Consider the following 54,590-nt stretch of genomic DNA (forward strand, 5'->3'; position numbering starts at 1 on the left):
CAGCGCCTCGGGCAGGGCCAGGCCCAGATGGGGCGCCACGCTGGCGGCGGTGGCGACCTGGAGCTTGCCGGCCCCGGCGCGGAGCGCGCCGATGCCGGCCAGCAGGGCGCCGCCCGGCACCTCGACGCTGCCGGCGACGACCAGGACGCGGCCGCGCTGCTCCTTGTCGCCGTCGCCGTCCGGCTGGGGAAGCGGCATCGAGCGCAGCAGTTCGCGGGTGATCGGGGTGTCGGTTCCCATCCCGCCGGCCCTCACCGCGCCGCGACGTTGGCGTCCGGCTCGGCGGTGACCGGGGCGCCGGCCTCCTCCAGCGGGGCGACGAAGTTGTAGCGATGCAGGGCGAGCCCGCCGCGCGGACCGGCGTCCGGATCGAAGCGGTATTCGGTGACGGCGCAGTTCGCCACGTCGCCCGCCGCGTCGATGGCGAGGATCTCCGGTTCCGTCAGGTTCTCCAGCAGGTAGCGCAGGCACAGCACCACCACCTGATGGCCGACGATCAGCACGCGCCGCCCGCCATGGTGCAGGCTGATGGTGTCGAGCGCGCTGCGCAGCCGCAGGATCACGTCGCACCAGCTCTCGCCGCCCGGCGGCCGGTGGTAGAATTTCCCGAGGATGCGGCGGAATTCGGCCTGCTCGGGGAACTCATCGGCGATGCCGTAGCGGGTCAGGCGGTCGAGCACGCCGAACTCCTTCTCCCGCAGCCGTTCGTCGACCACGAAGTCGGCGGGATCGAGCGGCAGCCCGCCCCCGGCGTGGATCCGCTCGGCGGTGCTGCGCGCCCGCAGGTAGGGCGAGGTCAGCACCACCTCGGGGCGGTCCTCCGGCCGCATCGCGGCGAACCAGCGTCCGAGCGCGTCCGACTGGCGCTCGCCGAGCCGGCTGAGTGGCACGTCGACGTCGCGCTCGGCGATGGCGATGCGCGGCAGGCGGGCGGCCTGGGCGGCGTCGCGGGCGACGTTGCCGGCGCTCTCGCCATGGCGGACGATCCAGAGCTGTTCGGGCCAGCGTTGTTGCATCGGCGGTCTCGCATCCTTGAGAACAAAGGCTTACCGCGATAACCGGCGAGCGCGCGGAAAGGTCCCGCGCGGCGCGCGGCGCGCGGCGCCGAATGGCAGCCATGCCCCGGCCGCGCGTGTTGCGGTGCCGCAACCCATTGCCCCGGTCGGAGGGCCGTCACACTCTCTTCAGCCGGTGCAACGTCTTCGATGGATCGGACATGACCGACGCAGCCCCCCTGTTCCAGCCGGTGACGGTCGGCCGGATGAGCCTTCCCAACCGCATCGCCATGGCCCCGCTGACGCGCAGCCGGACCGACGACGCGACCGGCGTCCCCACCGCGATGAACGCCGAGTACTACGCCCAGCGCGCCGCCGCCGGGCTGATCATCAGCGAGGCGACGCAGATCTCGCCGCAGGGCAAGGGCTACGCCTTCACCCCCGGCATCCACAGCGCCGAGCAGGTCGCCGGCTGGCGGCTGGTGACCGACGCGGTGCACGCGCGCGGCGGCCATCTGGCGATGCAGCTCTGGCATGTCGGGCGCATCTCGCACCCCGACCTCCAGCCGGGCGGCGCGCTGCCGGTCGCGCCGTCCGCCGTGGCGCCCAACGTCAAGGCCTTCACCGCCGGCGGTTTCAAGGAGATCCCGGCGCCGCGCGCGCTTGAGATCGGCGAGCTGCCGGGGATCGTCGAGGATTACCGGATCGCCACCCGCAACGCGTTGGCCGCCGGCTTCGACGCGGTGGAGGTCCACGCCGCCAACGGCTACCTGATCGACCAGTTCCTGCGCGACGGCACCAACAAGCGGACCGACGCCTATGGCGGCCCGGTGGAGAACCGCGCCCGTTTCCTGTTCGAGGTGCTCGACGCCGTGGTGGCGGAGGCCGGGGCCGACCGTGTCGGCATCCGCCTGTCGCCGCTCAGCCCGAGCAACGACGCCCACGACAGCGACCCGCGCGCCACCTTCAGCCCGGTGATCGAGCGGCTGAACGGCTACAACCTCGCCTACCTCCACATGATCGAGGGGGTGACGCGCGGCCCGCACCCCGGCTTCGGCGGCCTGCTGGGCGAACTGCGCGGGCTCTACAAGGGCCGCTACGTCGCCAACAACGTCTACACCCGCGCCATGGCGATCGAGGCGCTGTCGAACGGCCATGCCGATCTGGTCGCCTTCGGCCGTCCGTGGATCGCCAACCCCGATCTGGTCGAGCGGCTGCGTCTCGACGCGCCGCTCGCCGAGCCTGACACCGCGACCTTCTACGGCGGCGACCGGCGCGGCTACACCGATTACCCGGCGTTGAGCGCGGCGGCGGAGTAGGACCCGCATCGCGGGAAAATCCCGAGTCGCGGCGCACGCGGCGGGCGCCGCCGCGACCGGAGTGCCGGAACCGGCACTTCGGTGCCGGTCCAGCGGCGAAGCCGGCACGGGGCTGGGCGAAATTTGGGAGAAACAGGCCTCTTTCCTTTGGCAGGCTTGACGGATGGTCGGAACCCTGTGACAAAGGACACTCGGTACACTCCTATGAGCTTGAAGACACATGTTCGACCGCCCGCCCCGCCAGGGCTTCCGCGCTCCCGAGATCACCAAGTCCAACGTCACCGCCACCGTGAAGTGGTTCAACCCCACCAAGGGGTTTGGCTTCGTGTCGCCCGAGGACGGTTCGCCCGACGCCTTCCTGCACGTCTCCGCGGTCCAGGCCGCCGGCTACGACGCGCTCGATGAAGGCACGACCATCACTTGCGATCTGGCCCGTGGTCCGAAGGGGCCGCAGGTTGCTTCCATCCACTCCGTTGACGCCTCCACGGCGCAGAGCTCCCCGCGTCCGTCCCGTTCGGGCGGCGGCGGCTTTGATCGTGGCGGCTACGACCGCGGCGGCTACGACCGTGGCGGCTACGACGCCGGCGGCGGCGAAGAAGTCAGCGGCACCGTGAAGTGGTTCAACGCCGACAAGGGCTTTGGCTTCATCACGCCGAGCACCGGTGGCAAGGACGTGTTCGTTCACGTCAACGTGCTGCGTCGCTCGGGCATGCAGACCCTTCAGGAAGGCGATCAGGTGCGCGTCACCGTTCGCCAGGGCCAGAAGGGTCCCGAGGCGGGCAAGGTCGAGTATCTCTGAGTTTCGACTCCGAGTTGCGGTCGGCGGGATCTTCCTTCCCCTGGGAAGGAAGGTCCCTTCGACGGACCGCCGCTAAACCGGCGTTCTCCGCGCCGGTCTTATCGCACGGTGTCCCGCATGGGTACGCCGTGCGTTTTTGTCTGTGAAGCGACGCTGCTTCCTTCGTCGCTTCCCGTGTCTTCAAGCCCAGTCTCTCCAGCCCTTGTTCGGCACCGTTTCCCGGCGCGGGGCTTTCCGGCGCCGGCATCGCTGGCAGCGCAAGGCCTATTCGCATGCTCGACCTCCCGACCGACGTGTCTCCGGTCCAACTGATCGGCTACTGCGGCACAGTGGGCGGGATGCTCTGGCCCTTCTGCCGGGGGCGGGTCGCCATGCTGCTGGCGCAGTTGGCGACCGTGCTGTGTTTCGCCATCCACATGGCGCTGCTCGGCGCCGCGACGGGGGCGGCGCTGAACCTGCTGACCGCCCTCCAGGTGCTGGTGGCGATTCCGCTCGGCACCCGCCCCGGCTTCCGCGTCGTTTATCTGATGCTCCTGCCGGCCATCGCCGTCCTGATGGCGGCGACCTGGGGCGGCGTGCAATCCCTCTTCGCCGCCGCCGCCATGGCGCTGATGAGCGTCGGCCGCTACCAGACCGACGTCGTCCGCTTCCGGGGTTTCCTGGCGCTGGGGCTGCCCTGCTGGCTGGCGCACAACGCGCTGGCCGGGTCGCTGCCGGCCATGCTGTCGGATATCATCGGCAGCGCCGTCAACCTGTGGCGGCTGGGACAGGCCGGCGCCTTCGAGCGGCTGTGGATCGGCCGGTTCTGGAAATCACCGAGGAGTTGCCGGTCATGACCACGGGTTCACCCGTTCCGTCCCATCCCATGACCCCGCACCTGTCGCCGCAGGACGTGGCGGCGATCCGCGCCATTCCGCTGTTCGGCAAGCTGACCGACCGTGCGCTGGCCCTGCTCGGTGGCGTGGCGCTGGTGCGGACGGTTCCGCGCGGGACCACGCTGTTTCTTCAGGACGAGGTCGCCGACCGCTTCTTCGTGCTGCTCGACGGCTGGGTGAAGCTGTTCCGCCTGACCCGCGACGGGGCGGAGGCGGTGGTCCACGTCATCGGCCCGGCCGAGAGCTTCGCCGAGGCCGCCATGTTCGCCGACGGCAAGTTCCCGGTCTGCGCCGAGGCGGTGACCGACACCCGCGTCATGACCCTGACGGCGGAGGGCTTCGCCCGCTGCCTGCGCGAGGACGACCGCATCGCCTTCGGCATGCTGGGCTCGCTGTCGATGCGGCTGCGCCACCTCGTCACCCAGATCGAGCAGCTCCAGGTCCAACCGGCGCCCCAGCGCGTCGCCGCCTTCCTGCTGCGCTTCTGCCCGGCGGGGGACGGTCCGGCCAGCTTCGCGCTGCCCTTCGACAAGGCGCTGGCGGCGCGGCGCCTCGGCATGCAGCCGGAAACCTTCTCGCGCGCGCTGGCCAAGCTGCGGCCGGTGGGGGTCGACACCCAGGGGCTGGTGGTGACGGTCGCCGACCGCGCCGCCCTGCGGGGCTTCGTGGACACGGCGTCGGACTGAGCCGGGGCGGCCCGGAGCGGGGCGGCCTGAAACATCGGCGGCCGGGCGTTGCGGTTTCGTACCCGACGGTTGACGCGGACGGCGCCCGCGTGCGAGCTTGCACCCCTTCGGGGGAGGCGCCGACGGGAAGGTTTCGACCCCCGCGCCCGTCCCGGTCCAAGGGGTTCCAGGGGAGTTCGAGGAAGCGATGGGCGACACCACGACGGTGGAACCTGCGATGGATCCGGTGCGGGATCTCGCGGCGTTCGCCGGGGACCGGCGCTTCGCCACCGTGATGGCGGATCCTCCCTGGCGGTTCGTGAACCGGACCGGCAAGATGGCCCCGGAGCACCGCCGGCTGTCCCGCTACGGGACGATGACGATCGAGGACATCTGCGCGCTGCCGGTGGCCGACATCGCCGCGCCGACCGCGCATCTCTATCTCTGGGTGCCGAACGCCCTGCTGCCGGAAGGGTTGCAGGTGCTGAACGCCTGGGGGTTCGAGTACAAGACCAACCTCGTCTGGCACAAGGTGCGCAAGGACGGCGGGTCGGACGGGCGCGGGGTGGGCTTCTACTTCCGCAACGTCACCGAGCTGATCCTGTTCGGCGTGCGCGGCAAGAACGCGCGGACGCTGCCGCCGGGCCGCACCCAGGTCAACTACATCGGCACCCGCAAGCGCGAGCACAGCCGCAAGCCCGACGAGCAGTACGAGCTGATCGAGGCGTGCAGCCCCGGCCCCTATCTGGAAATGTTCGCGCGCGGCGCCCGCCCGAACTGGGCGGTGTGGGGGAACCAGGCGGACGACAGCTACGAGCCGACCTGGAAGACCTACGCCTACAACTCCGCCGTCGATCGCGAGGCCGCCGAAGAGGCCGCCGAGTAGGGGCGGGTTTCCTCCCCGTTCCTTCCCATTCCTTTCAGGTCATGCCCGTGCTTGGCACGGGCATCCCCGAGCGAACCTCAGGCGTCCAGGTGGATGACCGGGCCAAGCCCGGTCATGACGGAAGGCGGTGGGGAAGTGCTTGTTTCCGTGTGATCCTCACCGTCCCAGATCGATCGCCGGCAGCGTGGCCCGCACGCCCTCGGTGGCCAGCAGCGGCCGGAGCCGCGCCAGCAGCGGCTTCAGTTCCGCGACCGCCGACAGCGCGCCGACCAGCTCGCCCCTGTTGGACAGCAGGCTCAGCAACTCTTCGGTGACCGATTTCGGAGCGGGGAAGGGGGCCAGCGTCACCGGCGCGTCGGCGGCCAGCCCGGCGGCGGTGCGCGCCAGCGTCAGCGCCTCCTCCTGCCCGCCGAACTCGTCGATCAGCCCGAGCTCGCGCGCCTGCGCGCCGGTCCACACGCGGCCCTTGGCGGCGGCGCGCGCCTGCTCCGGCGTCAGCCGGCGGGCTTGCGCCACCCGCTCCAGGAAGGTGGCGTAGGTGGTGTCGATGATGGCGGTCAGCCGTTCCTCCTCGCTGGGCGAGAAGGGATGCATCGGCGACCACATGCCGGCGTTGCGCGCGGCCGGGACCCGCCCCCACTGCACGCCCAGCTTTTCCGACAGGCCGGCGAAGCTCATCTTGCCGGCGACGACCCCGATCGAGCCGGTGATGGTGGCCGGGGAGGCGACGATGCGGTCGGCTGCCAGCGCGATCCAGTAGCCGCCCGAGGCGGCGGCGTCGCCCATGCTGGCGATCACCGGCTTGCCGCGCTGGCGCGCCTTCTCCAGCGCCCGGCGGATCGCCTCGGAGGCCGAGACCGAGCCGCCGCCGCTGTCGATGCGGAACAGGATGGCCTTCACGTCAGGGTCGTCGACCGCCTCCTCGATGGCCTGGACGATGGTCTCGGACCCGGCGGTGATCTCGCCCAGCGCCGGGCGGTCGCTCTTGCCGCCGGTGATGGTGCCGACCGCGTGGATCAGCGCCACCGTCGGCCCGCTGTCGTGGGCGCCGCCGGCCACCGACCGGTAGTCGGCGGTCTCGACCAGCTCCGCCCCGCCGCCGGCGCGCTGCAACGCCGCGTCGCGCGCCTCGTCGGCGTAGCCGACGCGGTCGATCAGCTTCAGCTCCAGCGCCTCGCGGTCGAGCAGCGGCGCGCGGTCGAGCGCCGCGCGGACCGAAGCCGGCGGCACGCGCCGGCTCTTGGCGATGCCGTCCACCAGCTGGTTGGTCAGGTCGCCGACCAGCCCTTGCAGCATCTCCCGGTTGGCCGGGGTCAGCTCGCTGCGGGTGAAGGTGTCGGCGAAGCTCTTGTACTCCTCCCGCTGCATGAGCTGAGGCTGGACCCCCAGCGTGTCGAGCGCGGCGCGGGCGAAGGGCACCTCGGCCGAGAGTCCGGTCAGCCCGACCATGCCGAGCGGCTGGAGCCACACCTCGTCGAAGGCGCTGGCCAGCAGATAGGCACGGTTGCCGGCCCCGCCCTCGCCGTAGCTTTCCGAGAAGGCGACGGCGAAGCGGCCGGAGGCGCGGAAGCGCTCGACCGCCGCGCGCAGCTCCTGCGCCTGGGCGAAGCCGATGTCGTCGCCGCCCAGCCGGGCCAGCACGCCCTTCACCTTCGGGTCGCTGCGGCCGCGCTCCAGCGCGTCGAGCACCTCGCGCAGGCTGGCGTCATGGCCGAGCAGCCCGCCCAGCCGGTCCGACCCGCCTTCCGCCAGCGTGCGCGTCAGATCGAGGTCGAGCACCACCGCGTCGGGCAGGCTCGGCTGGTAGCGGACCAGCAGCACCACGGCCCCGACCAGGGCGGCCACCACCAGCAGGCCGATGGTGGCGAACAGGCGGACGAAGAACCTCAGCATTCCGGCGGCTCCGGTCGGTTGCGCGGGGGCGGACCGTCAACGGTCCAGCTTGTGGTACTCGCGGTTGGGGATCATGTCCACCGCGGTCGCAACCCGGTTGGACATGTTGTAGAAGCCCGCCGTGTCGGCGATGTCGAAGATGTCCTCGTTGGAGAATCCGACGGCGCGCAGCGCCTCGCGGTCGGGCTCGCCCACCGTCCACGGCTCCTTCGTCATCTTCCACGCGAAGTCGAGCATGGCGCGCTGGCGCGGCTCCAGCGGGGCGACGCGGTAGTTGGCGACCAGCATCTCGCCCAGCTCCGGGTCGCCGGACAGCTTGCGCACCGCTTGGCCGTGGGCGACGAGGCAGTAGTAGCAATGGTTGGCCGAGGAGACGACGACCGCGATCATCTCGCGCTCCAGCTTCGACAGGCCGCTCTCGCCCAGCATCAGCTCGTTGTAGAGCAGGGCGAAGTTGCGCAGCTTCTTCTGGCGCAGGCTGTAGGCTTGCAGGACGTTGGGCACGAAGCCCAGCTTCTCCGTGCATTTGTCGAACAGGGCGGCCATGTCGGCGTCCAGGCCGGACGCGTCGGGAACGGGCAGGGCCATGACGTGATCGGGTTGCGGCATGTCTCGGTTTCCTCCGGTTGATTGACGGCTGATTGTTTGGCGGTGAGCCTAGCCGCGCCGGGCGGCGGCGGAAAGCCCCCTTGCGGCGAAACGTCCGCCCGAAACGCCCCGCGTTGACTCTCGCCAAGCGGCGGCGGACGTGCCAAGACTGCCCTTTGGACTGCGGGGCTGTGGCGTCGGCGATGAACCAGATGGCGGTGACTCCGGTGACGGGCGGGTGGGGCGGGCCGAAGCTCGGCCGGCTGTCCGTGCTGGTGGTGGAGGACAGCGGTTTCATCCGCGCCGTCCTGACCGCCACGCTGCGGGCCATCGGTGTCGGCCGGGTCCAGGCGGTGGCGAGCGGGGCCGACGCCATCCGCTGGCTGGAGGCGCGCCGCCCTGCCCTGCCGGCGGGCGCGGCGCCGGTGGATCTCGTCATCTCCGATCTGGTGATGCCGGAGGTGGACGGGCTGATGCTGTTGCGCTGGCTGCGCTACAGCCCGCGGAGTCCCGACAAGTTCCTGCCCGTCCTGATGCTGTCCGGCGCCGCCGACCGCCAGTATGTCGAGCAGGCCCGCGACCTCGGCGCCACCGACTTCATCGCCAAGCCCTTCTCGGCCCAGACCATCGCCAGCCGCCTGCTGTTCGCCGTCGCCCGGCCGCGCCGCTTCGTGCTGGCCAAGGGCTATTTCGGCCCCGACCGGCGGCGGACCGACAAGCCGGTCGCCCTGGATTGCCGGATGACCGGCGGCTCGGAAATCCTGGTGGTGCACAGCGCCTCGCGGGCGGCGGGCATCGACCGCTTTCCGGTGATCCATTTCGACCTTCCCAACCGGCTGGCCGTGAAGGTCGGCATCGCGCCCAAGGGGCCGGTGCCGACCCTGCCGGCCGAGGTTCTGGCCGCCGCCGAGGAGGAGATCCAGAACCGCGCCGGCGACTACGCCACCTGGATCGCCGGGGAGGTCGAGGAGATGAGTCGCCGCATCGAGCGGCTGGACCGCGAACCCGACGCCGTGCCGGGGCTGATCGCCCAGGTCAACCGCGCGGCGCACGAGATGCGCGGGCAGGGCGGGATCTTCGGCTATCCGCTGATCACGCAGATCGCCAAGTCGCTCTACGAGGCGACGCGCGGCGGGGCCGGGGGAGGGACGGTGACGGAAAACGAGCGCCTGCTGTTCAAGGCGCACGCCGACGCCATCCGCGCGGTGATGAACGCCCGCGTCAGCGGCGACGGCGGCGCGACGGGCCAGCAGCTCCTGGCGTCGCTCGACGTGGCGAAGCGGAAATACGCCAAGACGGCGGAGGGTGGCGCCGGGGCGTAGCGGCCCGGCGCCGGCTCACCACAGCACGTCCACCGCCGACAGGGACAGCAGCGTCACGGCGACCGCCTCGGCCAGCATCACCATCAGCCGCACGCCGACCGACACCGCCCAGGTCGCCATGTCCCGGCGGTGGCGGACCTCCTTGAGCAGGCGCTCCTGGATGCCGCCGACCGCCAGCCGGGCGGAGCGGCCGATCAGCCCGCCGACCAGCGCCACGATCCCCGTGCCCAGCACGTAATAGACACCGCCCTTCCAGCCGGCGAAATGGTCGGGGTCGCCGAGCCACACCAGCGTGCCGACGAAAATCCACACCGCCGCCGGCCAGACGCCGACGATCTCCGGGCCGATCTCCGGCTTGGGAAGAAGGCGCCGCGCTCCGTTCTCCGCCATCGCCCGTCTCTCCGCTCTCGGTGTTTCCTGGCCTTCAGCCGCCGGGAACATGGCGGTAGGCCAGCACGCGGGTGGCCCGGCCGCCCTCGACGTCGGCCAGGGGCAGCAGCAGCTCCACGAACTTCAGCCCCGGCAGCATCGGGTCGTCGCGCACCATCAGGCAGCGCGGCTCCCCGCTGTCCAGGCAGGCCCGCAGATCGGCCAGCCAGCGCTGCGCCGCCTGTTCCGGGTGGCATTCCGTCACCCGGAGCGTCGTCGGCCGCATGGCGAGCCGGCGCTGCAACGCCCGCCCGCAGGATTTATACACGAAATCGCGGCCGTCCGCCGTCGGCTCCATAAGGCAGGTGCGCGGCACCGTCTCGCGCACCTGCGCGGTGTCGATCTCGGCCGCCAGCGGGATGGCGCGCCGGCGCTTCAGCCGCAGCCAATGGGTGTAGAGGACGCGGACCTGCGGCGTCTGCTCGACGTCGAGCGGGTCGGCCCGGCAGGGCGGCGGCGGCTCGGCCTCCACCGGGATGGCGCTCGCCGTCGGCGTGGGCGCGGCGGCCGGAACGGCGGCCGGCAGCGGCGGCTGGGGGCGGGACGCGGCGGCGGTCACCGGCTGGTGGCCGATGCGCCCGCCGTGCTTCTTCAGCATCGGCAGCGGCGCCCAGGTGGCGCAGGTGTGATAGCCCTTGGTGACCTTGCGGTAGTCCTGGCTGCTGGCGGTGCGGCATTCGCCCTCCACCCCGTGGCGGGCGACCAGGACCAGCGTGTTGTCGCCCGACAGCGCCCGCTCGCCCCCCCACGAGACGCAGGCGGCGCAGGCGCGGCTGTCCTTGGCGAAGGCGTGGCTCATGGGGGGCGTAACTCCAAAGAGGGGTGCATGGATTGATGCCCAGCTTTGCGGCGGGGTTCAAGGGCGGCGGCGCGGGGCGCGGGATCCAGTCATGCGAGGGTGGCATCCATGCCACCCCTTCCCCCCCGGACCCGAACCCCCTATAAGGGGGCCTTGCACGACATGCTCACCCCCGGCTCCCCGTCTCCGGTTCCTCCCGGCGCCTGGGGGGCTTTCGGCTGACCAAACTTCGAGAAGCGGACCCATGCCCAAACGCACCGACATCAAATCCATCTGCATCATCGGCGCGGGTCCGATCGTCATCGGACAGGCTTGCGAGTTCGACTATTCCGGCGTCCAGGCGTGCAAGGCGCTGCGCGAGGAAGGCTACCGGGTCATCCTCGTCAACTCCAACCCGGCCACCATCATGACCGACCCCGGTCTGGCCGACGCCACCTACATCGAGCCGATCACCCCGGCCGTCGTCGCCCGGATCCTGGAGAAGGAGCGCCCCGACGCCCTGCTGCCGACGATGGGCGGCCAGACCGCGCTGAACACGGCGATGGCGCTGTCCGACGACGGCACGCTGGAGCGGCTGGGCGTGGAGATGATCGGCGCCAAGCGCGACGTCATCGCCAAGGCCGAGGACCGCATCCTGTTCCGCGACGCCATGGACAAGCTGGGGCTGGAGAGCCCGCGCTCGCGCATGGTCAAGACGCTGACCGAGGCGATGGAGGCCCTGGAGCTGGTCGGGCTGCCGGCCATCATCCGCCCCAGCTTCACGCTGGCCGGCACCGGCGGCGGCATCGCCTACAACCGGGCGGAGTTCGAGGACATCGTGCGCGGCGGCCTGCGCGCCAGCCCGGTCGGCGAGGTGCTGATCGAGGAATCGGTGCTGGGCTGGAAGGAGTATGAGATGGAGGTCGTGCGCGACGGCGCCGACAACTGCATCATCATCTGCGCCATCGAGAACATCGACCCGATGGGCGTCCACACCGGCGATTCGATCACCGTCGCCCCGGCGCTGACGCTGACCGACAAAGAATACCAGATCATGCGCAACGCCTCGATCGCGGTGCTGCGCGAGATCGGCGTCGACACCGGCGGGTCGAACGTGCAGTTCGCCGTCAACCCGGCCAACGGCCGCCTGATCGTCATCGAGATGAACCCGCGCGTCTCGCGCAGCTCGGCGCTGGCCTCCAAGGCCACCGGCTTCCCGATCGCCAAGATCGCGGCGAAGCTGGCGGTCGGCTATCGCCTGGACGAACTGACCAACGACATCACCGGCACCACGCCGGCCAGCTTCGAGCCGACGATCGACTACGTCGTCACCAAGATGCCGCGCTTCACCTTCGAGAAGTTCAAGGGCGCCGAGCCGCTGCTGACCACCTCGATGAAGTCGGTCGGCGAGGCGATGTCGATCGGCCGCACCTTCCAGGAATCGGTGCAGAAGGCGCTGCGCTCGATGGAGACCGGCCTGACCGGCTTCAACGAGGTCCTCATCGGCGACGGCAACCCCGACCGCTCGACCATCCGCGGCGCGCTGGCCAAGCCGACGCCCGACCGCCTGCTGGTGATCGCCCAGGCCTTCCGCCACGGCTTCACGGTGGCCGAGGTGCAGAACGCCTCGAAGTACGACCCGTGGTTCCTGGAGCAGATCAAGGCGATCGTCGACCGCGAGGCGGCGATCCGCAGCGACGGCCTGCCCTCGACCAAGGCCGGCTGGCTGGCGCTGAAGCAGATGGGCTTCTCCGACGCGCGTCTGGCCGAACTGGCCCGGACCACCGAGCTGGCGGTCGCCGCCTCGCGCCGCATGGCCGGGGTCACGCCGGTGTTCAAGCGCATCGACACCTGCGCCGCCGAGTTCGCCTCGGCCACGCCCTACATGTATTCGACCTACGAGACCGACGGGTCGGGCGAGGCGGAGTGCGAGTCGGACCCGACCGACAAGCGCAAGGTCGTCATCCTCGGCGGCGGTCCGAACCGCATCGGCCAGGGCATCGAGTTCGACTATTGCTGCGTCCATGCCGTCTACGCCCTCCAGGAGGCCGGCATCGAGACCATCATGGTCAACTGCAACCCGGAGACGGTCTCGACCGACTACGACACCGCCGACCGCCTCTATTTCGAGCCGCTGACCGCCGAGGACGTGGTCGAGCTGGTGCGCGTCGAGCAGCGCAAGGGCACGGTTCTGGGCTGCATCGTGCAGTTCGGCGGCCAGACCCCGCTGAAGCTCGCCGCCGCGCTGGAGACCGCCGGCATCCCGATCCTCGGCACCTCGCCGGACGCCATCGACCTCGCCGAGGACCGCGAGCGCTTCCAGCGCCTGCTGCACGAGCTGAACCTCAAGCAGCCGGCCAACGGGCTCGCCCGTTCGCTGGAGGAGGCCGAGGCCGTCGCCGCCAAGATCGGCTTCCCGGTCGTCATCCGCCCGTCCTACGTGCTGGGCGGCCGGGCGATGGAGATCGTCCACGACATGGCCGGTCTCCAGCGCTACATGGCCACCGCCGTGCAGGTGTCGGGCAAGAACCCGGTGCTGATCGACAGCTACCTCCAGGACGCCATCGAGGTGGACGTCGACGTGGTGTGCGACGGCACCGACGTCTATGTGGCCGGCGTCATGGAGCACATCGAGGAGGCCGGCATCCATTCCGGCGACAGCGCCTGCGCGCTGCCGCCCTACTCGCTGCCGGCCGAGACCATCGCCGAGATCAACCGCCAGTCCGACCTGCTGGCCCACGCGCTGAAGGTCGTCGGGCTGATGAACGTGCAGTTCGCGGTCAAGGACGGCATGGTCTACATCCTGGAGGTCAACCCGCGCGCCTCGCGCACGGTGCCCTTCGTCGCCAAGGCCACCGGCACCGCGATCGCCAAGATCGCCGCCCGCGTCATGGCCGGTGAGAAGCTGTCGGCCTTCACGCTGACCGGCCCGACCCCGCCGCACACCGCCGTGAAGGAGGCCGTGTTCCCCTTCGCCCGTTTCCCCGGCGTCGACATCGTGCTGGGGCCGGAGATGAAGTCGACCGGCGAGGTGATGGGGCTCGACCACAACTTCGCGCTCGCCTTCGCCAAGGCGCAGCTCGGCGCCGGGGTGAACCTGCCGGTCAAGGGCACGGTCTTCGTCTCGGTCAAGGACCGCGACAAGCCGGCGCTCGCCGTCATCGCCAAGAAGCTGCACGAGATGGGCTTCCGCGTGCTGGCGACGTCGGGCACCGCCAAGGTCTTCGCCGACGCCGGCGTCCCGGCCGAATCGATCAACAAGGTCGCCGAGGGCCAGCCGCACATCGTCGACGCCATGATCAACGGCGACGTCCATCTGGTCATCAACACGACGGAGGGCGCCCAGGCGCTGTCCGACAGCTTCAGCCTGCGGCGAACCGCGCTGACCTACAACGTTCCGTACTACACCACGGTGGCGGGGGCGCGCGCGGCGGTGGAAGCAATTGCCGCACTCCGGAACGGCAGCCTTGAAGTCGCCCCGTTGCAGTCGTACCTTAGCGGATCGTATTAAGGACGGACGACGGCGCGGCGGACCTCCTCCGCGCCGTCTTCGTCCTTGATGTCGCTTTGGACAAGTCGAACGACTGCAAGCGGTGATGGACCGAACAGATGGAAAAAGTTCCGATGACAGCGGCGGGCTTCAACCGCCTCCAGGAGGAATTGAAGCACCTTAAGATCACCGAGCGTCCGGCGGTCATCAAGGCCATTGCCGAAGCGCGCGAACATGGGGACTTGTCGGAAAACGCCGAATACCACGCCGCGCGCGAACGGCAGAGCTTCATCGAAGGCCGTGTGCTGGAGCTTGAGGACAAGATCAGCCGGGCCGAGGTCATCGACCCGGCCAAGCTGTCGGGCGACACCGTGAAGTTCGGCGCCACCGTGACCCTGGCCGACCAGGACACGGACGAGGAGACGACCTACCAGATCGTCGGCCAGGACGAGAGCGACATCAAGCAGCGCCTGCTGTCGATCCAGGCGCCGCTGGCCCGCGCGCTGATCAACAAGTCGGTCGGCGACAGCGTGGAGGTCTCCACCCCCGGTGGTTCCAAGCTGTACGAGATCGTGACGGTCGAGTTCCGCTGAGCCGGGAACGCTTTCCAAGAAAAAGGCCCTTCCTCCACCAGGAGGAAGGGCCTTTTTCTTTGGGCCTTTTCTTTGGGCCGGTTCCGCTCCGCGTCGGGAGCCGCGCCGTCCGCCTTGCCCGGAGGGCAGGCCGGACGGCGGCGGAGAGGGGCGGGCGATTACTTCGCGCTGGTCTTCATGCTCCAGCCGGGATCGATGCCGTGCATGTCGGGCAGACGGTGGGCGATGCCCTTGTGGCAGTCGATGCAGGTGTTCTGGCCGGTGAACAGGTAGGTCTCGTGCATGTTGGCCGCGCGCGGGTTCTGCTTGGTGATGTCCATCGACTCGGCGCTGTGGCAGTTGCGGCATTCCAGCGAGTTGTTCGCCTTCAGCCGGCTCCATTCGTGCTCGGCCAGTTCGCGGCGCTTGTCGAGGAACTTCTCGCGGGTGTCGATGGTGCCGAAGATCTTGCCCCAGACCTCCTTCGAGGCCTGCATCTTGCGGGCGATCTTGTCGGTCCACTCGTGCGGGACGTGGCAGTCGGGGCAGCTCGCCCGCACGCCCGAGCGGTTGGTGAAGTGGATGGTCTGCTTCAGCTCCTCGTAGGGGTTGTCGCGCATCTCGTGGCAGCTGATGCAGAAGGCTTCCTTGTTGGTGGCCTCCAGGGCGGTGTTGAAGCCGCCCCAGAAGACGACGCCGGCGATGAAGCCGCCCAGCGTCAGGAAGCCCAGGCTGAAATGCACGCTGGGGCGCGCGAACACGCGCCAGCATTGCAGCAGGAAGGTCTTGATCGCCATTTACTTCCCGCCTTCCCGGCCCGCCGTTCCCAGCACCGCGTCGAAGTCGCGGAAGCTGTTGCCGACGATGGGCTTGGCGTCGGTCTGCGGCACATGGCACTGGGTGCAGAAGTAGCGGCGCGCCGACACGGTGCCGAGCGTCTGCCCGTCGCGGTCCTGGAAATGGGTGACCGAGACCATCGGCGCCTGCGACCCCTGCGTGTTGCGGCGGTCGTGGCAGGTCATGCACTTATTGATGTTCAGGTCGATCTGGTAGTCGCGGATGGCGTGCGGGATCAGCGGCGGCTGGTCGGCGTAGTTCCGCATGTTCTTCACGTCGTCGACGATCTCGCGGTGGGTGCTCTCCGCCTGGACGTCCAGCGTGATCGGGTGGGGGCCGGAGGGCAGCTTGGGACCGGCCGGGCCGTCCGCCGCGACCACCCCCGTGACGAAGGCGGGGGCGGCGGCGAGGAAGGCCAGGGCGGCGATGAGGATGCGGGTCTTCATGGCAGGGTTCCTCCTCACGCGCTCAGGACGGGCGTGATCTTGACCGCGCACTTCTTGTAGTCGGTCTGCTTGCTGATCGGGTCGGTGGCGTCCATCGTCACCTTGTTGATCAGCACGGTGTGGTCGAAGAAGGGGACGAAGACGAGACCGCGCGGCGGCTTGTTGCGCCCGCGCGTCTCCACCCGCACCCGCACCTCGCCGCGCCGCGAGGTGACGCGCACCTCCTGCCCGCGCCGGACGTTGAGCTGCTTGGCGTCGTCGGGGTGCATGTACACCACGGCGTTGGGAACCGCCTTGCGCAGCTCCGGCACCCGCAGCGTCATCGAGCCGCTGTGCCAGTGCTCCAGAACGCGTCCCGTGCTGAGCCAGAACGGGTAGTCGGCGTCGGGCGCCTCGGCCGGCGGCTCGTAGGGCAGGGCGAAGATGTTGGCCTTGCCGTCCTTGTTGCCGTAGAAGCGCATGCCCTCGCCGGCCTTGACGTACGGGTCGGTGCCCTCGCGGTAGCGCCACTTGGTCTCCTTGCCGTCGACCACCGGCCAGCGCAGGCCGCGCTCCTGGTGGTACTGGTCGAAGGGCGCCAGATCGTGGCCGTGGCCGCGCCCGAAGGCGGCGTATTCCTCGAACAGCCCCTTCTGCACGTAGAAGCCGGCCTGTTTCGCCTCGACATTCTCGTAGTTCGGGTCGAGATCGGCCAGCGGGAAACGGTCGACCTGCCCGTTGCGGAACAGCACGTCATAGAGCGACTTGCCGCGCAGCTCCGGCTTCTTGCTCAGCAGTTCCTCGGGCCAGACGTCCTCGATCTGGAAGCGCTTGGAAAACTCCATGATCTGCCAGAGGTCGGAGCGCGCCCCGCCCGGCGCGGTGACGAGCTGGCGCCAGAGCTGGGTGCGGCGTTCGGCGTTGCCGTAGCCGCCCTCCTTCTCGACCCACATGGCGGTCGGCAGGATCAGGTCGGCGGCCAGCGCCGTCACCGTCGGGTAGGGGTCCGAGACGACGATGAAGTTCTCCGGGTTGCGGTAGCCCGGGAAGGTCTCCTTCGCCGTGTTCGGCGCCGTCTGCATGTTGTTGTTGCACTGGACCCAATAGACGTTGAGCTTGCCGTCCCTCAGCATGCGGTCCTGCTGGACGGCGTGGTAGCCCGGCTTCTCGGGAATGGTTCCCGCCGGCAGCTTCCAGATCTCCTCGGCGATGCGGCGGTGCTCCGGGTTGTTCACCACCATGTCGGCGGGCAGCCGGTGCGAGAAGGTGCCGACCTCGCGCGCCGTGCCGCAGGCGGACGGCTGGCCGGTCAGCGAGAAGGGGCCGCAGCCGGGCTGCGAGATCTTCCCCGTCAGCAGATGGATGTTGTAGACGAGGTTGTTGGCCCAGACGCCGCGCACATGCTGGTTGAAGCCCATGGTCCAGAAGGACATGACCTTCACCTTGGGGTCGGCGTACAGCTCGGCCAGCGCCTCCAGCCGGTTCTTCGGCACGCCCGACAGCTCGTGCGCCTTGTCCAGCGTGTAGGGCTCGACGAACCTGGCGAACTCCTCGAAGCTGATCGGGTCGGAGTCGTTGGCCTTGTCGGCGTTCTTCGCCTTCTTCTCCAGCGCGTGCTCGGGCCGCAGGCCGTAGCCGATGTCGTCGCGGCCCCGCTTGAAGTTGCAGTGCCTGGCGACGAACTCCTGGTTGACCCGGCCGGTCTTGATGATGTGGTTGGCGATGTAGTTCAGGATCGCCAGATCGGAGCCCGGCGTGAACACCATGCCGATGTCGGCGAGGTCGAAGCTGCGGTGCTCGAAGGTGGACAGCACCGCGACCTTGCAGTCGGCGTGGCCGAGCTTGCGGTCGGTGACGCGGGTCCACAGGATGGGGTGCATCTCCGCCATGTTGGAGCCCCACAGCACGAAGGCGTCGGCCTGCTCCATGTCGTCGTAGCAGCCCATCGGCTCGTCCATGCCGAAGGTCCGCATGAAGCCGGCCACCGCCGACGCCATGCAGTGGCGCGCGTTCGGGTCGAGGTTGTTGGAGCGCAGGCCGGCCTTCATGAACTTGGAGGCGGCGTAGCCCTCGTAGATGGTCCATTGGCCGGAGCCGAACATGCCGACGGCGGTCGGGCCCTTCTTCTTCAGGGTCTCCTTCCACTTCTCGGCCATGATGTCGAAGGCGGCGTCCCAGGAGATCGGCGTGAACTCGCCCTCCTTGTCGAACTTGCCGTCCTTCATGCGCAGCAGCGGCTGGGTCAGCCGGTCCTCGCCATACATGATCTTGGAGAGGAAATAGCCCTTCACGCAGTTCAGGCCGCGGTTGACCTCGGCCTTCACGTCGCCGTGGGTGGCGACCACGCGGCCGTCCTTCACCCCGACCATCACGCCGCAGCCGGTGCCGCAGAAGCGGCAGGGGGCCTTGGACCAGTTCAGCTTGGCGCCCTCGCCGGTCAGCAGGGGGGCGGCGGAGGCCGGCAGGCTGATTCCCGCCGCCGCGGCGGCGGCAGCGGCGGCTTGCGCCTTCAGGTAATCGCGGCGTGACAGGTTCATGCGGGTGTCTCCTGGCCCTCGGGCGGGCTCTCATGGCTTGCCCCCACCCCGACCCTCCTCCGTTTCAGAGGGGAGGGGATTCGTGCAGGAGCTTGGCGGAAGTGCGGCGGAGCTCCCTCCTCCGCCGAGGCGGGGGAGGGTTCGGGTGGGGCTCGGGTCGTCCCTCAGTCCGCCGGTTCGTAGTGATGGAAGACCATTGTCGTGGTGTGGACGCCGGGGACGGCGTTCAGCGTGGCGATGTGGTCGATGACCGCGCCGGCGCTGGCGGTGACCAGCGTCACCACGGCCTTGCCGTTCTCCGAGGCGCACCAGTCGAGACCGGCGATGGACGAGGCCGCCTCGCGGACCGCCTCGGTGCGGTCGGGGCTGTGCTGGATGACGAGGCTTGAGATGTGGGTCTCTGGCGTGGCGGTCATGGCGGGCACTCAATGCGTCAGGATTTGGTACATCCAGATGGCGAAGCCGTAGGCCCCGACCGAGCCGACGGCGACCACCGGCCAGACGAGGACCGACAACGCGAGGAACATCAGGGTTTCCGAGCGACGCGAGGAACCGGGGGATGCGGAAGGCGTCATGATCTGTCTCGATCCGTCGAGGAAGGCGGTCCCGAGGGATGAGACCGTTTCATCCCTTAGTATTGGTCCTTTGGCTGGGCTTGGAATTGACTCAGGTCAAATGGGGTCTTTTTCACGGTCCTGGCGCTTGTGAAAATCTTTTGATAATCAGCGGGATGTAAGGTTGGGCGAACTTGTCGCACCCGCTTCCGGACCACTGCCGATGGATGTCCTGCTCGCCTACTGGTCCCGCGCCGAACTGCTGACCAACGGCCTGATCCTGCTCCACCTCGTGGGCGCGCTGGGGGTGGGGATGCTGCTCGGCTACGAGCGCAGCTACCACGGGCGGGCGGCGGGGATGAGGACCTACGGGCTGGTCTGCCTCGCCTCGACCGCGCTGACGGTGGTCAACGCCTATCCGGGCATGTGGTACGGCGGGATGGGGCCGCAGCCCGGGGCCGGGGCGGGCGACGCGACCCGCGTCATCCAGGGCATCGTCACCGGCATCGGCTTTCTCGGCGCCGGGGTGATCATGCGGGAGGGGCTGTCGATTCGCGGCCTGTCCACCGCCGCCTCCATCTGGTGCACGGCGGCGATCGGCGTGACCATCGGCCTCGGCTTCTACCTCGTCGCCATCGGGGCGGCGCTGCTCAGCGCCTTCATCATGAGCGCGTTCCGCCGCCTGGAGACGGCGCTGCCCCACCAGACGGTGATGCACCTGACCCTGGTCTTCACCCGCGACAAGGCGCCGCCGGCCGAGGAACTGCGCGCCCGCGCCAAGGAGCAGGGCTTCGAGGTCATCGACTGGGCCTTCCATCTGAGGAACGGCAGCGGCCAGTTCGAATACCAGCTCGTGCTGCAAGCGATGGGGGCGTGCGATCCGATGAGGCTGGTCAGCGCCTTGAGCACGACCGACGCCGTGATCGAATTCCGCCTGTCCCCGTCGCGGATATGAGCGCCACGGAGATGGATCGGAATTTCATACAAGTTTAAGAAAATCCTAGGGAACGGGCGGCTATGTCAACCATGCAACGTGGCCTGGGGAGGGCGGACGGCGATGGGCCGGAGGTCGGGCGGGGAGGGTGAGGGGCGAGCGGTGGCGGCGGTGCTGCGCCGCCTGACCTTCCTGTTGCTCCTTGTCCTCCTTCCGGCGCTGGGGGGCGGCGCAAGCGCGCTGGCCGACGGTGTCGGCGTCCTGCGGCTGTCGCCCGCGACCAAGGGGGTGTCGCTGTCCACCCATTTCGGCCAGCTTGTCGACCATGGACGCTCCCTGTCCTTCGAGGATGTCCTGCGCGCCGACGCCAAAGGGGAGGGCAGGGGGGAAGGCAAGGGCGACTTGGGAGGCTTCGTTCCCCGCACCGCCTTCCGGGGGGCCGGGCAGACCCGCGACATCCATTGGTACCGCTTCGACCTGCTGCGCGAACCCGGCGCGCCCGCCACCTGGATCATGGAGCTGGGCGAGGCCTACATCGACCATCTCGACCTGCATGTTCCGATCGACCCGGCCCGGCCCGCCACGGGCGCCGAGGATTTCCGGGTGATCCGCATGGGGGATTTCGTTCCCTACAGCCAGCGCCCGATGCAGAGCCGCCTGCACGCCACCCCGCTGGACTTGCCGGAAGGACGGGTCGTCACCGTCTATCTGCGCGTCGATTCGGTCAGCGCCATCACTCTGTACGGCACCTTGTGGACATCCAAGGCCTTCGTCGGCCAGCAGACCCGCACCCTGCTGTTCCAGGGGATGTTTCTCGGGGTGCTGGCGATCCTGGTGCTGGGTTACGGGGCGCTGGGCGTCATGTTGCAGGACACGGCGCTTCTCGCCTACACCGGCCACATCGCCTCGGCCCTGCTGTACTATCTGTTCGCCAACGGCATCGCCGCGGCGCTGCAACCGGACGCGCCGGGCTGGCTGATGAATCTGGAGGTCGGCGGCACCGGGCTGCTCGGCAGCGCGATGGCCTTGATCCTGTGGGACCGCCTGCTCGACCTGCGGCGGAATTTCCCGCGCCTGCACCGGGTCTACCTCGGAGCCGCGCTGTTCGCCGCGCTGCTGTCCGTGACGTCGGTGATGCCGTCGTTCTTCATGATCGCCAATCCGCTGGTGTCGCTCGTCGCCGCCATCCTCACCGCGATCAGCCTGGTGCTGATCGTCCTGCTGATCCGGCGCAACCCCCGCGACGTGATCCTGCGCTTCTATCTGGCGAGCACCCTGACCGCTGTGGTCGGCATCTCGGTGGCGCAGGCGGCGTTGCGCGGCGGCATCCCGCTCGACTGGCTGATCGTCGATCCCTACCAGCTCGGCTCGATCGTCGCCTTCCTGATCCTCGGCGCCGGCCTGACCCTGCGCATCCGCCGTCTCCAGACCGAGCGGGTCCGCGCCGAGCAGGAGACCCTCTTCGCCACCACGCGGGCGGAGGAGCAGCGCACCTTCATCGCCATGCTGTCGCACGAGTTCCGCACCCCGCTGGCCTCCATCGACGGCGCGGCGCAGATGATCGCGCTGACCGGCGGCATCGAGGATCCGGGCGCCCTGAAGCGGCTGGACCGCGTCCGCGCCACCACGCGCAAGCTCGCCGATCTGGTGGAGATGTTCCTGTCGTCGCAGGCGCTCGACCAGGGCGCGCTGGCGCTGAACCCGGAGCCGGTGGCGCTGGGGACGGTGATCGGGCAGGCGCTCGACGGGCTGGCGGTGCCGGGGGGCGAGGCGCGGCTGACGGTGACGGTGGAGGCGCCGAACCGGCCGTTGCGGGTCGATTCGCAGTTTCTCGGCGTGGCGGTGACCAACCTCGTGCAGAACGCGCTGCGCTACTCGCCGCCCGACACCACCGTCTTCGTCGAGGCGCGGGAGGAGGAGGGCGGTGTCGCCATCCGCGTCACCGACCACGGGCGCGGCATGAGCGCGGAGGAGGTCGCGCGCATCGGCACCATCTATTTCCGCGCCGCATCCTCGCGGGGGACCAAGGGGTCGGGAATCGGCCTCTACATGACGCACAAGATCGTCGCCGCCCATGGCGGGACGCTGACGGTGGACAGCGTGAAGGGCTCCGGCTCGGTCTTCACCATCCGGCTGCGCGACGACGTCCTGGGCGCGAAGGGGCTGGAGGGCGGCGACGCGGGGCTGCCGCTCGCCGCTCAGTAGAGAGTCTTCGGGATCCGTTCGGCGAGCGACCGTTCATAGGCCTCGCCGCCCTCGCGCCCGGCGCTGGCCTCGGCGAGCAGCGTGCCGGTCGAGGGCAGGCTGGCGCGCGGCACCTGAGTCGCCGGGTCCCACAGGTGGGAGCGCAGCAAGGCGCGGGCGCATTGGAAGAACACTGAGTCGATGGTGACGACCAGCACCGATTTCGGCGCCTTGCCGTCCACCGCGAAGGAGCCGCAGAGGTCCGGGTCGGCGTCGATCACGGCGCGGCCGTTGACCCGCAGCGTCTCGTTGACGCCCGGCACCAGGAACAGCAGCCCGACGCGCGGGTCGTGCAGGATATTGCGCAGGCTGTCGATGCGGTTGTTGCCGCGCCGGTCGGGCAGCAGCAGCGTGCGCTCGTCCGCCACGCGGACGAAGCCCGGGCCGTCGCCACGCGGCGAGGCGTCGAGCCCCTCCGGCCCGCTGGTCGCCAGAACCAGGAAGGGCGAGGCCTCGATCAGCGCGCGGTAGCCGGGGGTGAGGCTCGGGACCTCCTTGGCGATCGACGGGGCGCCGGGTTCGCCGTAGAGCGCCTCCAGCGTGGCGAGGTCGGTGATCGGACGGGGCATCGGGACCGGAATGGTTAGGGGTTCAGCCGGAAATAGACGAAGTCGATGACCGGCGCCTTCAGCCCGAACTGGCTGAGCAGGCCGTGCGCCTGACCGCGATGATGGGTCTGGTGGTTGAAGACGTGGGTCAGCACCTCGCCGAACGGCAGCTCGTAGGCGGTGCCGGCGATGTTGCGGTAGGCGAGGGGCGCCTCGAAGCGTTCCTCCGGCTGTTCGGCGACGACGCGGATGATGCGCTCGTCCTCGGCCTCGCGGGCGGCGCGCAGGTCGGCGAGGCGGTCGTGCAGGATCTCGTCGAGCGCCGACGGCTTCGGGCCGCCGCCCTCGATGCGCTCCAGCCAGATGCGGTCGGCGACCAGGATGTGGTTCAGCGTGCCGAGGACCGAGCCGAAGAAGGCGCCGCGATCCTCGCGGGCCTGCGCGTCGGCGAGCTGCGCCGCCGTCTCGTAGAGCCGCCGGTTGGCCCAGCGGTTGTAGAGGGCGAGGCGGTCGAAATGGGCCTTGGCGTTCATGCTGGGGCTCGTCCTTGCGGTGTCAGGCGGGGGACCGGGCGTTGGCGGCGGCCCGGGCGGCGTAATCCCGCAGATGCTTGGCCTCCACGTCCGCGACGCTTTGGAGCTTGATGTGGCGGCGGAACTTCCCGCTGCCTTCCAGAACGCCCCGTGGGTCGTCGAGGTCGCATCCCCGGCTGAACTCCAGCGAGACGTGCCCCTTGTAGGCGAACACGCCGCCGAACGGGGCGGAGCCTTCGAACATCACGCCGCCGTACTTCACGCTCTCCGTGACGCCGGGAACCGCCGCGCGGACGGCCTGACGCACGGCCTGCACGACGGCATGAATCAGCGCGTCGTTTTCGCCGATGCGCGCGACCAGGGCCTCGACGGCGTCACCCTTGCCCGCCATGCCGCTTCCGCCCTAGACGCCGGCGCGCTTGGCCGACAGGCCGGCGCTGGACAGCAGGACCTCGCGCTTGCCCTGGTGGTTGGCCGGGCCGACGACGCGCTCCGTCTCCATGCGCTCGACCAGACGGGCGGCGCGGTTGTAGCCGATCTGGAGCTGGCGCTGGATGAAGCTGACCGACACCTTGCCCTCGCGCACCACGAGGTTGACCGCCTGCATGTAGAGGTCGTCGCCCGACAGGCCGCCGCCGCCGCCCTCGTCGTCCTCGACGGCCGCCGCCTCCTCCTCTTCCTCGGTGATGGCGGTGACGTAGTTGGGGGCGCCCTGCGCCTTGACGTACTGGACGATCTCCTCGACCTCGGCGTCGGAGACGAAGGGGCCGTGGACGCGGGTGATGCGCCCGCCGCCCTGCATGTAGAGCATGTCGCCCTGGCCGAGCAGCTGCTCCGCCCCGGCCTCGCCGAGAATGGTGCGGCTGTCGATCTTCGACGTCACCTGGAAGCTGATACGGGTCGGGAAGTTGGCCTTGATGGTGCCGGTGATGACGTCGACCGACGGGCGCTGGGTCGCCATGATCAGGTGGATGCCGGCGGCGCGCGCCATCTGCGCCAGACGCTGGATCGCCGCCTCGATCTCCTTGCCGGCGACCAGCATCAGGTCGGCCATCTCGTCGACGATGACCACGATGTAGGGCAGCGGCGTCGGCTCCTGCGGGGTCATGTCGAAGACGTTTTCCGGCTCGCCGGCCGGCGTCGCGCGGCGCGGCATCTTCTCGCCGGCCGCGATCATCTCGGTCATCCGGGCGTTGTAGCCCTCGATGTTGCGGACGCCGAGCTTGGACATCGCCTCGTAGCGGCTCTCCATCTCGCGCACGGCCCAGCGCAGGGCGACCACGGCCTTCTTGGGGTCGGTGACGACGGGGGTCAGCAGATGCGGGATGCCGTCATAGACAGACAGCTCCAGCATCTTGGGATCGACCATGATGAAGCGGCAGCGCTCCGGCGGCAGCCGGTAGAGCAGCGACAGGATCATCGTGTTGATCGCCACCGACTTGCCCGAGCCGGTCGTGCCGGCGACCAGCAGGTGCGGCATGCGGGCGAGGTCGGCGACGATCGGCTCGCCGCTGATGTCCTTGCCGAGTCCGATGGCGAGCTGGGCGTTGGTGTTGCGGAAGGCGTCGTGGTCGAAGCTCTCGCGCAGATAGACCATCTCGCGCACCGGATTCGGCAGCTCGACTCCGATGACGCTGCGGCCGGGGACGATGGCGATGCGGGCGGTGACCACGCTCATCGAGCGGGCGATGTCGTCGGTCAGGTTGATGACGGTGGCCGACTTGGTGCCGGGCGCCGGCTCGAATTCGTAGAGCGTCACCACCGGGCCGGGGCGCACGTCCATGATCTCGCCGCGCACGCGGAAATTCTTCAGGACGGTTTCCAGCATCCGCGCGTTGCGGGCCAGCAGCGCCTCGTCATGCTGCTGCGGCGGGCGCGGCGGCGGGCTCTGGAGCAGCGTCACCGCCGGCAGCGAATAGACCGTCGGGTAGCCGTCCGCGTCCTCCGGGGCTTCCGGCGCGGTGCCGGCCCCGATGCCGGTTTCGGCGGTGTCCGCGTCCGCCACCATGTCGGCGTCCCCGGCGGCTTCCCCGGCGGCGTCCCCTGCGGCTTCGGTCTCCGCCGCCGCCTCGGTCTCCGCGATGTCCGGCTCCGCCCCGGCGTCGGCGCTCTCCGGCGTTGGGGCCGCCGTGGCCGGTGCCGCGACCGCTGACTCGGTCGGCTCGCGCGCCTCGTAGGCCCACTCGACCCCCGACAGGAAGGCGAAGCCGGCGACCACCGCCAGCGCCTCGTCGGACAGGTTGGTGGAATAGACGGTGCCGGCGCGCGGCGTGCCCGGCAGCACCTCGACGTCCCACATCACGCGGCCCTCGCCGCGCGCGTTGGGGACGAGGTTGAAGGGGCGGCCGTTCAGCGCGCACCACAGGTTGAATTCGTCGGCGGTGACGACGCCGGACTGGGTCGGGGGGGCGGCGAGGTGCGGCATACGCGGCGTCATGCCGAGGCTCCCGGCTTCTGTTCGGTGTTCTGGTCGGTGTCTTGATCGGCGGCGGGCGGCTGGTCGGCCGGCGCATCGGGCGCCATCTCCGGCGCCATCTCCGGCGAGGGAGAGCCGCCGGCCGGCGGGCTGTCGGCCGGAGGGGTGGCCCCCGGCGGGGGCGCGGCCGGGCGGGCGGTCACCTCGTAGGCGGCGACCAGCAGCTTGTCGATGGTGGCGCCGTCGCTCGACATCGGCAGCACCAGCCGTTCCCAGCTCCGGGTCCGGCCGGCGAATTCGGCGGTGTAGACGCGGGCCACCGGCCGCCGTTCCCGCCGCACCGTGTCGTATTCGGGTTGCAGGATGGCGCGCTGCTCCGCCGGCAGGACGTCCACCGTCGCCCCCAGGCGCGAATGGCCGAAGGCGGCGGCCAGCGCCTTGCCGTAATAGGAATAGACGAAGGCCCCGCCGTCGCCGACGTCGTCGCCGATCACCTCGAAGACGACGATGTTGTCCTTCCACGGACGCAGGTCGGCCGGGGCGATGCTGGTCGGCGACGGAGGCCGGCCGCCGGTGGATTTGGTAAGCCAGAAATCGAGCAGGCCGCTGAGATACGGCGTCGCCAGCTCGGTTCTTTCCTTTGTCATCGATGATCGCAGCAGGACGGGCGGCGCCCCGGGTGCGTGACGCCGCGGGAGCTTTCATGGACCGCCCGAACCATACCCGCAAGCAACCCCGCCACGCAACCGCAAGGGCTTACCCCGAACGGGCGGCCCGGCCGGTGTCCGCCGGGCCGCGGCCTTTATGCCGCACCTTTCGGGGTCTGCTCCCTTGTTACGCGGCGCAGCTCACCCCGGTGCCGCCCAGGCCGCAATAGCCGCCGGGGTTCTTGTGGAGATACTGCTGGTGATAGCCCTCGGCGTAATAGAAGGGCGGCGCCTCGCGGATTTCCGTGGTGACGGGGCCGTAGCCGGCGGCCTTCAGCCGCTGCTGGTAGGCGTCGCGCGTCGCCTGGGCCGCCTCCAGCTGCGCCGCCGTGTGGGTGTAGATCGCCGAGCGGTACTGGGTGCCGACGTCGTTGCCCTGGCGCATGCCCTGGGTCGGGTCGTGCGCCTCCCAGAAGGCGCGCAGCAGCGTGTCGAGGCTCACGACCGCCGGGTCGTAGACGACGCGCACCGCCTCGGTGTGGCCGGTGCGGCCGGAGCAGACCTCCTCGTAGGTCGGGTTGGGCGTGTGGCCGCCCTGGTAGCCGACCGCCGTCACCCAGACGCCGGGGATCTGCCAGAACTTGCGCTCCGCCCCCCAGAAGCAGCCGAGCCCGACATCCACCACCTCCAGCCCGGCAGGGTAGGGTGGTTTCAGCGGGTTGCCGTTGATCGCGTGGCGGTCGGGAACCGGGATCGGTTCGCTTCGGCCGGGAAGCGCCTCGTCCGGTCCCGGCAGGGTGGCCGGCTTGCGCAGAAACTGCCCCAGCATGCTGGTCTCCGTTCCGATGGATGGTGCGATGGGATGACCCCTAATGTCGGATCGCCGCAACCCGGAAGCAAGCCCGAGCGGGGCGGTCGGGAATCGGCCGGGAACCTTGGGGCCGGGTCCGGCTGTTCATCTGGAAACAGCCTTCTTTGCGGAGACGATGATCATGGCCACCACCCAGCCCGTCAGCGACGCGACCCTCCAATCCCTGATCGAGCAGGGCCGCCGTTCCGGCAACCGCCTGGGCGCCGAGGCGCTCGGCGCCGCCCTGCCGATCGAGACGATGACCCCGGAGGAGATCGCCGCCGCCGTCGAGCGCATCGAGGCCGCCGGGGTCGAGGTCGAACTGGACGATTCCCGCCTGATGCGCTCGCGCGGCGCGCCGTCCGGCGACTACCGGCGCGGGGACGGCGTGGTGGACATCGCCAGCCCGGCCGCCCCGGCGGTGTCGGCCCCCGGTGCGGTGCCGTCGCGCCATGGCTGGGCCGACGACATCGCCGCCGGCGCGTCGCATGGCGCCCACGGCCATGGCGCCTCGCCGACCTGGACGCGCGACGGGGTGGAGATGTTGCCGCTGGCGAGCCTCGCCGGGGTGGCGATCGTGCTGCTCATCGCGTTGGGCGGCCACTGACCGTTGCGATGAGGCCGCCGCTCAGGGCCTCGCCGCCAGCGCGTGGATGAGGATGGCGGCGGTGGCGGCGACGTTGAGCGACTGCACCCGGCCGCTGCCGGGAATGGTCAGCACCGTGTCGCAGGCGGCCAGCGTGGCGGGCGGGATGCCGTCCTCCTCGTTGCCCATCACCAGGGCAAGGGGCTTAGCCCCGCCCGCCGTCAGCCCGCCGACATCGATCGAGACCCGCTTGGGATCGAGCGCGGTCCCGACGACCCGGTGGGTCGCGCGCAGCCGTTTCAACAGCGCCGGCAGGTTGGCGGCCTTGAACAGCTCGACCCATTCGAAGCCGCCCTCGGCGACGCGGTAGGCGGCCTCCGACGGCTGGGCCTGCCCCGGATGGTCGGACAGCACGACGCGCGGCAGGCCGAAGAAGGCGGCGGTGCGCAGGATGGCGCCGAGGTTGTGCGGGTTGCCGACCCCGTCGAGGATCAGCAGCGGCTCGCTCCAGCGCCGCGCCGTCTCGCCGTCGAGGGCGGGCAGCGTGCGCGGCGCCATCAGCGCCACCACCCCGCCGTGCAGCACCGTGCCGGCGACCTTCGCCAGCTCGTCGCCCTCGACCATGCGGTAGGGTTTGCGGGCGGCGGCCATGGTCTTGCAGAAGCCGCCCACCGCCGGTTTCAGCCGCTCGTCGAAGAACAGGCGCTCGACGCGGGCCGGCTCGTGCTCGAACAGGGCCGAGACGGCGGCGAGACCGGCGACGCGGAACAGCTTGGCGCGCGCCTCCTCCTGGAACGGCGCTTGCCGAGCGGGGCGGGGGTGTTGGGGAAGGGGCGGGCGCCCGCGCGGGGGCATGTCGGTCCTGTCGGGTCGTTGCGGCGGTTGTCCGCGCGTTTCACCACGAAGACACGGCGGACACAAAGACTTTCACGAGGCCGCCGCCAAGACGCCGTCGCGTGGGCGTCGCGGGGAGGGGCCGCCTACAACAGCTTCACCACCAGGAAACCGCCGATCAGCGCCGCCGCGAAGACGCTGGTGACCAGGGTCAGCCGCTTCTCGATGAAGACGCGGATCGGTTCGCCGAAGAAATACAGCAGCGCCGCCACCAGGAAGAAGCGCATGGCCCGCGAGATGATCGACGCCCCGATGAACACCCACAGGTTCAGGTGCGCCACCCCGGCGGTGATGGTCAGCAGCTTGTACGGGATGGGCGTCATGCCCTTGATGATCAGGATCTCGGCCCCGTACTCGACGAAGGTCTGGCGCAGCGCGTCGAACTTGTCGGCAAGGTGGTAGAAGTCGATGACCCAGCGGCCGAGCGTCTCGTACAGGAAATAGCCGATCATGTAGCCGGCGATGCCGCCGACCACCGAGGCCAGCGTGCAGATGGTCGCCAGCTTCCACCAGGCCCGCCGGTTGGCGATGACCATCGGCACCAGCAGCAGGTCCGGCGGCAGCGGAAAGAAGGAGCTTTCCGCGAAGGACACGGCGGCCAGCCACTTGGTGGAGTCCTTCGAGGCGGCCTTGGCCATCGTCCAGTCGTACAGGCGCTTCAGCATGCGGGAGACCGCCTTCGGGTGGTGGACCGATCAAGGCATCTTGTAGCGGCGGCGGGGCGGCGGCGCCAGACTCCAAAACGATCGTTCACCGATGGGGAGGCGCCGATGGACGGCGTACCCCTTTCGCCGATGCGGGGCGGCTTAGGACGGCGGCGCCTTCGCCGGTCCGGCTTTGCCGGTCCCGCCCAGGCTCCGCCGTACGGTCCTGCATTGGGGATGATCGGGGAAGCGCGCCAGCCATTGCCTTGCCCATTCGGCCATCCCGCTGTCCGGCACGGCGCCGGAAGCCGCCAGGACCTCAGCCATGGGAAGGAAGATCATGTCCCATTTGTGGTCCTGCCCGGCTGTGGCCGCAAGCGCGTCCCGCCCCGCGCTCGTCAGGTCGCGATCTCCCGGATGGGCTTTCCAGAGCGCCCGCCAGACATACTTCCACGATCCATGGCTGCAAGGGGCTTTGCCCAGCCAGGCGCGTGCCAGTCTTTCCAGATCACCGTCGGGCGAAGCCCGCCACAATTTTTCCCAGACATACTGCCAGGAGCCATGCCGTGGTCGAACGGCGCCGAGCCATTCCCTGGCCTGCCGGTCCAACTCCGCGTCGCCCGGCGCGGCCTCCCAGAGCTTGATCCAGACAAATCCCCAGGATCCGTGGTCCGGCTCGACGCGTCCGAGCCATTCCCTGGCCCGCCGGTCCAATTCTCCGTTGTCCGGCGCGGCCTCCCAGAGCTTCTCCCAGACAAATGCCCAGGAGCCATGACCCGGCTCGACACGTCCGAGCCATTCTCTGACCCGCCGGTCCAACTCCGCGTCGCCCGGCGCGGCCTCCCAGAGCTTCTCCCAGACATATTTCCAGGAGCCATGGCCCGGCTCGACGCGTCCGAGCCACTCCCTTGCCTGCCGGTCCAACTCCGCGTCGCCCGGCGCGGCCTCCCAGAGCTTTTCCCAGACATACTTCCAGGAGCCATGGTCCGGCTCGACACGTCCGAGCCACTCCCTTGCCCGCCGGTCCAACTCCGCGTCGCCCGGCGCGGCCTCCCAGAGCTTTTCCCAGACATACTTCCAGGAGCCATGGTCCGGCTCGACGCGTCCGAGCCACTCCCTTGCCCGCCGGTCCAACTCCGCGTCGCCCGGCGCGGCCTCCCAGAGCTTTTCCCAGACATACTTCCAGGAGCCGTGGTCCGGCTCGACACGTCCGAGCCACTCCCTTGCCTGCCTGTCCAACTCCGCGTCGCCCGGCGCGGCCTTCCAGAGCTTTTCCCAGACATACTTCCAGGAGCCATGGGTCGGCTCGACGCGTCCGAGCCACTCCCTTGCCTGCCGGTCCAACTCCCCGTCGCCTGGTGCGGCCTCCCAGAGCTTTTCCCAGACATACTTCCAGGAGCCATGGCCCGGCTCGACGCGTCCGAGCCACTCCCTTGCCTGCCGGTCCAACTCTCCGTTGCCCGGCGCGGCCTCCCAGAGCTTGATCCAGACGAATCCCCAGGAGCCATGGTCCGGTTCGACGCACCCGAGCCATTCCCTTGCCTGCCGGTCCAACTCCCCGTCGCCTGGTGCGGCCTTCCAGAGCTTTTCCCAGACATACTTCCAGGAGCCATGGGTCGGCTCGACACGTCCGAGCCATTCCCTTGCCTGCCGGTCCAGCTCTCCGTCGCCCGGCGCGGTCTCCCAGAGCTTCACCCAGACATAATACCAGGAGCCGTGGCTTGGTTCGATGTGGCCGAGCCAACCAAGGGCGCAAAGCTTCAAACTGGGCGCGCCGCTCGACAGCTCCCACAAACGCTCCCAGATGAAGCTCCAGAAGGTCGGTGGCGTGCGCCAAGCGTCGATGACACGGTGGGAAAGCCGTTGCAGCGCGGCGTCATGGGAGGCGCGGCTCCAAACCTTCTCCCATATCCATGACCAGCCGATGCTGGTGGCGGGGACGCGGTCCAGCCATTGGATGGCGGCGGCGGTCACGTCCGGATCGTCGGGCCAACGGTCGAGAAGGGTGGACACTTCGAGGCTGACCGACGCGGAGCCCTGACGTCCCAGCATCCGGGCGAGAAGGCGCGCGAAACGTGGATTGCCCGTCGTGAAGGTCGCCTCGATGGCCAGGGGGCGCCAGTCATGCCATCCCGTGTCGGCGAAGCGCTCCAGCAGATCCCCGACCGCCGTTTCGATCTGGCGCCGCTCGGCATCCCCGAGTCCCTTCGCCGTCTTGAGCAGATGGCGTGCCGTAAGGCGGAGCCCCTTGTCGGCCGGCGTCGCGCCGGCCAGTTGCCCAAGCGCGGCCCGCCATGGCGACGGATCCAGCCTCAGCTCGGGAAAGCGCCGTTCGATCTCGATCCACACCGGCAGACGGGACAGATCGTTCCGGGTGTCGTCCAACCGCCTGTAGACCTGGAGCAGCACGTCGAGGGCGTCCTTGACGGACAGCCGCCCGGTCAGATCGACCCCCTCCAGACTGGAGCCGCGGCTGATGGTCCACAAGGGGGCGGTCCGCTGCTGCGGAGTGCGTCCATGCTGCTGCGCGGCGAGCGTCGCGTCCCGCAGATGGCCGTTGCGGACCGGGCGCTGGCTGGGCGAGTCCGGGTTGAACCAACGATCGTAGATCACGTTGCTGAGGTGGGGGTGCTTCAGCCACACGCCCGGACGCCCGAGCGCCGTGCCGTCCTCGCCGTCATGGATCGCGAGGTGGAATTCCTCGGTCAGTTGGGCGATGCAGCCCTGGATGCGGTCGTCGAGCCGTTCGAGCGCGGCGTCGGGATAGCCGACATAGAGACGGTTGAGGGCGATGATCTGGCTGAACAGCCCTTCCAGTCCAGCGGCCGCCATGGCGCGGATGCGGTTGCGGAAACGGTCGGCGAAATGGTCCAGGCGTTCCCGGTGCGCCCAATCGTGGAACAGTTGGACCAGGAGAACATCCTCGCCCTCGGCGTAGCGGGGCGGGTCTTCGCCGGTGCGGTCACGGTACCAGAGGCGCAGGCTCTGCCGTTCCGCCGCATCCTCCAGCGGAAGCGGGAGGCGGTCGATGGCGATGCGGTCGGCGGTCAGGTCGCCTTCGCACACGTCGATCTGCTCGCCCGGTCCGCAGGCGAGGATCAGGGGAAGCCGCGCGCCGTTCTCCCGCGTCTCCAGCAGGGAATAGGCCTCGTCCCAGAAGGTGAAGGGCGCGTCGACCGCGTTGGGGGCGTAGGGATCGTCGATGACGATGATCGGCTGGACATCCTGGGCGGCGGCAAGGTCGAGCGCGATCCGCATCGCCGTGGGAAGCTGCCGGATGGTGTTGCCGATCCACAGGACCGGGCCATGCCGGCGCTTGCGGAGCGCGGTCATCATGTGCAGAAGGGCGACGCTCTTGCCGGTTCCCGACCGGCCTTGCAGCCACAGCATCCGCAGCGTGCCGTCGGTCGGATCCCAACGCTCCGTCCGCGTTTCGATCCAGGACTCCGCCTGGTCGACGAGGTCCCGGTAGACCGCGCGCGGCGCGAAGAAACCGCGCCGCAGATGATCCAGCTTCGGCGCCTCGCCGGTCAGCACCGCGCGGCCGACCCCGTCATGGCGCAGAGTGTCGGGCGGCGGTTCGTCGGCCTCGCGGACAAGCATCAGCTCGGCGGGGCGGCGTTCCTCCGCCCGTGCCTGCCGCAGCTCCACCAGCTTGTCGGTGACGCGCTGCATCAGGCGGCCGACCTCCGTCTCGCAGCCGTTGAACTCCTCTCCCAGCCAGACGTTCAGGGTGCGGCGCGGGAACGGGTCATGGAAGTCGTTGGCCAGCCGTTCGAAGATCTCGTTTTCCGGGTCGACCTCGAAACGGACCGTCAGGCGCCGCTTGAAATCGTCGATGCGCTCCTGCGACGCGGCGGTGTCCGGCGCCCAGCCATCGATGGTGGCCTGGGGGTCGCCGCATTTGTCGAAGCGGGCGGACACGCCGTAGGTCAGGCCGATGGCGGCCTCCAGCAAGTCCGGGGTCGAATCGCTGGCGACCTCGTGGATCGTCCAAAGCTCCCGCAACGCCTTTTTCAGCGTCGTGGCGTCGAGCGTGCGCTTGACCTGCACGATGGACGGCGTGTCGGCGATGACGCAAAGGTCGGACAGGTGTTCGTTGAGAACGTCGGCGCGGATCCGGTCGCGCGCCTTGGTCCGGTGGATGTCCAGGGCCTTCGCGATGGCCAGCAGCGTCTGGTAGCGAAACCCTCGCAGGGCGTTGCGGCCGCCTTCGGCGGAGGCCCGATGCTTCTCGGTCCAGGTCCTGTGGAGCGTCGACAGCGACTGTAGCATTGCATCCCTCGTTCACCAGGGAAGATGAACGAGGGGTGTCACGGGTAGCAAGCTGGAAGTGGGGCGGGTGGAAAAGGAGAAAAAGACAGGTCGCGTGCAAGGGTCGGCTCCTGAGCGAAGGACGCCGTCCCCGCCGGATCAGCGCCAGCGCCGGCCGCCCCCCCGGCGGTCGTCCTCGTCGAACAGCTCGGCCAGCTTGTTCATCATCGTGCCGCCGAGCTGCTCGGCGTCGACGATGGTGACGGCGCGGCGGTAGTAGCGGGTCACGTCGTGGCCGATGCCGATCGCCACCAGCTCCACCGGGGAGCGGGTCTCGATCTGCTCGATCACCTGCCGCAGATGCCGCTCCAGATAGTTGCCGGCGTTGACCGACAGGGTGGAATCATCGACCGGCGCGCCGTCGGAGATCACCATCAGGATGCGGCGCTGTTCCGGCCGGCCGAGCAGGCGGGTGTAGGCCCATTGCAGCGCCTCGCCGTCGATGTTCTCCTTGAGGATGCCCTCGCGCAGCATCAGGCCGAGATTCTTGCGGGCGCGGCGCCACGGCATGTCCGCCGACTTGTAGACGATGTGGCGCAGGTCGTTCAGCCGGCCGGGGTGGGCCGGCTTGCCCGACGCCACCCAATGCTCGCGCGCCTGCCCGCCCTTCCAGGCGCGGGTGGTGAAGCCCAGCACCTCGACCTTCACCGCGCAGCGCTCCAGCGTGCGGGCGAGGATGTCGGCGCTGATCGCCGCGATGGAGATCGGCCGGCCGCGCATCGAGCCGGAATTGTCGATCAGCAGCGACACCACGGTGTCGCGGAAGTCCGTTTCCTTCTCCTTCTTGAAGGAGAGCGGCAGCACCGGGTTGGCGACGACGCGGGCCAGCCGGGCGGCGTCGAGGATGCCTTCCTCCAGGTCGAAGCTCCAGGAGCGCTGCTGCTTGGCCATCAGCCGGCGTTGCAGCCGGTTGGCGAGCTTGGAGATCACCCCCTGGAGGTGCTGCAACTGCTGGTCGAGCAGGTGGCGCAGCCGCTCCAGCTCCGCCGGGTCGCAGAGGTCGGCGGCGTCGACCACCTCGTCGAAGCGGGTGGTGAAGGCCTTGTAGGCGTTGGGGTCGGCCTCGTTGCGGCGGCTCGTGTCGTTGCGCCAGGGCTGGCCGGGGCCGGCGGGCTCCTCCGCCCCCTCGCCCTCGCCCATCTCCATGTCGCCTTCCTCGCCGGCGCCTTCCTCGGCGCTCTCGCCCATCTCGGAGCTGTCCTGCATCTCCGACGAGGCCATGGATTCGGAGTCGCTGTCCTGGTCGTCCTGGCCGCGCGTCTGGCCATGCTCGGGCGATTCGGCGCTCTCGGCGGAATCCTTGGACTCCTGCTCCTCCTCTTCCTGGTCGGCCTCCTGGCCGACCTCCATGTCGAGGTCGGTCAGCAGACGGCGGACGGCGCGGGCGTAGGAATCCTGGTCGGCGGCGTGCCTGGCGAGGCCGCGCAGGTCCTTGCCCAGCTTCTCCTCGATCCACGGGCGCCAGAGATCGACGGCGTGGGCGGCGGCGGGGGGCGGGGCGGCGCCGGTCATCGCCTCGCGCGCGATCATGCGCAGCGCCTCGGCGAGCGGAACCTGCCCGCGGTCCTCGAAACGGTCGAAGCCCTGGCGGCTGTACTTGTCGTCGAGCGCCGCCTCCAGATTGCGGGCGACGCCGGCCATGTGCTGCGAGCCCAGCGCCTCGCAGCGCGCCTGCTCCATGGCGTCGAAGGCCTGCCGGGCGGAATCGCCGAGCGGCAGCCGGTGGGCGTGGACCAGCGGGTCGTGGTGGCGCAGCCGCAGCGCCACGGCGTCGGCCGCCCCGCGCAGCTTGGCGACGTCCACCGGGTTGAGGTCGCGCGCCGGCTGCGGCACCCGCACGCGCTGGCCGGCGAGGCCGGGCGGGTCGGCGGAAAAGGCGACCTGCACCTCCGCGCGATGGGACAGGGCGCGCACCGTGGCGGTGGTGGACCGCTTGAAGGCCTCGACGGGGGTGTCGTTCTGGGTCATCGCGGGTGTCTTCGGAGGTGGTTGGAGCCTTGCGGCGGTCAAGCGGCGGGGAGGAAGGTTGCCACGGATGTCACGGATTGGGACACGGCTTTCACGGATGTCGCGCCGGAGGCAGCACGCGCCGGACGGTCAGGCTCGGGCTTGCGAAGTTGCGCAGAAGGCCGACCGGCAACCCGCTTGCCCGCAGATAATTCAAGACCTGCCGGCTGTGGGCCTGGATCAACGCCTCGCATGTCTTCAACTCCACGATCACCCGCTGTTCGACGACGAGGTCGGCAAAGTAACATCCGACGGGTTCGTCTTTGTAGTGAACCTTGAAGGGGACTTCCGTGGACGCCTGGAGTCCGTCGTCCGCCAGTTCGCGAAGCAGGGCCTTCGTGCAGACCGCTTCGGCAAACCCGTGGCCGAGAGCGCCATGGACGGCGAAGGCGGCACCGATGACCCGCTCGGTCAAACCGTCGAGATCAGTGCCCAGGCTGACCTTCATCCGTGAAATCCGTGCGTCAATCCGTGGGAATCCCTGCGCGCGGCGCCACGGCCCGCCCCGAAGGGAAGCCGTGACACCGCAAGCGCGGATCACACGAGGTTCGCCTGGACCCCCGTCTCCGGCAGTTCGACGCCGAAGCAGCGCTGGTAGTATTCGGCCACCGTCGGCCGCTCCACCTCGTCGCACTTGTTGAGGAAGGTGATGCGGAAGGCGAAGGCCACGTCGTTGAAGATGCGCGCGTTCTCGGCCCAGGTGATGACCGTGCGCGGGCTCATCACGGTGGAGATGTCGCCGTTGATGAAGCCCGAGCGCGTCAGGTCGGCCAGACGCACCATCGAGGCCACCGTCTCGCGGCCCTTGGCGTCGTCGTAGTCCTTCACCTTGGCGGCGACGATCTTCACCTCGGCGTCGACCGGCAGGTAGTTCAGCGTCGCCACGATGTTCCAGCGGTCCATCTGGCCCTGGTTGATCTGCTGCGTGCCGTGGTAGAGGCCGGTCGTGTCGCCCAGGCCCACCGTGTTGGCGGTGGAGAACAGGCGGAAGGCCGGGTGCGGGCGGATGACGCGGTTCTGGTCGAGCAGCGTCAGCTTGCCCTCCACCTCCAGCACGCGCTGGATCACGAACATCACGTCGGGGCGGCCGGCGTCGTACTCGTCGAACACCAGGGCGCAGGCGTGTTGCAGGGCCCAGGGCAGGATGCCCTCGCGGTATTCGGTCACCTGCACGCCGTCGCGCAGCACGATGGCGTCCTTGCCCATCAGGTCGATGCGGCTGATGTGGCTGTCCAGGTTGACGCGGATGCAGGGCCAGTTCAGGCGCGCGGCGACCTGCTCGATGTGCGTCGACTTGCCGGTGCCGTGATAGCCCTGCACCATGACGCGGCGGTTGAACGCGAAACCGGCGAGGATCGCCAGCGTCGTGTCGCGATCGAAGCGGTACGCCTCGTCGACGTCGGGCACATGCTCGGTGCGCTGGCTGAAGGCCGGCACCCGCATGTCGCTGTCGATTCCGAAAACCTCGCGCACCGAGACGGTCGTGTCGGGCTTGTGGTCGAACAGGGCCGAGCTGGCCTGCGTGGCTCCTTGGGAAGGCATGGTTGGGGTCTTACGTTCCAGCAAGTGTCGGTTGTCCGGCGGTCGCGGGGGAAACCCGGTGCGCCATCGCGGGTTCAGGCAGCATAACAGGCTTTCAGCGTGTTGTAGGCCAGATTGATCTCTTTCAATTTTTCTTCGGCCGCCTTGTCGCCGCCGTTGGCGTCGGGATGGTGCCGTTTCGCCAGCTCGCGGTAGCGCGCCTTGATCGCCGGGAAGTCCACCGGCGGGACGAGATCCAGCACCGCCAGCGCCTCCTCCTCCACCGTGCGGGCGTGCTGGCGGCGGTGCGCCTTCTCCTCGTCGCGGTCCTTGCCGGGGTTCTGGCCGAACTCGAAGCTGAAGCCGTGCAGCACCCGGTCGCGCAGGTACTTCTCCTGCGCCGCCCATTTGCCCATCGGCCAGCTCGGGCGCTGCCAGGTGGTGTCGCGGCGGACCTCGGCCTCGATCTGGTCGGTGGACATGCCGGCGTAATAGTCCCAGGCGCGGTTGTACTCCCGGACATGGTCGAGGCAGAACCACCAGTATTCATTGAGCGAGCCGCGACTCTTGGGTGCGCGGTATTCGCCCGCGGCGACGCATTCGGGATGGTCGCAGACGCGGGTCGCGCCGCGCGCGGCGGTGTGGGTGTCGGCGTAGGATCGGGCGCGGTGCTTGCTCATCGGGCAAGTATGGGAACAGCCGTCCGCTCTGGCAAGCGCGCCGGAGAGGGCTTCCGCCCTCCGCAAAGAGTGGGGCGCGCACCTTGACAGAGGCTTGACGGCGCACTCACTTGTGTATCCTCCGGTGGCCGAAGCCCGGTCCCGGATGGCCCCTCCCGAGGACCCTATGGAATACGCCACCCGCATCCGTGAGAAACTGGCCGCCGGCCTCGCCCCCGACACCCTGGAGGTGATCGACGAGTCGCATCGTCACGCCGGCCATGCCGGCGCAGACGCCAAGGGCGAGACGCATTTCCACGTCACCGTCGTCTCGTCCGCCTTCGTCGGCCGCTCGCGGGTCGAACGCCAGCGCATGGTCTACGCCCTGCTCGCCGACGAGCTGGCGGAACGCGTCCACGCGCTCGCCCTGACCACCCGCACCCCGGCCGAGGTCGCCTGACGGCACCCGTTTCCGTGATGTATACGCATACATACGCATGCAACCATTGAGAGATATATTCGGGATATGAAATAAATCTCTACGTGACTGAGGTTGCAATTCCCGCATCGTTTAGTAAAGTGCCGGACATGCAACCATTTATCGCGCCGGGGTGGCCGCAGATCGCGCGTGTCCACCGGCGGCTTCGTGGAAGGGGCTGCGGATGGCGAAGCGTGGGCCGAAGAAGAAGCAGGCGGACAACCCCAAGCACGGGGTGGAACCGTTGAAGAGCCAGAACATCATGATCGGCGGCCACCGCACGAGCATGCGGCTGGAACCGTCGATGTGGGACGCTCTGGAGGACATCGGCCGCCGGGAAGGGCTCACCGTCAACAGGCTGTGCACCTCGATCAAGGAGCGGATCGAGGAGCAGGCGCGCCGCCGCGGCGTGCCGCCGGACGAGGCGGAGGTGACGCTGACGTCCGCCGTGCGCGTGTTCATCGCCGCCTACTACCGCCGGGCCTGCACCGAGGACGGGCATATCCGCGCCGGCCATGGCGGCAGCGATCCCTTCCTGGGGACGCCGTTCGAACTGCCCGTGGCCGACGAGACGGAGCGCGTGGGCGGTTCCGGCGGGTCGGGCGATCCGGCCTTCTCGGCGCCGGGGGGCAAGCCGACGCCCGGCGCGGGCCTGCCCTTCGCGGAGGTGTGAGAGCCGGCCCGGCCCGCGATCAATCCGCCGCCGCGCGGTTCCCCTCCTTCGAATCCAGACCGTCCGCGTCGCGGTCGGCGCCGGTGTAGTGACGGGGCCAGTTGCGCCGCGCCACATCGCCGTCGCTGGCGAGGATGTGGCACATGTTCAGCAGGACCGGAGGATCGCTGGAGTCCCGCGGGTCGCGCCCTTCGGCCTTGGCCTTCAGGGCCGCCTCGCGGGCCAGGATGGGGAAGACGGTCTGGAAGGCGGTCGTCGCCAGCGGTCCCAGCAGCTCCACCAGATGGGTGCAGCCCTTCGGCCCGCCGAGCCGCGTCTTGACCGCCTTGGTCCAGCCGGCGCCGATCCGCAGGCCGACCAGCGTCTGGAAGGCGGGGGTGATCGACCCGCAGGCGCCGTAGGGGCTGTCGTCGGTCACCGCCTCCACCGCGCGGACGGTCAACTGGTCGTCCACGGTCAGCCGCATCCACATCTGGTGGATGGGATCGCCGGGCTCCAGCCGTCCGCGTTCCTCGGTGTCGAAGCCGTAGCTCTTGATATCGGTCAGGTGACCCTCGATGTCCCACAGCCCGTCGGCGCGGCGATAGCCTTGGCACGTGACCCGACGGGTGTGGATCGGCTCGCGCGCGGCGGGTGCGGACAGGGGCATCGGGACCTTCGGTTCATCGTGTCGGGGGAACCCGCCCGGTGGCCGACGGCCGGCCGGCCGCGGCGGAGGCGACCTGTGACAGGGTGAACTATCGGTGGGGTGAGCCGTCCGGTCAACCCGACCCCACCGCAATGCAGCGTTACCGTTGCGTCAACCAGGCGTCCGGCCGGGATGCCCCGGCCGATCGCCGCTCTTTCCCTTACGTGGTGGCTTCCGCCGAATAGCCGGAGCCGAACATGAAGGCCTCGCGGTCGCGGATCTCGTCCTCCAGATGGCTGCGGACCACGGCGAACAGGTCGCGGATCGACACCATGCCGACCGCCTCGCCGTCCACGGCGACCGGCAGGTGGCGGTAATGGTGGCGTTCCATCAGCTCCATCGCCGCCAACGCCGAGGCCGCCGGCTCCAGCGTGTCGGGATCGGCGGTCATCACCGCCGAGAGCGGGGTCGCCGACGGATCCAGACCGGCGGCCACCACGCGGACGGTGATGTCGCGCTCGGTGACGATGCCCTTCAGCGTCCGCCCGGTCGTGACCAGCACGGCGGCGATGCGCCGCTCGGCCATCAGCAGGGCGGCGTCCCGCGCGGTGGCGTCGGGCGGCAGGCAGGACAGGTCCTGGTGTTTGATGACATCCGGCATCAGTCTCCGGGTGGGCATGTGTCCGTCTCCCTCGGTGGTCGATGTCGTGGACAAGCGATGCTCTGTCGGCGCGCGGTCGCGTCACCGGAAATTGATCCTGACAGTTGGCGATAGAAACAGTCAATAGGATGGATGATCGCTGATTGCGTGCTTCCGCGGAGCCGCCCGGTTTCCTCAATGCGACGGCGGCTGGCCGGTCAGCGACTTGCGCAGGCCGTCGAAGCCGGCGGTGTAGATGCCGGCGATGGCCTTGCGGGCTTCGGCGTCGGAGGCGCCCTTCGCCTTGAAATGGGACGACCAGACGACGCGGGTGGTGTTGGCGTCCACCGCGCTCAGGCGGATGGTGGAGACATAGTCCGCGACCGGCAGCGGCCCGGTCAGCAGGGTGTAGCGGAGCCGGTGCTTCTGGTCGGAACTGGCCAGCAGCCGCTCCTCGATGGCGCCGCCGCCCTTGAGGGCGAGTTCGCGTTCGACCGCGCCGCCCTGGCGCAGGGTGCAGCCCTCCACGGCCGGGTGCCAGTTGGCGATGGCGCAGAAGGCGGCGACCTGTTCCCACACCTTCCCGATGGGGGCGGCGATCCGCGCCGACTCCCGCACGTCGAGGGCAAGGGCCGGCTGCGCCAACAGCGCGAGGGTCGCGGCGGCGAATAGAATCCTCATGGTTTTTCCTCCCCGGTGGGCACCGCCGCCGGATCGTCCGGCCGGGCGCGGTGCTGTCGGGGGAAGTATGGAAAACGGTCCGTGACCCCCGCAATGAGACGATGGACGGAGAGGCGGGGGTTCCGGAAGCCGATGGCGCTAAGAGCGCCTATCAAAACCCCGATCTGCGTGTTGAAGCCGTTGACCTCCCTCACCCTCGGACCGGTTCTGATCCGCACTCTTATCCAGCGCCTTGAAGCCGGCGAGCGCGTCCACCGACGTTGTCAGCCTGTCCAAACGCGATAGACACACATGCCCTGGATGGAGATACTCAGGTTGCGCTCACAGGCGCGCGGACATCCTGGGGTGCGTGATGAACCGTTTCGGAGCAGTGCTTTTCCTGTCCGCCGCGTCATTGCTGAGCTGACAGTCAACTGGATGGAAGAGAGGGGTCCGATGTCTGCCAAGCGCCCGTTTTCACCCACACCGACCTCTCCTCCGGCATCTTCCAGAAAGGGTGTTTTTGCGCCACCGTCTGTCCCACCCGCAGTAAAACACAATATCGCGCCGCCCGCCTCGTCTGCGACGATTTTGCCAAAGCTGGCTGTAACAGTGCCGTATCCACCCACCATTGTTCCCAACTTGGGCTCACCCCCTAAATCTTGGGCAACTCCATCGGTTCTCAAGCTGCCTGTGGATCGCAGTGCTCATATTCATTCGCAACCGCCTACTGCCAGGATATCGCCAGCCAATCCGGTCCGACCGAGCCAGCCAACGGTTCAGCCAGTGACGCAGCGTCCTGCGTGGCGGCCGGTTACCATTGAACCGCCACCCGCCCGATGGCAACCGGTGGGGCTAGCGATTCAACCCGCGACCGTTGTTAGGGCAGATCCCGCAATCGTCAAGCATCCCGGTCGACTGGTGATTCAGCGCATGAATTTCAATGCAAAAACAACGGTTGCTCTTGAAGATCAAATACAGGATCTATTAACTGAGATGGAGTACGCGGGAGATACTGGTGATGATTATGCATTGCTAAATAAAATATTTAATTATTTTGATCCGGGATCAAATAAATCGTCAGTAATTGCGCAAATAAAAAAAGAAGTCGGACCGAATCCGCAAGGAACTATGAAGAATCTTATTGATTGGTTGAGTAATCCAAAAAATCTTAATAACTCAATTAGAGAAACGAATTACGGGAACTATTATAATAGTGCAGCAAAAAAGAAAATGACTGATTATGTTAAAAATAATCCAGGTGTACTTCCAAATACGTGGATCTGTCCAGTCGGGGCCGGTCACGTCGCTTTGAATAGCGATGCATCAATTGATCACGTTGACCCCGTTGCCAAACACTGGAATGATGTTGGATACAATTCGAATAGATCCACAAGAACAACGTGGTATACGGATGAATCAAATCATGTAACGGTTTGCAGAAGCTGCAATTCATCGATGGGATCTGGCGGCATTAGATATAGAATTACAACTGGAGCGAACTACTCTAATTAAAATGTGATTTTGCAGCGTCTACTTCTGGCGCGTTGCGGCAGAAGTCAGGAAGCCCAAAGCCGTGCTGGCGCCCGCACCCCCTTGGCTACAAGCATGCTTGATCCTCACATCAGGCTGGGTTGACCGGCTCGACCCTCATATGCTGGCGCTTCGTCCAGAAATGGTTCTGTTCAGAGTGCGGATCAGAACCGGTCTGAGGTTGAGGAGAATCAACGACTTCAGCGCATCGGACCGGGTTTTTGATAGGCACTCTAGGCGGGCGTCACCGAGTCCGCCAGCACGGCGCGCACCGCGTCGGCGTCGACGTCGCGGCGGGTGAAGGCCTTGCCGATGCCCTCGGCCAGGATGAAGGTGATGCGGCCGTCCAGAACCTTCTTGTCCTTGGCCATCGAGCGCAGCAGCCCGTCGACGTCCCACTCCACCCCGGCCACGTCGGCGGCGCGCACCGGCAGGCCGACGGCGGCCAGATGGGCGCGGGCGCGCCGGGCGTCCTCGGCCGGGCAGAGGCCGAGCCGCACCGACAGGTCGAAGGCCATCACCATGCCGATGGCGACGCCCTCGCCGTGCAGCAGGGTCTGGCCGAAGCCGGTCGCCGCCTCCAGCGCGTGGCCGAAGGTGTGGCCGAGGTTGAGCAGGGCGCGGTCGCCGCTCTCGCGCTCGTCGACCCCGACGATGTCGGCCTTGGCGCGGCAGCTCACGGTGACGGCGTGGCGGCGGGCGGCGCTGTCGCCGTCCACCACGCGGTGGCCGTTCTCCTCCAGCCAGGCGAAGAAGCCGGGCAGGCGGATCAGCCCGTACTTCACGACCTCGGCGTAGCCGGCCAGCACCTCGCGGCGCGGCAGCGTGTCGAGCGTGGCGGTGTCGGCGATGACGAGGCGCGGCTGGTGGAAGGCGCCGATCAGGTTCTTGCCGTGCGGGCTGTTGATGCCGGTCTTGCCGCCGACCGAGCTGTCCACTTGGCTCAGCAGCGTCGTTGGCACCTGGATGAAGTCGATGCCGCGCAGGGCGGAGGCGGCGGCGAAGCCGGTGATGTCGCCGATCACCCCGCCGCCCAGGGCCAGCAGCACGGTGGAGCGTTCGATCCCGCGCCCGAGGATGCCGTCCATCAGCGCCTGGAAATGGCCGAAATCCTTGGTCTTCTCGCCGGCCGGCAGGGTGATGGCGGGGGAGGGGGCGATGCCGGCCCCCACCATCGCGGCGTTCAGCGTGTCGAGATGCAGCGGGCCGACGTTGGCGTCGGTCACCACGATGGGGGCGCGGCCCCGCGTGATCGCGGCGATGCGCTCGCCGGAATCGGCCAGCACGCCGTCGCCGACCAGGATGTCGTAGCTGCGCGGGCCGAGGTCGAGGCGGACGGTGTCGGGCGTGGCGGTCATCAGGGCTTCTCGACGCTCTTGTCTGGGGTCTTGGGGAGGGGCTTGCCGGAAGGGGCGTGGCCGGAACCGTGGCCGGAACCGTGATGGTGCGCCGACGGCGCGCGGTGGGGCAGGCGCACGCCGAAATGCGCCTCCAGCGCGTCGATCACCAGTTCAACCGTGGTGTCGGGCGGGCGCTCGTCGCTGACCACCGTCAGGTCGGCCTCGGCGTAGACCGGGTAGCGCTGGGCCATCAGCCGGCCCAGCACGTCGCGCGGGTCGCCCTGGTTCAGCAGCGGCCGGTGGGTGCGCCGCGCGGTGCGGGCGATCAGCACGTCCAGCTCGGCGCGCAGCCACACCGACACGCCGTGCGCGTGAGTGGCGGCGCGGGTGTCGGCGTCCATGAAGGCGCCGCCGCCGGTCGCCAGGATGTGCGGCGGCTCCTCGGTCAGCAGCCGGGTGATGATCTTGCGCTCGACCGTGCGGAAGACGGCCTCGCCGTCGCGGGCGAAGATCTCGGCGATGGTGCAGCCGGCGGCGGCCTCGATCTCGGTGTCGGCGTCGCGGAAGGTCATGTTCAGGCGCGCGGCCAGACGGCGCCCGATGGCGCTCTTCCCGGCGCCCATCAGCCCGACCAGGACCACGGTGCGGGGCAGGAGCGGCGGCGCGGTCTCCCCCGGCCGCGAAAGCTGGGCGGTCATCGCCTTGCGCAGTCCCATCTCACCCCACCCATCTGCAAACCCCGCCCGTGCAAATCCCGCCCCTGTCGCCGATCCGTCATACCCGCCCGACCCACCCCGACACAAGCGCGCGCAGGAGGGGCATGGCGGGACCGCGCCGCGCGGCGCGGTCCCGCAAGCCGTGACGCCGCAGGTCCGGGCCATCTGTTGCGCGGCGGTGCATCCTGAGGCTACACTGACGCCAGCCAGCGACGGTCCGCCCGTCCGGTGGCGACCGGGCGGACGGGCGACTGCTTTAGCAGAAAAGCCATTCCTTGTCCCAAGCCGCGCGGTCGCGGGGCATGATAGCTCCGTTGCGTTTCGCCGTTCCCAGACACAACACGCCTTGGTGCCATGAGCCGGTTCGTCTCCGTCCTCGTCATTCTGCTGCTGCTGGTCATCGGCGGCGGCATGGCGTTCCTCGCATCCTGGGACATGCCGGTTCCATCGAAGACGGTGGAGAAAGTCCTCCCGGATGAGCGCTTCCCGCGCTGACGCCGATCCGGGGGGCGGCCGGACGTTGGCAGCCGCGCTGGCGCTGGCCGTCGCGGGCTGGGCGGTCTCCGCCCCGGCCCAGGGCGTCATCGGTCCGCCCGTCCGCCTGATTTCGCCTTCCGTGGAGGCGCCCCCCGGCGGGGCGGTGCAGGGTGGCGGCTCCGCCGACGCCTTCCGCCTTCCGGCCGATCCGGAGGCGCCCGCCCAGCCGGCCGGCACCGCCGGTGGGGTAGCGGGCGCCATGGGCGCGCCGGCCATGGGCGTGCCGACTCCGCTGCTGCCGGCTCCCGTTCCGCCGTCGCTGGCGGTGGTCCCGACCGTGCCGCCGCCCGCCGTGATCCGCGGCGAGCCGCTCGGCCCTCCCGATCCCGACGGCGCCGGCCTGCTGGAGGGCGCGCGGGGACTCGGCGGCGACCCGTGGCGCGGCATCGGCCGGGCGGAACTGCTGCCGCTGATCGCCGCCCTGCCGGTCTCCACCCCGTCCCCCGCCGCCAAGGCGCTGGCGCGCCGGCTGCTGCTCAGCGCCGGTTCGCCCACCGTCCAGCCGGAGGAGGCCCATGCGGGAGGCCAAGCGGGCGAAGCGGCCCCAATTCGCCGCTTCGGCGCCCTGCGGGTCGCCAAGCTGGCGGCGCTCGGCGACCCGCAGGGCGCGGCCGACCTCGCCGCGCGCCTGCCCGACGCTCTGGCCGCCGACGAGGCCGCCGCCCGCGCCCTGACCGACGCCGAGCTTCTGCGCGGCTCCATCGATTGCCCGCGCGCGCGGGCGCGCGGCCAGGGCTTCGACGGCCTCTACTGGCGCAAGCTGGAGCTGTTCTGCCGCGCCCGCTCCGGCGACCAGGCGGGGGCCGACCTGACGCTCGCCCTGCTGCGCGAGCGGGCGCCGCGCGCCGACCCTTTCCTGCCCGTCGCCGAGGCGCTGACCGGCGGGCCGTCCCCGGCGATGCGGACGCTGCGCGACGGGGCGCTCGGCGCCGACGCGGCGCTGACGCTGGCCGCCCTGCGCGCCGCGCGGGTCGGCGTGCCGCCGGACCTGCTGGGCTTGAGCGACCCGGCGGCGCTGGCGGCGGTCGCCACCAATCCCTCGACCGATCCGGCGACCCGCGTGACGGCGGCGGAGCGGGCGGCGGCGGCGCTGTATCTCGACGGCCGGCAACTGCTGGACCTTTACGGCGTGGTGCCGGCGCGCGGCGACGAGCTGCTGCGCGTCAAGGACATCGCCGGCCGCGACCGCTCCGCCCGCAGCCGCGCGCTGGTGCATCAGGCGATGGCCGGGGCGATGGACGGAACCCGCCGGGTCGGCCTTGCCCTGCTGGCGGTCGATCTGGTCGAGGCGCCGCTGCGCGCCGGCCCGGTCGGCGCGGCGGCGGCCAGCCTGCTCGACGGCGTGTCGCCGACCAGCGACGCGGCGGCGCTGGCCCCGGCGGCCGCGCGGCTGCTCTACGCGCTCGGCCGGCCCGACGCGGCGAAGCGCTGGCAGGATCTCGCCTTCCGCACCGGACGGAGCGCCGACGTCGCGTGGCTGTGGCCGCTGGCGACCGTCGCGACCGGGCGCGGCCCCGAGTCGGTCGATCTGCGCGGCTGGCTCGACGAGGCGCTGCGCGGCGCCGGGGCCGCCGACCGGGTGCGGATCACCGGGCAACTCGCGCTGCTCCAGGCGGTGGGCGTCGCGGTGCCCGACGAGGCGTGGATGGCGGCGACCGACGGCGCCGGCCCGCCCGGCGGCCAGGGCGGCGGCCAGGGCGGCGTCGACCCGGCGCTGTGGCAGCGGCTGGGCGACGCCGCGACCGGCGGCCGCGTCGGCGAGACGGTGGTGACGGCGCTGCTGCTGCTCGGCGAGGGCGGGCCGGCCGTGGTGTCGCCGCTGGTCACCGCGCGGGTGGCGGCCAACCTGCGCGCGGTCGGGCTGGAGCCGGACGGCCGCGCCCTGGCCCGCGAGGCCATGGCGGCGCTGGCCGGGCCGAACCTTGCGGGACCCTGAGGCCATGAGCGAACCCAAGCGTCGCGGACGCCCCTGCAAACCACGCCCCCTGGCGGCCTCGCCGCATGTGGACGCCTTCCTCGACATGCTGACGGGCGAGCGCGGGGCGGCGCTCAACACGCGGATGGCCTACGAGCGCGACCTCGCCGACCTCGGCCGCTGGCTGGCCCAGCGCGGCCTGCCGCTGGAGAGCGCCGGGACGGACGACCTGCGCGCCTACCTCGCCTTCCAGGCCGGCGGTGGGGCTGGCGGTGGGGCCGGCGGCGGCGGGCCGGCCGCCCCGCGCACCGTCGCCCGGCGGCTGTCGGCGATGCGGCAGTTCTACCGCTTCCTGGTGTCGGAGGGGCGGCGGGCCGACGACCCGGCCTCGGCCCTCGACAGCCCGAAGCAGGGGCGCTCGCTGCCCAAGATCCTGACCGAGGCCGAGGTCGGCGCCATGCTCGCCACCGCCGAGGCGCGCGGCGGGCCGGACGGGCTGCGTCTGGTGGCGCTGCTGGAGGTGCTCTACGCCACCGGCCTGCGGGTGTCGGAACTGGTCGGCCTGCCGATGACGGCGATCCTGCGCGACGGGCGCGGCCTTCTCGTGCGCGGCAAGGGCGGCAAGGACCGGATGGTTCCGCTGTCGGATCCGGCGCTGGCGGCGCTGGCCGTCTATCTGCCGCTGCGCGCCCATTTCCTGGTGGCCGGGCGGGAGGCGGTGCAGGCGCCCTTCCTGTTCCCGTCGCGCAGTTCGCTGGGCGGCCATCTGACGCGGCAGCGCTTCGCCCAGTTGCTGAAGGAACTGGCGGTCGAGTCCAACATCGACCCCGAGAAGGTCAGTCCGCACGTCCTGCGCCACGCCTTCGCGACGCATCTGCTGGATCACGGGGCCGACCTGCGCTCGGTCCAGAAGATGCTGGGGCATGCCGACATCGCGACGACGCAGATCTACACCCATGTGGTGACCGAGCGGCTGAGGAAGGTCATGCACGAGCATCACCCGCTGGCGCGGAAGAAGGTCGTCGAGCCTTCCACGGAGTGACGGCCGCGGTGTGGGTCGAATTTTCTGACACGGATGAACACAGATAGACACAGATGAACCGAGATGCGTGGCTGTTGATTGTCGGCACCTCTCGATGCAAATTTTTTTATCATATTCATCTGTGTCTATCTGTGTTCATCTGTGTCTGACACTCAATCCGCTGCCCGTTCGATATTCATCCGGTTGGAGGACAGCCCCGCTCCTGCGACGTTCGGCCGTCCCTGGAGTCCGCGCGTGCCGTGCTATACCGTTTCCTCAACCGCCGCAGAGCGGTTCTTTCGATAAGGGAAGGGGAGCGCGTCATGTCCACCACCATCTCCGGCCTCGACATCCTGGGGCCGCTGTCCCCCGGTTTCGACGCGATCCTGACGCCGGAGGCGCTCGCCTTCATCGCCGAACTGCAAGGGCGGTTCGGGGCGGAGCGTCTGCGGCTGCTCGACGTGCGCGTCAAGCGCCAGGCCCTGCTCGACCAGGGCGTCAAGCCCGATTTCCTGCCCGAGACCCGCGCCATCCGCGAGGCCGACTGGAGCATCGCCCCGCTGCCGGTCGATCTGCTCGACCGCCGGGTGGAGATCACCGGGCCGGTCGACCGCAAGATGGTCATCAACGCGCTGAACTCCGGCGCGAAAATCTTCATGGCCGATTTCGAGGACGCCAACTGCCCGACCTGGGCCAACCTGATCGAGGGCCAGATCAACCTGCGCGACGCCGTCCATCGCACCATCTCCCACGAGGATCCGGCGACCGGCCGCAAGTACCGGCTGGACGACCGGACCGCCGTGCTGAAGGTCCGCCCGCGCGGCTGGCATCTGGAGGAGCGCCACGTCCGGATGGAGGGCGAGCCGGTCTCCGCCGCCCTGTTCGACTTCGGCCTCTACGTCTTCCACAACGCGCGCGAGCTGTTGGCGCGCGGCAGCGGCCCCTATTTTTACCTGCCCAAGCTGGAAAGCCATTTCGAGGCGCGGCTGTGGCGCGAGGTCTTCACCGTCGCCGAGGAATACCTGCACCTGCCGCACGGCAGCATCAAGGCGACGGTGCTGATCGAGACGATCCTCGCCGCCTTCGAGATGGACGAGATCCTCTACGAACTGCGCGACCATTCCGCCGGGCTGAACTGCGGGCGCTGGGACTACATCTTCAGCGTCATCAAGAAGTTCCGCGCCGACCCCGCCGCCGTTCTGCCCGACCGGGCGGAGGTGACGATGGCGACCCCCTTCCTGTCGGCCTACAGCCAGCTCGCCATCCGGACCTGCCACCGCCGCAACGCGCCGGCCATCGGCGGCATGGCCGCCTTCATCCCGGTGAAGGACGACCCCGCCGCCAACGAGGTCGCCTTCTCCCGCGTCCGCGCCGACAAGGAGCGCGAGGCGTCGAACGGCCATGACGGCACCTGGGTGGCCCATCCGGGGCTGGTCCCGGTGGCGCTGGCGGTGTTCGACACCTACATGCCCACCCCCAACCAGATCACCCGCAAGCGCGCCGACGTGGCGGTGAGCGCCGCCGACCTGCTGGCCATCCCGGCCGGCCCGAAGACCGAGGCGGGCCTGCGCAACAACGTCGCGGTCGGCATCGGCTACATCGCGGCGTGGCTGCGCGGCCAGGGCTGCGTGCCGCTGTTCAACCTGATGGAGGACGCGGCCACCGCCGAGATCAGCCGCGCCCAGGTCTGGCAATGGCTCCATCACGGGGTGAGCCTGGACGACGGTCGCGCGGTGACGCTCGACCTCGTCGATTCGGTCATCGCCGGGGAACTGGCCGGTTGGGCGTCCCGCGTCGGTGCCGAGACGTATGGGGCCGGTGCTTACGAGGAGGCCGCCGCTCTGTTCCGCGATCTGGTGGCGCGTGGCGACTTCGTGGAGTTCCTGACCTTGCCGGCCTACGACCGTCTGGTCGCCGGCGAGGTGTGATGCCCGTGTCCTGAGCGAAGCCGGGGCTTTGCGCGCCCCGCACGGGTGGGATGCCGGGGGAAGGGCTGGCCTTCGGGCGCGGATCGGCCGATGTCTGTCGTCCGATCCGTCCTGTTCCGCCGGAGCCTGTCCCGGAGTCCGCCCATGTCCGCCTCGTCCGCCGCTCCGGCTCTCGTCCCCTCCCGCCGGTGGGAGCCGCTGGCCCTTCTGCTCGCCACCGGCGGGCTGATCGGCACGTTGTTTCCCATCACCAAGCTGGCGCAGACCGCCGGGGTGGCGCCGCTGCCCTGGGCGCTGTCGATGATGGTCGGGGCGGGGATCATCCTCGCCGCGCTGACCCGCGCGCGGGGCGGTCGCCTGCCGTGGAGCGGGCGCTATCTGCGCTATTACGCGGTGTCGGGATTCCTGTCGATGGCGCTGTCCAACGTCGTGGTGTTCCTGGTGATGCCGAGGCTGGGGGCCGGGCTGACGGCGGTGGTCTATACGCTGCCGCCGATCCTGACGCTGCTGATGGCGACGGCGATCCGCCTCGAACGGCCGGACCGGCGCCGGGTGGTCGGCATCGGCGTCGGGCTGCTCGGCGCGCTGATGATCGTCGGGCCGCGCGGCAGCCTGCCGTCGCCCGACCTCGCCGGCTGGATGCTCTTCGCCTTCCTGGCGCCGCTGTCGGTCGCCGCCGGCAACGTCTACCGCACGCGGGCCTGGCCGCCGGGCGCCCATCCGCTGGCGCTCGCCACCGGCACCATGTTCGGCGGGGCGGTCTGGGTGGCGCTGGCCCTGCTGGCGAGCGGTGGATTCGGCGATCTTGGCGGGCTGGCTCTGGCGCCGGGCTTGGCGCTGGCCCAGATCGCGCTGACGGCGCTGACCTATGTGCTGTATTTCCGGCTCCAGGTCGTGGCCGGGCCGGTCTATCTCAGCCAGATCGGCTACGTCGCCACGGCGGTCGGGCTGGCGAGCGGCGCGCTTGCCTTCGGCGAGACCTACTCGCCCTGGGTCTGGGGCGGGGCGGCGGTGATCGTCGCCGGCGTCCTGCTGGTCAGCACCGGGCGCCGCAAGGCCGGCTGAGGCGCCGGCCGTCCTTCCTCAGCCGACCCGGCCCAGCCGGATCCCCAGTGGCCAGCGGATGGTCCGCTCCCGCTCCGGGTCGCCCCACAGCGGAGCGATGGCGTCGGCGAAGCCGTCCAGCGGGTTGGCGCCCGTCGCCTTGGCCGCCGCCTTCACCCCCGACCACGTGTTCATGTAGTGCAGCAGGCGCGGCAGGCTCCAGTCGGCCTCCATCGCCACCGGCGGGACGGTCAACTCGTCGAAGGGGAAGGGGAGGTCGCGGTAGCCGTCGACCACCTTCCAGCGGTCGGCCGGCCAGTACGGCCCCAGCGTGTGGTTGTGGAAACGCTCGATCAGCGGGTCGAGCATCGGGTCGACCAGCAGCAGCCCGTAGCTGACCAGCGCCAGCGCGGCACCCGGCCTGGCGACGCGCCGAACCTCGGCGTAGAAGCGGTCGAGGTCGAACCAGTGCGCCGCCTGCGCCGCGACGATCAGGTCGCAGGAGGACCCGTCCAGCCCGCTGGATTCGGCGGGGGCGACGGCGTAGCGGATGTTGGGGCGGGGGTCGGCGTTGGCGATCTGCTCGGCGCTGGCGTCGGTCGCCGCCACCGCCGCGAAGCGCCCGGCCAGCGCCGTGGAGAGCTGCCCGTTGCCGCAGCCGACGTCCCAGGCCAGCCCGCGCGCCGGCGCCGCCCCGGCCAGCAGATCGGGCAGGGCGGCGGGATAGGTGGGGCGGAAGGCCCGGTAATCGCCCGCATGGGCGGAGAAATGATCCTGGAATCCCATGGCCGGACAGGATAAAGGGAAGGCGGCCGGCTTGGAATCCCCCTTCGCGGATCCCTTGTCGGCTTTTCCTGGGCGGTGCCGGCTCTTTATGCAGTGGCCTGTCCGTCCCGAGCGTGCTAACCAAGCGCGCGCCTCGTTGAACCACCCGTGTCCGGCATGCAGACCTTCCTGGAATTCGAAAAGCCGATCGCCGAGCTTGAAGGCAAGATCGAGGAATTGCGGCATCTGACCAACGCCGGCGACATCAACATCGCCGACGAGGTCGCCAAGCTGCAAGCCAAGGTCGACAAGCTCCTGCGGCAGACCTACGCCAAGCTCACGCCCGCGCAGAAGGTTCAGGTGGCGCGCCACCCCAACCGCCCGCATTGCCTGGATTACGTCCAGGGGCTGATCGAGGACTTCACGCCGCTGGCCGGCGACCGTTTCTTCGCCGAGGATCGCGCGATCATCGGCGGTCTCGGGCGCTTCCGTGGCCGCTCGGTCGTGGTCATCGGGCAGGAGAAGGGCCACGACACCGAGTCGCGCGTCCGCCACAATTTCGGCATGGCCAAGCCCGAGGGCTACCGCAAGGCCCAGCGCCTGATGGATCTGGCCGACCGCTTCGATCTGCCGGTGATCTCGCTGGTCGACACCGCCGGCGCCTTCCCCGGCGTCCAGGCGGAGGAGCGCGGGCAGGCCGAGGCCATCGCGTCGAGCATCGCCCGCTGCCTGCGGCTGAAGGTGCCGATGGTCGCCTCGGTCATCGGCGAGGGCGGCTCGGGCGGCGCCATCGCCATCGCCACCGCCGACCGGGTGCTGATGCTGGAGCACGCGATCTATTCGGTGATCTCGCCGGAGGGCTGCGCCTCGATCCTGTGGCGCAGCTCGGACATGGCGGGCGAGGCGGCGATCGCGCTGCGCCTGATCAGCCAGGACCTGAAGGAACTCGGCGTGATCGACCGCGTTGTCTCGGAGCCGATCGGCGGCGCCCACCGCGACCCGGCCGAGATGGTCAAGGCGCTTGGCGACGCCATCGAGCAGTCGCTGGGCGAACTGGACGGGCTGGACGGCACCGCGCTGCGCGCCAAGCGCCGCGAGAAGTTCCTGGAGATGGGCCAGAAGGGTCTCGGCTGACCCGGCGTCCAAAAGGAGGAAGGGTTTCCATGGCCGAACGGCGATCCTCCTCCCTGACGATGCGGGCAGCTTTGGTGAATGCGGGAGCGGCAGCGGCGACGCTGCTGCTCTTCGCGTTTCTGGTGTCGGTGGTGGCGGCCCCGGTGGGCATCGCCGATCCGGGCGCCCGCATGGCCTTCTGGGGGCGGCTGGTCCTGTGGCCGGCGCTGGTCCTGTTCGCCATGGCCGGCGGCGTCATGCTGGCGCGCGCCTTGGGACGTGCCTTCAACCCCATCGAGGATCCCGAATCGCGGCTCCAGCGCGTCAGCCAGCGGGTGCTGGCCAACAGCGTCGAGCAGACGCTGATCTTCGTCCCGGCGCTGGCCGCGCTGGTGGCGACGCTGCCCCTGCCGGATCTGGGCGTGCCGGTGGTGGCGACCTGGCTGTTCGTGATCGGCCGGCTGCTGTTCTGGGGCGGCTATCTCGTCCACCCCTTCGCGCGGGCGCCGGGGATGGCGATGACCCTGTCGGTCAATCTGGTCGTGCTGGGCTGGGCGCTCCTGCGGGCGCTGGCGTAGCCCTGTGCCGGGCCTGCGGCGCGCTCGCCGGTGCCGCCGTCGCCGCCAGCTCCAGCCAGCGCCGGTAGGCCGCCTCGTCGACCGGGGCGCGGTGCTTCAGCCCGATGCGGAGAATCTCCGGCAGCGCCAGCAGCACCTTCAGGTCGGTCAGGCGTGGGCCGTGCCGCAGGTTCTTCCAGCTGTTGCCGACCCAGCTCCGCAGGAACCGCCGGGGCAGCATCCCGGCCGGGCAGCGCGCCACCTCGCGGATCAGGTCGTTGCGGTGGTTGTAAAAACGCTCCAGCCCCGGCTTGCGGCCCTTCTCGCTCTTGTCGTGATAGACCATGACTTCGGGCAGGGCGACTACCCGGTGGCCGGCGCCGAGCAGGCGCAGGCAGCGGTCCTTCTCCTCGCCCTGGCGGTACAGCTCGGGCATGTAGAGCCCGACCGCCGCCACCGCGCTGCGCCGCAGCAGATGGCCGCAGCCGACGTACCAGGGAACGTCGAACGGCGCCGCTCCCTTGGGGAAATAGACCAGCCCGTCGCGCGTCTCGATGTTGCAGGCGACGGCGGCGACGTCCGGGTTGGCCTCCAGATGGGCGACGCAGCGCTCCAGCCCGTCGGGCTCGACGAACCAGCTGTCGTCGTCCACCGACAGCACGCAGTCCCCGGTCGTGTTCACGAAGCCGAAGTTGCGCGCCAGGATCAGCCCGCCGTTGTGCGGCTGGCGGACGTAGCGGACGGTTGGGAACTCGCTCTGCATCATCGCGTCGGTGCCGTCGCTGGAGCCGTCGTCGATCACCAGGATCTCGACCGGCGGCGTGGTCTGCGCCATCAGCCGGGTCAGAGCGATGCGCAGTTCCGGGGCGCGGTTGTAGGTGGCGATGACCGCGCTGACGGTGAGCGTCATGGAAGCGTCCTCAAGCGTCGGAAGCGAAATTCGACGGGGCGCCGGAACGGGTGTGAGGGCTCAGCGGGTCGTCGTCCAGGATGCCCCAGGCGCGCAGCGCCCGCGTCAGCCCGATCCACAGCAGGATCGGCAGCAGCGAGAAGAAGCCGAACTTCACGATGGTGATGTTGCCGTCGCGGAACCATTGCAGCGACAGCGGCAGGAAGGCGCAGTAGAACAACACCGCGTATCGGTTGAGGAAGCCGCTGGTCCAGAACCAGCGGTGCAGCCGCCCGAGGATCAGCCCGACCGCCACCATGGTGACGAGCATGCCGATCCATCCCCCGCTCATCCAGCCGTCGCCGGGCAGCGAGGTGGTCAGGTTGGCGAAG

Annotated in this window: 53 protein-coding genes (2 of these 53 running past the window's edge); 21 read left to right on the forward strand and 32 right to left on the reverse strand. The window is 69.6% G+C overall.

The window, feature by feature from the left end; translation table 11 throughout:
• Positions 1-240, reverse strand: the beginning of a protein-coding gene (locus tag J2847_RS17445) for an NAD(P)H-hydrate dehydratase (RefSeq protein WP_209780178.1). Its footprint begins 660 nt before the window's first position; only the first 240 of its 900 coding nucleotides appear in the window; it begins with the start codon at positions 238-240; the stop codon falls past the left edge of the window.
• A gap of 11 nt (positions 241-251) precedes the next feature.
• The gene (locus tag J2847_RS17450; protein WP_209780179.1) at positions 252-1,016 is read right to left on the reverse strand and encodes a histidine phosphatase family protein; all 765 of its coding nucleotides are present in this window, start codon (positions 1,014-1,016) and stop codon (positions 252-254) included.
• Between the two features lie 200 nt (positions 1,017-1,216).
• Between J2847_RS17450 and J2847_RS17455 the strand changes: the two genes are divergently transcribed.
• The 5 genes from J2847_RS17455 to J2847_RS17475 all read left to right on the forward strand — a co-directional run bounded on the left by J2847_RS17455 (position 1,217) and on the right by J2847_RS17475 (position 5,539).
• On the forward strand, positions 1,217-2,314 hold the full coding sequence (locus J2847_RS17455) for an alkene reductase (protein WP_209780180.1): 1,098 nt from the start codon (positions 1,217-1,219) through the stop codon (positions 2,312-2,314).
• A 220-nt stretch (positions 2,315-2,534) separates the two neighbouring features.
• Positions 2,535-3,113 (forward strand): cold-shock protein, encoded by a 579-nt coding sequence (locus J2847_RS17460; RefSeq protein WP_209780181.1) that lies wholly within the window; start codon positions 2,535-2,537, stop codon positions 3,111-3,113.
• A gap of 272 nt (positions 3,114-3,385) precedes the next feature.
• Complete coding sequence (locus J2847_RS17465; RefSeq protein ID WP_209780182.1) at positions 3,386-3,949, forward strand: YgjV family protein; 564 nt, start codon at positions 3,386-3,388, stop codon at positions 3,947-3,949.
• The gene (locus J2847_RS17470) at positions 3,946-4,674 is read left to right on the forward strand and encodes a Crp/Fnr family transcriptional regulator (protein WP_233474596.1); all 729 of its coding nucleotides are present in this window, start codon (positions 3,946-3,948) and stop codon (positions 4,672-4,674) included. Before J2847_RS17465 ends, J2847_RS17470 begins: the two co-directional genes overlap by 4 nt.
• A 187-nt stretch (positions 4,675-4,861) precedes the next feature.
• The gene (locus tag J2847_RS17475; protein WP_209780183.1) at positions 4,862-5,539 is read left to right on the forward strand and encodes an MT-A70 family methyltransferase; all 678 of its coding nucleotides are present in this window, start codon (positions 4,862-4,864) and stop codon (positions 5,537-5,539) included.
• A 156-nt stretch (positions 5,540-5,695) separates the two neighbouring features.
• Here the strand turns inward: J2847_RS17475 and sppA are convergent, their stop codons facing one another.
• Positions 5,696-7,432, reverse strand: a complete 1,737-nt coding sequence (gene sppA / locus J2847_RS17480) for a signal peptide peptidase SppA (RefSeq protein ID WP_209780184.1) — start codon at positions 7,430-7,432, stop codon at positions 5,696-5,698.
• A 36-nt stretch (positions 7,433-7,468) separates the two neighbouring features.
• Complete coding sequence (locus tag J2847_RS17485; protein ID WP_085555017.1) at positions 7,469-8,041, reverse strand: peroxidase-related enzyme; 573 nt, start codon at positions 8,039-8,041, stop codon at positions 7,469-7,471.
• A gap of 182 nt (positions 8,042-8,223) precedes the next feature.
• On the opposite strand from J2847_RS17485, the gene J2847_RS17490 reads away from it, so the two are divergent.
• Entirely contained in the window at positions 8,224-9,342 is a 1,119-nt protein-coding gene (locus J2847_RS17490; RefSeq protein WP_233474597.1) for a response regulator, read from the forward strand.
• A gap of 15 nt (positions 9,343-9,357) precedes the next feature.
• Here the strand turns inward: J2847_RS17490 and J2847_RS17495 are convergent, their stop codons facing one another.
• Positions 9,358-9,732: a hypothetical protein gene (locus tag J2847_RS17495; protein WP_209780185.1), complete on the reverse strand. Its 375-nt coding sequence runs from the start codon at positions 9,730-9,732 to the stop codon at positions 9,358-9,360.
• Positions 9,733-9,766: 34 nt separating this feature from the next.
• On the reverse strand, positions 9,767-10,570 hold the full coding sequence (locus J2847_RS17500; protein ID WP_209780186.1) for a PAS domain-containing protein: 804 nt from the start codon (positions 10,568-10,570) through the stop codon (positions 9,767-9,769).
• Positions 10,571-10,814: 244 nt separating this feature from the next.
• Between J2847_RS17500 and carB the strand changes: the two genes are divergently transcribed.
• Together carB and greA are read left to right on the forward strand one after the other, a co-directional pair.
• Complete coding sequence (gene carB / locus J2847_RS17505) at positions 10,815-14,060, forward strand: carbamoyl-phosphate synthase large subunit (protein ID WP_209780187.1); 3,246 nt, start codon at positions 10,815-10,817, stop codon at positions 14,058-14,060.
• Between the two features lie 98 nt (positions 14,061-14,158).
• Positions 14,159-14,632 (forward strand): transcription elongation factor GreA, encoded by a 474-nt coding sequence (greA, locus tag J2847_RS17510; protein ID WP_085555012.1) that lies wholly within the window; start codon positions 14,159-14,161, stop codon positions 14,630-14,632.
• Positions 14,633-14,790: 158 nt separating this feature from the next.
• On the opposite strand, the gene J2847_RS17515 is transcribed toward greA, so the two are convergent.
• From J2847_RS17515 to J2847_RS17535, 5 genes are all read right to left on the reverse strand, one after another.
• Positions 14,791-15,408, reverse strand: a complete 618-nt coding sequence (locus J2847_RS17515) for a cytochrome c3 family protein (RefSeq protein ID WP_085555011.1) — start codon at positions 15,406-15,408, stop codon at positions 14,791-14,793.
• The gene (locus J2847_RS17520) at positions 15,409-15,894 is read right to left on the reverse strand and encodes a nitrate reductase cytochrome c-type subunit (RefSeq protein ID WP_085555010.1); all 486 of its coding nucleotides are present in this window, start codon (positions 15,892-15,894) and stop codon (positions 15,409-15,411) included. It abuts the gene before it with no gap.
• Positions 15,895-15,908: 14 nt separating this feature from the next.
• Complete coding sequence (napA, locus tag J2847_RS17525; RefSeq protein WP_209780188.1) at positions 15,909-18,410, reverse strand: nitrate reductase catalytic subunit NapA; 2,502 nt, start codon at positions 18,408-18,410, stop codon at positions 15,909-15,911.
• A 164-nt stretch (positions 18,411-18,574) separates the two neighbouring features.
• Positions 18,575-18,826 carry a chaperone NapD gene (locus tag J2847_RS17530; RefSeq protein ID WP_209780189.1) on the reverse strand — a complete coding sequence of 84 codons (252 nt, stop codon included), beginning with the start codon at positions 18,824-18,826 and terminating at the stop codon, positions 18,575-18,577.
• 9 nt (positions 18,827-18,835) lie between these two features.
• Positions 18,836-18,985: a periplasmic nitrate reductase, NapE protein gene (locus J2847_RS17535; protein WP_085555007.1), complete on the reverse strand. Its 150-nt coding sequence runs from the start codon at positions 18,983-18,985 to the stop codon at positions 18,836-18,838.
• Positions 18,986-19,187: 202 nt separating this feature from the next.
• Here J2847_RS17535 and J2847_RS17540 point away from each other — a divergent pair, with 202 nt between their 5' ends.
• Positions 19,188-19,919: an MgtC/SapB family protein gene (locus J2847_RS17540; protein ID WP_209780190.1), complete on the forward strand. Its 732-nt coding sequence runs from the start codon at positions 19,188-19,190 to the stop codon at positions 19,917-19,919.
• 102 nt (positions 19,920-20,021) lie between these two features.
• On the forward strand, positions 20,022-22,103 hold the full coding sequence (locus J2847_RS17545; protein WP_209780191.1) for a sensor histidine kinase: 2,082 nt from the start codon (positions 20,022-20,024) through the stop codon (positions 22,101-22,103).
• Here the strand turns inward: J2847_RS17545 and J2847_RS17550 are convergent.
• From J2847_RS17550 to msrA, 6 genes are all read right to left on the reverse strand, one after another.
• Positions 22,097-22,711 carry a pyridoxamine 5'-phosphate oxidase family protein gene (locus tag J2847_RS17550; RefSeq protein WP_209780192.1) on the reverse strand — a complete coding sequence of 205 codons (615 nt, stop codon included), beginning with the start codon at positions 22,709-22,711 and terminating at the stop codon, positions 22,097-22,099. The two genes, J2847_RS17545 and J2847_RS17550, sit on opposite strands and share 7 nt — an antisense overlap.
• A gap of 14 nt (positions 22,712-22,725) precedes the next feature.
• Positions 22,726-23,223 carry a DinB family protein gene (locus J2847_RS17555; RefSeq protein WP_209780193.1) on the reverse strand — a complete coding sequence of 166 codons (498 nt, stop codon included), beginning with the start codon at positions 23,221-23,223 and terminating at the stop codon, positions 22,726-22,728.
• A 22-nt stretch (positions 23,224-23,245) separates the two neighbouring features.
• Complete coding sequence (locus J2847_RS17560) at positions 23,246-23,614, reverse strand: DUF1801 domain-containing protein (RefSeq protein WP_209780194.1); 369 nt, start codon at positions 23,612-23,614, stop codon at positions 23,246-23,248.
• Positions 23,615-23,626: 12 nt separating this feature from the next.
• Positions 23,627-25,660, reverse strand: coding sequence for a DNA translocase FtsK (locus J2847_RS17565; RefSeq protein WP_209780195.1), 2,034 nt, complete (start codon positions 25,658-25,660; stop codon positions 23,627-23,629).
• On the reverse strand, positions 25,657-26,286 hold the full coding sequence (locus tag J2847_RS17570; protein WP_209780196.1) for a PAS domain-containing protein: 630 nt from the start codon (positions 26,284-26,286) through the stop codon (positions 25,657-25,659). Before J2847_RS17570 ends, J2847_RS17565 begins: the two co-directional genes overlap by 4 nt.
• A gap of 187 nt (positions 26,287-26,473) precedes the next feature.
• A complete protein-coding gene (gene msrA / locus J2847_RS17575; RefSeq protein ID WP_209780197.1) occupies positions 26,474-27,115 on the reverse strand; it encodes a peptide-methionine (S)-S-oxide reductase MsrA in 642 nt (213 codons plus the stop codon).
• A 163-nt stretch (positions 27,116-27,278) separates the two neighbouring features.
• On the opposite strand from msrA, the gene J2847_RS17580 reads away from it, so the two are divergent.
• Complete coding sequence (locus J2847_RS17580; protein ID WP_209780198.1) at positions 27,279-27,743, forward strand: RNA polymerase sigma factor region1.1 domain-containing protein; 465 nt, start codon at positions 27,279-27,281, stop codon at positions 27,741-27,743.
• Between the two features lie 21 nt (positions 27,744-27,764).
• On the opposite strand, the gene J2847_RS17585 is transcribed toward J2847_RS17580, so the two are convergent.
• The 7 genes from J2847_RS17585 to J2847_RS17615 form a co-directional block, all read right to left on the reverse strand.
• Complete coding sequence (locus J2847_RS17585; protein WP_209780199.1) at positions 27,765-28,577, reverse strand: TrmH family RNA methyltransferase; 813 nt, start codon at positions 28,575-28,577, stop codon at positions 27,765-27,767.
• A gap of 125 nt (positions 28,578-28,702) precedes the next feature.
• Positions 28,703-29,281: a YqaA family protein gene (locus J2847_RS17590; RefSeq protein WP_209780200.1), complete on the reverse strand. Its 579-nt coding sequence runs from the start codon at positions 29,279-29,281 to the stop codon at positions 28,703-28,705.
• A 141-nt stretch (positions 29,282-29,422) separates the two neighbouring features.
• The gene (locus J2847_RS17595; RefSeq protein ID WP_209780201.1) at positions 29,423-33,535 is read right to left on the reverse strand and encodes a P-loop NTPase; all 4,113 of its coding nucleotides are present in this window, start codon (positions 33,533-33,535) and stop codon (positions 29,423-29,425) included.
• Positions 33,536-33,673: 138 nt separating this feature from the next.
• Complete coding sequence (gene cobT, locus J2847_RS17600; RefSeq protein WP_209780202.1) at positions 33,674-35,542, reverse strand: cobaltochelatase subunit CobT; 1,869 nt, start codon at positions 35,540-35,542, stop codon at positions 33,674-33,676.
• 91 nt (positions 35,543-35,633) lie between these two features.
• Positions 35,634-36,029 carry a GxxExxY protein gene (locus tag J2847_RS17605; protein ID WP_209780203.1) on the reverse strand — a complete coding sequence of 132 codons (396 nt, stop codon included), beginning with the start codon at positions 36,027-36,029 and terminating at the stop codon, positions 35,634-35,636.
• Between the two features lie 89 nt (positions 36,030-36,118).
• Positions 36,119-37,123, reverse strand: a complete 1,005-nt coding sequence (gene cobS, locus J2847_RS17610; RefSeq protein WP_209780204.1) for a cobaltochelatase subunit CobS — start codon at positions 37,121-37,123, stop codon at positions 36,119-36,121.
• Between the two features lie 74 nt (positions 37,124-37,197).
• Positions 37,198-37,782, reverse strand: coding sequence for a DnaJ domain-containing protein (locus J2847_RS17615; protein ID WP_209780205.1), 585 nt, complete (start codon positions 37,780-37,782; stop codon positions 37,198-37,200).
• A 166-nt stretch (positions 37,783-37,948) separates the two neighbouring features.
• Here J2847_RS17615 and J2847_RS17620 point away from each other — a divergent pair, with 166 nt between their 5' ends.
• Together J2847_RS17620 and J2847_RS17625 are read left to right on the forward strand one after the other, a co-directional pair.
• Positions 37,949-38,221 carry a BolA family protein gene (locus J2847_RS17620; protein WP_085554991.1) on the forward strand — a complete coding sequence of 91 codons (273 nt, stop codon included), beginning with the start codon at positions 37,949-37,951 and terminating at the stop codon, positions 38,219-38,221.
• A 202-nt stretch (positions 38,222-38,423) separates the two neighbouring features.
• A complete protein-coding gene (locus tag J2847_RS17625; protein ID WP_209780206.1) occupies positions 38,424-38,912 on the forward strand; it encodes a ribbon-helix-helix domain-containing protein in 489 nt (162 codons plus the stop codon).
• Positions 38,913-38,931: 19 nt separating this feature from the next.
• On the opposite strand, the gene J2847_RS17630 is transcribed toward J2847_RS17625, so the two are convergent.
• From J2847_RS17630 to J2847_RS17640, 3 genes are all read right to left on the reverse strand, one after another.
• Positions 38,932-39,561 (reverse strand): DUF2889 domain-containing protein, encoded by a 630-nt coding sequence (locus J2847_RS17630; RefSeq protein WP_209780207.1) that lies wholly within the window; start codon positions 39,559-39,561, stop codon positions 38,932-38,934.
• 199 nt (positions 39,562-39,760) lie between these two features.
• Complete coding sequence (locus J2847_RS17635; protein ID WP_209780208.1) at positions 39,761-40,219, reverse strand: CBS domain-containing protein; 459 nt, start codon at positions 40,217-40,219, stop codon at positions 39,761-39,763.
• 156 nt (positions 40,220-40,375) lie between these two features.
• Complete coding sequence (locus J2847_RS17640; RefSeq protein WP_209780209.1) at positions 40,376-40,861, reverse strand: SRPBCC family protein; 486 nt, start codon at positions 40,859-40,861, stop codon at positions 40,376-40,378.
• A 345-nt stretch (positions 40,862-41,206) separates the two neighbouring features.
• Here J2847_RS17640 and J2847_RS17645 point away from each other — a divergent pair, with 345 nt between their 5' ends.
• Positions 41,207-42,355: a hypothetical protein gene (locus J2847_RS17645; protein WP_209780210.1), complete on the forward strand. Its 1,149-nt coding sequence runs from the start codon at positions 41,207-41,209 to the stop codon at positions 42,353-42,355.
• A gap of 251 nt (positions 42,356-42,606) precedes the next feature.
• Here J2847_RS17645 and aroB read toward each other — a convergent pair whose 3' ends face one another.
• Together aroB and J2847_RS17655 are read right to left on the reverse strand one after the other, a co-directional pair.
• Entirely contained in the window at positions 42,607-43,731 is a 1,125-nt protein-coding gene (gene aroB / locus J2847_RS17650; RefSeq protein WP_209780211.1) for a 3-dehydroquinate synthase, read from the reverse strand.
• Positions 43,731-44,429, reverse strand: coding sequence for a shikimate kinase (locus J2847_RS17655; RefSeq protein ID WP_325169436.1), 699 nt, complete (start codon positions 44,427-44,429; stop codon positions 43,731-43,733). Before J2847_RS17655 ends, aroB begins: the two co-directional genes overlap by 1 nt.
• A 354-nt stretch (positions 44,430-44,783) precedes the next feature.
• Between J2847_RS17655 and J2847_RS17660 the strand changes: the two genes are divergently transcribed.
• The 5 genes from J2847_RS17660 (at position 44,784) to J2847_RS17680 (ending at position 50,895) form a co-directional block, all read left to right on the forward strand.
• On the forward strand, positions 44,784-44,924 hold the full coding sequence (locus tag J2847_RS17660; protein ID WP_179166178.1) for a hypothetical protein: 141 nt from the start codon (positions 44,784-44,786) through the stop codon (positions 44,922-44,924).
• Positions 44,905-46,902 (forward strand): hypothetical protein, encoded by a 1,998-nt coding sequence (locus J2847_RS17665; protein WP_209780212.1) that lies wholly within the window; start codon positions 44,905-44,907, stop codon positions 46,900-46,902. The genes J2847_RS17660 and J2847_RS17665 overlap by 20 nt, the downstream gene beginning before the upstream one ends.
• Before the next feature lie 4 nt (positions 46,903-46,906).
• Positions 46,907-47,923 (forward strand): site-specific tyrosine recombinase XerD, encoded by a 1,017-nt coding sequence (locus J2847_RS17670; RefSeq protein ID WP_209780213.1) that lies wholly within the window; start codon positions 46,907-46,909, stop codon positions 47,921-47,923.
• 302 nt (positions 47,924-48,225) lie between these two features.
• Entirely contained in the window at positions 48,226-49,830 is a 1,605-nt protein-coding gene (gene aceB / locus J2847_RS17675; protein WP_209780214.1) for a malate synthase A, read from the forward strand.
• 144 nt (positions 49,831-49,974) lie between these two features.
• Positions 49,975-50,895, forward strand: a complete 921-nt coding sequence (locus tag J2847_RS17680) for a DMT family transporter (protein WP_209780215.1) — start codon at positions 49,975-49,977, stop codon at positions 50,893-50,895.
• A gap of 18 nt (positions 50,896-50,913) precedes the next feature.
• On the opposite strand, the gene J2847_RS17685 is transcribed toward J2847_RS17680, so the two are convergent.
• Complete coding sequence (locus J2847_RS17685) at positions 50,914-51,660, reverse strand: class I SAM-dependent methyltransferase (protein ID WP_209780216.1); 747 nt, start codon at positions 51,658-51,660, stop codon at positions 50,914-50,916.
• Positions 51,661-51,816: 156 nt separating this feature from the next.
• On the opposite strand from J2847_RS17685, the gene J2847_RS17690 reads away from it, so the two are divergent.
• A complete protein-coding gene (locus J2847_RS17690) occupies positions 51,817-52,773 on the forward strand; it encodes an acetyl-CoA carboxylase carboxyltransferase subunit alpha (protein ID WP_209780337.1) in 957 nt (318 codons plus the stop codon).
• A 29-nt stretch (positions 52,774-52,802) separates the two neighbouring features.
• Complete coding sequence (locus J2847_RS17695; protein WP_209780217.1) at positions 52,803-53,330, forward strand: MAPEG family protein; 528 nt, start codon at positions 52,803-52,805, stop codon at positions 53,328-53,330.
• Here the strand turns inward: J2847_RS17695 and J2847_RS17700 are convergent.
• Both J2847_RS17700 and J2847_RS17705 read right to left on the reverse strand, forming a co-directional pair.
• The gene (locus tag J2847_RS17700) at positions 53,284-54,219 is read right to left on the reverse strand and encodes a glycosyltransferase family 2 protein (RefSeq protein ID WP_209780218.1); all 936 of its coding nucleotides are present in this window, start codon (positions 54,217-54,219) and stop codon (positions 53,284-53,286) included. The two genes, J2847_RS17695 and J2847_RS17700, sit on opposite strands and share 47 nt — an antisense overlap.
• 10 nt (positions 54,220-54,229) lie before the next feature.
• Positions 54,230-54,590: the end of a hypothetical protein gene (locus J2847_RS17705; protein WP_209780219.1), read on the reverse strand. Its footprint extends 1,037 nt past the window's final position; the window shows 361 of its 1,398 coding nt (coding positions 1,038-1,398); its start codon lies beyond the right edge, outside the window; its stop codon occupies positions 54,230-54,232.

Origin of the sequence: Azospirillum agricola (assembly GCF_017876095.1) — a bacterium.
Taxonomy (GTDB): domain Bacteria; phylum Pseudomonadota; class Alphaproteobacteria; order Azospirillales; family Azospirillaceae; genus Azospirillum; species Azospirillum agricola.

What these genes read in the sequence shown, in the direction of transcription:
- J2847_RS17450 (WP_209780179.1), bottom strand. Translation starts at nt 1,016, where the DNA reads ATGCAACAACGCTGGCCCGAACAGCTCTGGATCGTCCGCCATGGCGAG.
- J2847_RS17455 (WP_209780180.1), top strand. Translation starts at nt 1,217, where the DNA reads ATGACCGACGCAGCCCCCCTGTTCCAGCCGGTGACGGTCGGCCGGATG.
- J2847_RS17460 (WP_209780181.1), top strand. Translation starts at nt 2,535, where the DNA reads ATGTTCGACCGCCCGCCCCGCCAGGGCTTCCGCGCTCCCGAGATCACC.
- J2847_RS17465 (WP_209780182.1), top strand. Translation starts at nt 3,386, where the DNA reads ATGCTCGACCTCCCGACCGACGTGTCTCCGGTCCAACTGATCGGCTAC.
- J2847_RS17470 (WP_233474596.1), top strand. Translation starts at nt 3,946, where the DNA reads ATGACCACGGGTTCACCCGTTCCGTCCCATCCCATGACCCCGCACCTG.
- J2847_RS17475 (WP_209780183.1), top strand. Translation starts at nt 4,862, where the DNA reads ATGGGCGACACCACGACGGTGGAACCTGCGATGGATCCGGTGCGGGAT.
- sppA (WP_209780184.1), bottom strand. Translation starts at nt 7,432, where the DNA reads ATGCTGAGGTTCTTCGTCCGCCTGTTCGCCACCATCGGCCTGCTGGTG.
- J2847_RS17485 (WP_085555017.1), bottom strand. Translation starts at nt 8,041, where the DNA reads ATGCCGCAACCCGATCACGTCATGGCCCTGCCCGTTCCCGACGCGTCC.
- J2847_RS17490 (WP_233474597.1), top strand. Translation starts at nt 8,224, where the DNA reads ATGAACCAGATGGCGGTGACTCCGGTGACGGGCGGGTGGGGCGGGCCG.
- J2847_RS17495 (WP_209780185.1), bottom strand. Translation starts at nt 9,732, where the DNA reads ATGGCGGAGAACGGAGCGCGGCGCCTTCTTCCCAAGCCGGAGATCGGC.
- J2847_RS17500 (WP_209780186.1), bottom strand. Translation starts at nt 10,570, where the DNA reads ATGAGCCACGCCTTCGCCAAGGACAGCCGCGCCTGCGCCGCCTGCGTC.
- carB (WP_209780187.1), top strand. Translation starts at nt 10,815, where the DNA reads ATGCCCAAACGCACCGACATCAAATCCATCTGCATCATCGGCGCGGGT.
- greA (WP_085555012.1), top strand. Translation starts at nt 14,159, where the DNA reads ATGGAAAAAGTTCCGATGACAGCGGCGGGCTTCAACCGCCTCCAGGAG.
- J2847_RS17515 (WP_085555011.1), bottom strand. Translation starts at nt 15,408, where the DNA reads ATGGCGATCAAGACCTTCCTGCTGCAATGCTGGCGCGTGTTCGCGCGC.
- J2847_RS17520 (WP_085555010.1), bottom strand. Translation starts at nt 15,894, where the DNA reads ATGAAGACCCGCATCCTCATCGCCGCCCTGGCCTTCCTCGCCGCCGCC.
- napA (WP_209780188.1), bottom strand. Translation starts at nt 18,410, where the DNA reads ATGAACCTGTCACGCCGCGATTACCTGAAGGCGCAAGCCGCCGCTGCC.
- J2847_RS17530 (WP_209780189.1), bottom strand. Translation starts at nt 18,826, where the DNA reads ATGACCGCCACGCCAGAGACCCACATCTCAAGCCTCGTCATCCAGCAC.
- J2847_RS17535 (WP_085555007.1), bottom strand. Translation starts at nt 18,985, where the DNA reads ATGACGCCTTCCGCATCCCCCGGTTCCTCGCGTCGCTCGGAAACCCTG.
- J2847_RS17540 (WP_209780190.1), top strand. Translation starts at nt 19,188, where the DNA reads ATGGATGTCCTGCTCGCCTACTGGTCCCGCGCCGAACTGCTGACCAAC.
- J2847_RS17545 (WP_209780191.1), top strand. Translation starts at nt 20,022, where the DNA reads ATGGGCCGGAGGTCGGGCGGGGAGGGTGAGGGGCGAGCGGTGGCGGCG.
- J2847_RS17550 (WP_209780192.1), bottom strand. Translation starts at nt 22,711, where the DNA reads ATGCCCCGTCCGATCACCGACCTCGCCACGCTGGAGGCGCTCTACGGC.
- J2847_RS17555 (WP_209780193.1), bottom strand. Translation starts at nt 23,223, where the DNA reads ATGAACGCCAAGGCCCATTTCGACCGCCTCGCCCTCTACAACCGCTGG.
- J2847_RS17560 (WP_209780194.1), bottom strand. Translation starts at nt 23,614, where the DNA reads ATGGCGGGCAAGGGTGACGCCGTCGAGGCCCTGGTCGCGCGCATCGGC.
- J2847_RS17565 (WP_209780195.1), bottom strand. Translation starts at nt 25,660, where the DNA reads ATGACGCCGCGTATGCCGCACCTCGCCGCCCCCCCGACCCAGTCCGGC.
- J2847_RS17570 (WP_209780196.1), bottom strand. Translation starts at nt 26,286, where the DNA reads ATGACAAAGGAAAGAACCGAGCTGGCGACGCCGTATCTCAGCGGCCTG.
- msrA (WP_209780197.1), bottom strand. Translation starts at nt 27,115, where the DNA reads ATGCTGGGGCAGTTTCTGCGCAAGCCGGCCACCCTGCCGGGACCGGAC.
- J2847_RS17580 (WP_209780198.1), top strand. Translation starts at nt 27,279, where the DNA reads ATGGCCACCACCCAGCCCGTCAGCGACGCGACCCTCCAATCCCTGATC.
- J2847_RS17585 (WP_209780199.1), bottom strand. Translation starts at nt 28,577, where the DNA reads ATGCCCCCGCGCGGGCGCCCGCCCCTTCCCCAACACCCCCGCCCCGCT.
- J2847_RS17590 (WP_209780200.1), bottom strand. Translation starts at nt 29,281, where the DNA reads ATGCTGAAGCGCCTGTACGACTGGACGATGGCCAAGGCCGCCTCGAAG.
- J2847_RS17595 (WP_209780201.1), bottom strand. Translation starts at nt 33,535, where the DNA reads ATGCTACAGTCGCTGTCGACGCTCCACAGGACCTGGACCGAGAAGCAT.
- cobT (WP_209780202.1), bottom strand. Translation starts at nt 35,542, where the DNA reads ATGACCCAGAACGACACCCCCGTCGAGGCCTTCAAGCGGTCCACCACC.
- J2847_RS17605 (WP_209780203.1), bottom strand. Translation starts at nt 36,029, where the DNA reads ATGAAGGTCAGCCTGGGCACTGATCTCGACGGTTTGACCGAGCGGGTC.
- cobS (WP_209780204.1), bottom strand. Translation starts at nt 37,123, where the DNA reads ATGCCTTCCCAAGGAGCCACGCAGGCCAGCTCGGCCCTGTTCGACCAC.
- J2847_RS17615 (WP_209780205.1), bottom strand. Translation starts at nt 37,782, where the DNA reads ATGAGCAAGCACCGCGCCCGATCCTACGCCGACACCCACACCGCCGCG.
- J2847_RS17620 (WP_085554991.1), top strand. Translation starts at nt 37,949, where the DNA reads ATGGAATACGCCACCCGCATCCGTGAGAAACTGGCCGCCGGCCTCGCC.
- J2847_RS17625 (WP_209780206.1), top strand. Translation starts at nt 38,424, where the DNA reads ATGGCGAAGCGTGGGCCGAAGAAGAAGCAGGCGGACAACCCCAAGCAC.
- J2847_RS17630 (WP_209780207.1), bottom strand. Translation starts at nt 39,561, where the DNA reads ATGCCCCTGTCCGCACCCGCCGCGCGCGAGCCGATCCACACCCGTCGG.
- J2847_RS17635 (WP_209780208.1), bottom strand. Translation starts at nt 40,219, where the DNA reads ATGCCCACCCGGAGACTGATGCCGGATGTCATCAAACACCAGGACCTG.
- J2847_RS17640 (WP_209780209.1), bottom strand. Translation starts at nt 40,861, where the DNA reads ATGAGGATTCTATTCGCCGCCGCGACCCTCGCGCTGTTGGCGCAGCCG.
- aroB (WP_209780211.1), bottom strand. Translation starts at nt 43,731, where the DNA reads ATGACCGCCACGCCCGACACCGTCCGCCTCGACCTCGGCCCGCGCAGC.
- J2847_RS17655 (WP_325169436.1), bottom strand. Translation starts at nt 44,429, where the DNA reads ATGGGACTGCGCAAGGCGATGACCGCCCAGCTTTCGCGGCCGGGGGAG.
- J2847_RS17660 (WP_179166178.1), top strand. Translation starts at nt 44,784, where the DNA reads ATGAGCCGGTTCGTCTCCGTCCTCGTCATTCTGCTGCTGCTGGTCATC.
- J2847_RS17665 (WP_209780212.1), top strand. Translation starts at nt 44,905, where the DNA reads ATGAGCGCTTCCCGCGCTGACGCCGATCCGGGGGGCGGCCGGACGTTG.
- J2847_RS17670 (WP_209780213.1), top strand. Translation starts at nt 46,907, where the DNA reads ATGAGCGAACCCAAGCGTCGCGGACGCCCCTGCAAACCACGCCCCCTG.
- aceB (WP_209780214.1), top strand. Translation starts at nt 48,226, where the DNA reads ATGTCCACCACCATCTCCGGCCTCGACATCCTGGGGCCGCTGTCCCCC.
- J2847_RS17680 (WP_209780215.1), top strand. Translation starts at nt 49,975, where the DNA reads ATGTCCGCCTCGTCCGCCGCTCCGGCTCTCGTCCCCTCCCGCCGGTGG.
- J2847_RS17685 (WP_209780216.1), bottom strand. Translation starts at nt 51,660, where the DNA reads ATGGGATTCCAGGATCATTTCTCCGCCCATGCGGGCGATTACCGGGCC.
- J2847_RS17690 (WP_209780337.1), top strand. Translation starts at nt 51,817, where the DNA reads ATGCAGACCTTCCTGGAATTCGAAAAGCCGATCGCCGAGCTTGAAGGC.
- J2847_RS17695 (WP_209780217.1), top strand. Translation starts at nt 52,803, where the DNA reads ATGGCCGAACGGCGATCCTCCTCCCTGACGATGCGGGCAGCTTTGGTG.
- J2847_RS17700 (WP_209780218.1), bottom strand. Translation starts at nt 54,219, where the DNA reads ATGACGCTCACCGTCAGCGCGGTCATCGCCACCTACAACCGCGCCCCG.